General features: G+C 68.4%; 53 protein-coding genes, 1 tRNA gene and 2 pseudogenes (2 of these 56 cut by a window edge). 25 read left to right on the forward strand and 31 right to left on the reverse strand.

The window, feature by feature from the left end; genetic code table 11:
• Positions 1-93: the beginning of a tetratricopeptide repeat protein gene (locus ABZ780_RS00605; protein WP_357482728.1), read on the reverse strand. 2,496 nt of this gene lie to the left of the window's left edge; only the first 93 of its 2,589 coding nucleotides appear in the window; it begins with the start codon at positions 91-93; its stop codon lies beyond the left edge, outside the window.
• A 232-nt stretch (positions 94-325) separates the two neighbouring features.
• Here ABZ780_RS00605 and ABZ780_RS00610 point away from each other — a divergent pair.
• Positions 326-409 (forward strand) — tRNA-Leu (locus ABZ780_RS00610).
• 19 nt (positions 410-428) lie between these two features.
• On the opposite strand, the gene ABZ780_RS00615 is transcribed toward ABZ780_RS00610, so the two are convergent.
• Together ABZ780_RS00615 and ABZ780_RS00620 are read right to left on the reverse strand one after the other, a co-directional pair.
• Complete coding sequence (locus ABZ780_RS00615; protein ID WP_357482731.1) at positions 429-899, reverse strand: zinc ribbon domain-containing protein; 471 nt, start codon at positions 897-899, stop codon at positions 429-431.
• 80 nt (positions 900-979) lie between these two features.
• On the reverse strand, positions 980-1,783 hold the full coding sequence (locus tag ABZ780_RS00620) for an inositol monophosphatase family protein (protein ID WP_357482734.1): 804 nt from the start codon (positions 1,781-1,783) through the stop codon (positions 980-982).
• Positions 1,784-2,004: 221 nt separating this feature from the next.
• Here ABZ780_RS00620 and ABZ780_RS00625 point away from each other — a divergent pair, with 221 nt between their 5' ends.
• Complete coding sequence (locus tag ABZ780_RS00625; RefSeq protein WP_357482737.1) at positions 2,005-2,664, forward strand: hypothetical protein; 660 nt, start codon at positions 2,005-2,007, stop codon at positions 2,662-2,664.
• Between the two features lie 409 nt (positions 2,665-3,073).
• On the opposite strand, the gene ABZ780_RS00630 is transcribed toward ABZ780_RS00625, so the two are convergent.
• Positions 3,074-3,883 (reverse strand): DDE-type integrase/transposase/recombinase, encoded by an 810-nt coding sequence (locus tag ABZ780_RS00630; RefSeq protein ID WP_357482739.1) that lies wholly within the window; start codon positions 3,881-3,883, stop codon positions 3,074-3,076.
• Positions 3,884-4,169: 286 nt separating this feature from the next.
• Between ABZ780_RS00630 and ABZ780_RS00635 the strand changes: the two genes are divergently transcribed.
• Together ABZ780_RS00635 and ABZ780_RS00640 are read left to right on the forward strand one after the other, a co-directional pair.
• Positions 4,170-6,389 carry a hypothetical protein gene (locus ABZ780_RS00635; protein WP_356998644.1) on the forward strand — a complete coding sequence of 740 codons (2,220 nt, stop codon included), beginning with the start codon at positions 4,170-4,172 and terminating at the stop codon, positions 6,387-6,389.
• Positions 6,390-7,358: a hypothetical protein gene (locus ABZ780_RS00640; protein ID WP_356998646.1), complete on the forward strand. Its 969-nt coding sequence runs from the start codon at positions 6,390-6,392 to the stop codon at positions 7,356-7,358.
• A gap of 165 nt (positions 7,359-7,523) precedes the next feature.
• Here the strand turns inward: ABZ780_RS00640 and ABZ780_RS00645 are convergent, their stop codons facing one another.
• The 5 genes from ABZ780_RS00645 to ABZ780_RS00665 all read right to left on the reverse strand — a co-directional run bounded on the left by ABZ780_RS00645 (position 7,524) and on the right by ABZ780_RS00665 (position 11,718).
• Entirely contained in the window at positions 7,524-8,390 is an 867-nt protein-coding gene (locus ABZ780_RS00645) for a transposase (RefSeq protein WP_357482742.1), read from the reverse strand.
• A gap of 83 nt (positions 8,391-8,473) precedes the next feature.
• Positions 8,474-9,363 (reverse strand): IS5 family transposase gene (locus ABZ780_RS00650; RefSeq protein WP_357484051.1). Its coding sequence is split into 2 segments (ribosomal slippage): positions 8,474-9,024 and positions 9,024-9,363, totalling 891 coding nucleotides; the frame shifts between segments, so codons are not numbered across the junction.
• A 50-nt stretch (positions 9,364-9,413) separates the two neighbouring features.
• Complete coding sequence (locus tag ABZ780_RS00655) at positions 9,414-10,094, reverse strand: GPP34 family phosphoprotein (RefSeq protein WP_357482746.1); 681 nt, start codon at positions 10,092-10,094, stop codon at positions 9,414-9,416.
• Positions 10,091-10,810 carry an ABC transporter permease gene (locus tag ABZ780_RS00660; protein ID WP_357482749.1) on the reverse strand — a complete coding sequence of 240 codons (720 nt, stop codon included), beginning with the start codon at positions 10,808-10,810 and terminating at the stop codon, positions 10,091-10,093. The genes ABZ780_RS00655 and ABZ780_RS00660 overlap by 4 nt, the downstream gene beginning before the upstream one ends.
• A gap of 26 nt (positions 10,811-10,836) precedes the next feature.
• Positions 10,837-11,718, reverse strand: a complete 882-nt coding sequence (locus tag ABZ780_RS00665) for an ABC transporter ATP-binding protein (RefSeq protein ID WP_356998657.1) — start codon at positions 11,716-11,718, stop codon at positions 10,837-10,839.
• 107 nt (positions 11,719-11,825) lie between these two features.
• On the opposite strand from ABZ780_RS00665, the gene ABZ780_RS00670 reads away from it, so the two are divergent.
• A complete protein-coding gene (locus ABZ780_RS00670) occupies positions 11,826-12,968 on the forward strand; it encodes a histidine kinase (RefSeq protein ID WP_356998659.1) in 1,143 nt (380 codons plus the stop codon).
• Positions 12,965-13,567 (forward strand): response regulator transcription factor, encoded by a 603-nt coding sequence (locus ABZ780_RS00675; protein WP_356998661.1) that lies wholly within the window; start codon positions 12,965-12,967, stop codon positions 13,565-13,567. Before ABZ780_RS00670 ends, ABZ780_RS00675 begins: the two co-directional genes overlap by 4 nt.
• A gap of 113 nt (positions 13,568-13,680) precedes the next feature.
• On the opposite strand, the gene ABZ780_RS00680 is transcribed toward ABZ780_RS00675, so the two are convergent.
• From ABZ780_RS00680 to ABZ780_RS00695, 4 genes are all read right to left on the reverse strand, one after another.
• A complete protein-coding gene (locus ABZ780_RS00680; protein ID WP_356998664.1) occupies positions 13,681-14,082 on the reverse strand; it encodes a DUF4260 domain-containing protein in 402 nt (133 codons plus the stop codon).
• A gap of 579 nt (positions 14,083-14,661) precedes the next feature.
• Positions 14,662-14,943 (reverse strand): (4Fe-4S)-binding protein, encoded by a 282-nt coding sequence (locus ABZ780_RS00685; RefSeq protein WP_357482751.1) that lies wholly within the window; start codon positions 14,941-14,943, stop codon positions 14,662-14,664.
• Between the two features lie 39 nt (positions 14,944-14,982).
• Positions 14,983-15,291, reverse strand: coding sequence for a GNAT family N-acetyltransferase (locus ABZ780_RS00690; RefSeq protein ID WP_356998673.1), 309 nt, complete (start codon positions 15,289-15,291; stop codon positions 14,983-14,985).
• Between the two features lie 728 nt (positions 15,292-16,019).
• The gene (locus ABZ780_RS00695) at positions 16,020-18,176 is read right to left on the reverse strand and encodes a hypothetical protein (protein WP_357482753.1); all 2,157 of its coding nucleotides are present in this window, start codon (positions 18,174-18,176) and stop codon (positions 16,020-16,022) included.
• Positions 18,177-18,749: 573 nt separating this feature from the next.
• Between ABZ780_RS00695 and ABZ780_RS00700 the strand changes: the two genes are divergently transcribed.
• A complete protein-coding gene (locus ABZ780_RS00700; RefSeq protein WP_357482756.1) occupies positions 18,750-19,289 on the forward strand; it encodes a transposase in 540 nt (179 codons plus the stop codon).
• Here ABZ780_RS00700 and ABZ780_RS00705 read toward each other — a convergent pair.
• The gene (locus tag ABZ780_RS00705; RefSeq protein WP_357482759.1) at positions 19,198-20,910 is read right to left on the reverse strand and encodes a carboxylesterase family protein; all 1,713 of its coding nucleotides are present in this window, start codon (positions 20,908-20,910) and stop codon (positions 19,198-19,200) included. The genes ABZ780_RS00700 and ABZ780_RS00705 overlap by 92 nt on opposite strands.
• 1,130 nt (positions 20,911-22,040) lie before the next feature.
• Here ABZ780_RS00705 and ABZ780_RS00710 point away from each other — a divergent pair.
• Together ABZ780_RS00710 and ABZ780_RS00715 are read left to right on the forward strand one after the other, a co-directional pair.
• Positions 22,041-23,024: a hypothetical protein gene (locus ABZ780_RS00710; RefSeq protein ID WP_357482762.1), complete on the forward strand. Its 984-nt coding sequence runs from the start codon at positions 22,041-22,043 to the stop codon at positions 23,022-23,024.
• On the forward strand, positions 22,933-23,295 hold the full coding sequence (locus ABZ780_RS00715; RefSeq protein ID WP_357002680.1) for an EamA family transporter: 363 nt from the start codon (positions 22,933-22,935) through the stop codon (positions 23,293-23,295). The genes ABZ780_RS00710 and ABZ780_RS00715 overlap by 92 nt, the downstream gene beginning before the upstream one ends.
• 41 nt (positions 23,296-23,336) lie before the next feature.
• On the opposite strand, the gene ABZ780_RS00720 is transcribed toward ABZ780_RS00715, so the two are convergent.
• Positions 23,337-24,164, reverse strand: a complete 828-nt coding sequence (locus tag ABZ780_RS00720; RefSeq protein WP_356998688.1) for a helix-turn-helix transcriptional regulator — start codon at positions 24,162-24,164, stop codon at positions 23,337-23,339.
• Between the two features lie 132 nt (positions 24,165-24,296).
• Here ABZ780_RS00720 and ABZ780_RS00725 point away from each other — a divergent pair, with 132 nt between their 5' ends.
• Complete coding sequence (locus ABZ780_RS00725; RefSeq protein ID WP_357482764.1) at positions 24,297-25,025, forward strand: Atu4866 domain-containing protein; 729 nt, start codon at positions 24,297-24,299, stop codon at positions 25,023-25,025.
• Between the two features lie 26 nt (positions 25,026-25,051).
• Positions 25,052-26,389: an amidohydrolase family protein gene (locus tag ABZ780_RS00730; RefSeq protein WP_356998694.1), complete on the forward strand. Its 1,338-nt coding sequence runs from the start codon at positions 25,052-25,054 to the stop codon at positions 26,387-26,389.
• Positions 26,390-26,736: 347 nt separating this feature from the next.
• Here the strand turns inward: ABZ780_RS00730 and ABZ780_RS00735 are convergent, their stop codons facing one another.
• The 4 genes from ABZ780_RS00735 to ABZ780_RS00750 all read right to left on the reverse strand — a co-directional run bounded on the left by ABZ780_RS00735 (position 26,737) and on the right by ABZ780_RS00750 (position 31,375).
• Positions 26,737-27,804, reverse strand: a complete 1,068-nt coding sequence (locus ABZ780_RS00735) for a glycoside hydrolase domain-containing protein (RefSeq protein WP_356998696.1) — start codon at positions 27,802-27,804, stop codon at positions 26,737-26,739.
• Between the two features lie 536 nt (positions 27,805-28,340).
• On the reverse strand, positions 28,341-29,405 hold the full coding sequence (locus tag ABZ780_RS00740; protein ID WP_356998699.1) for a PHB depolymerase family esterase: 1,065 nt from the start codon (positions 29,403-29,405) through the stop codon (positions 28,341-28,343).
• Between the two features lie 342 nt (positions 29,406-29,747).
• Complete coding sequence (locus tag ABZ780_RS00745) at positions 29,748-30,467, reverse strand: ABC transporter permease (protein ID WP_356998702.1); 720 nt, start codon at positions 30,465-30,467, stop codon at positions 29,748-29,750.
• A gap of 26 nt (positions 30,468-30,493) precedes the next feature.
• Positions 30,494-31,375, reverse strand: coding sequence for an ABC transporter ATP-binding protein (locus ABZ780_RS00750; RefSeq protein ID WP_356998705.1), 882 nt, complete (start codon positions 31,373-31,375; stop codon positions 30,494-30,496).
• Between the two features lie 107 nt (positions 31,376-31,482).
• Between ABZ780_RS00750 and ABZ780_RS00755 the strand changes: the two genes are divergently transcribed.
• The 4 genes and pseudogenes from ABZ780_RS00755 to ABZ780_RS00770 all read left to right on the forward strand — a co-directional run bounded on the left by ABZ780_RS00755 (position 31,483) and on the right by ABZ780_RS00770 (position 35,383).
• The gene (locus ABZ780_RS00755; RefSeq protein WP_356998709.1) at positions 31,483-32,637 is read left to right on the forward strand and encodes a histidine kinase; all 1,155 of its coding nucleotides are present in this window, start codon (positions 31,483-31,485) and stop codon (positions 32,635-32,637) included.
• On the forward strand, positions 32,634-33,236 hold the full coding sequence (locus tag ABZ780_RS00760) for a response regulator transcription factor (RefSeq protein ID WP_184684924.1): 603 nt from the start codon (positions 32,634-32,636) through the stop codon (positions 33,234-33,236). Before ABZ780_RS00755 ends, ABZ780_RS00760 begins: the two co-directional genes overlap by 4 nt.
• Positions 33,237-33,373: 137 nt before the next feature.
• Positions 33,374-33,516 (forward strand): annotated as a pseudogene (locus ABZ780_RS00765) (class A beta-lactamase); the annotation flags it as partial.
• Positions 33,517-33,883: 367 nt separating this feature from the next.
• Positions 33,884-35,383, forward strand: a complete 1,500-nt coding sequence (locus ABZ780_RS00770; protein WP_357482768.1) for an alpha/beta hydrolase — start codon at positions 33,884-33,886, stop codon at positions 35,381-35,383.
• A 175-nt stretch (positions 35,384-35,558) separates the two neighbouring features.
• Here the strand turns inward: ABZ780_RS00770 and ABZ780_RS00775 are convergent, their stop codons facing one another.
• Positions 35,559-35,714, reverse strand: coding sequence for a hypothetical protein (locus ABZ780_RS00775; RefSeq protein WP_357482770.1), 156 nt, complete (start codon positions 35,712-35,714; stop codon positions 35,559-35,561).
• Positions 35,715-35,878: 164 nt separating this feature from the next.
• On the opposite strand from ABZ780_RS00775, the gene ABZ780_RS00780 reads away from it, so the two are divergent.
• Entirely contained in the window at positions 35,879-36,529 is a 651-nt protein-coding gene (locus ABZ780_RS00780; RefSeq protein WP_357482772.1) for an NAD(P)H-binding protein, read from the forward strand.
• On the opposite strand, the gene ABZ780_RS00785 is transcribed toward ABZ780_RS00780, so the two are convergent.
• The 5 genes from ABZ780_RS00785 to ABZ780_RS00805 all read right to left on the reverse strand — a co-directional run bounded on the left by ABZ780_RS00785 (position 36,477) and on the right by ABZ780_RS00805 (position 40,371).
• Positions 36,477-36,860, reverse strand: coding sequence for an N-acetyltransferase (locus ABZ780_RS00785; RefSeq protein ID WP_357482774.1), 384 nt, complete (start codon positions 36,858-36,860; stop codon positions 36,477-36,479). The two genes, ABZ780_RS00780 and ABZ780_RS00785, sit on opposite strands and share 53 nt — an antisense overlap.
• 138 nt (positions 36,861-36,998) lie before the next feature.
• Positions 36,999-37,670 (reverse strand): hydrolase, encoded by a 672-nt coding sequence (locus ABZ780_RS00790; RefSeq protein WP_357482776.1) that lies wholly within the window; start codon positions 37,668-37,670, stop codon positions 36,999-37,001.
• A gap of 29 nt (positions 37,671-37,699) precedes the next feature.
• Positions 37,700-38,557, reverse strand: a complete 858-nt coding sequence (locus ABZ780_RS00795) for an NAD(P)-binding domain-containing protein (RefSeq protein WP_082377653.1) — start codon at positions 38,555-38,557, stop codon at positions 37,700-37,702.
• Between the two features lie 259 nt (positions 38,558-38,816).
• Complete coding sequence (locus ABZ780_RS00800) at positions 38,817-39,482, reverse strand: GPP34 family phosphoprotein (RefSeq protein WP_357482779.1); 666 nt, start codon at positions 39,480-39,482, stop codon at positions 38,817-38,819.
• 49 nt (positions 39,483-39,531) lie between these two features.
• A complete protein-coding gene (locus ABZ780_RS00805; RefSeq protein WP_357482781.1) occupies positions 39,532-40,371 on the reverse strand; it encodes an alpha/beta hydrolase in 840 nt (279 codons plus the stop codon).
• Between ABZ780_RS00805 and ABZ780_RS00810 the strand changes: the two genes are divergently transcribed.
• The 5 genes and pseudogenes from ABZ780_RS00810 to ABZ780_RS00830 all read left to right on the forward strand — a co-directional run bounded on the left by ABZ780_RS00810 (position 40,370) and on the right by ABZ780_RS00830 (position 45,513).
• Positions 40,370-40,594: a hypothetical protein gene (locus ABZ780_RS00810; RefSeq protein ID WP_357482784.1), complete on the forward strand. Its 225-nt coding sequence runs from the start codon at positions 40,370-40,372 to the stop codon at positions 40,592-40,594. The genes ABZ780_RS00805 and ABZ780_RS00810 overlap by 2 nt on opposite strands.
• 162 nt (positions 40,595-40,756) lie before the next feature.
• Positions 40,757-43,606, forward strand: coding sequence for an AAA family ATPase (locus tag ABZ780_RS00815; RefSeq protein ID WP_357482788.1), 2,850 nt, complete (start codon positions 40,757-40,759; stop codon positions 43,604-43,606).
• Positions 43,607-44,206: 600 nt separating this feature from the next.
• Positions 44,207-44,542, forward strand: coding sequence for an AbfB domain-containing protein (locus ABZ780_RS00820; RefSeq protein WP_357482790.1), 336 nt, complete (start codon positions 44,207-44,209; stop codon positions 44,540-44,542).
• A 109-nt stretch (positions 44,543-44,651) separates the two neighbouring features.
• A pseudogene (locus ABZ780_RS00825) lies at positions 44,652-45,206 on the forward strand (RICIN domain-containing protein); the annotation flags it as partial.
• A 13-nt stretch (positions 45,207-45,219) separates the two neighbouring features.
• Positions 45,220-45,513 carry a hypothetical protein gene (locus ABZ780_RS00830; protein WP_357482793.1) on the forward strand — a complete coding sequence of 98 codons (294 nt, stop codon included), beginning with the start codon at positions 45,220-45,222 and terminating at the stop codon, positions 45,511-45,513.
• 140 nt (positions 45,514-45,653) lie between these two features.
• Here ABZ780_RS00830 and ABZ780_RS00835 read toward each other — a convergent pair whose 3' ends face one another.
• From ABZ780_RS00835 to ABZ780_RS00845, 3 genes are all read right to left on the reverse strand, one after another.
• On the reverse strand, positions 45,654-45,842 hold the full coding sequence (locus ABZ780_RS00835; protein WP_357482796.1) for a hypothetical protein: 189 nt from the start codon (positions 45,840-45,842) through the stop codon (positions 45,654-45,656).
• A gap of 202 nt (positions 45,843-46,044) precedes the next feature.
• Positions 46,045-46,695, reverse strand: a complete 651-nt coding sequence (locus tag ABZ780_RS00840; RefSeq protein WP_355633135.1) for an NAD(P)H-binding protein — start codon at positions 46,693-46,695, stop codon at positions 46,045-46,047.
• Positions 46,696-46,876: 181 nt separating this feature from the next.
• Positions 46,877-49,618 (reverse strand): AAA family ATPase, encoded by a 2,742-nt coding sequence (locus ABZ780_RS00845; protein WP_357482800.1) that lies wholly within the window; start codon positions 49,616-49,618, stop codon positions 46,877-46,879.
• Positions 49,619-49,930: 312 nt separating this feature from the next.
• On the opposite strand from ABZ780_RS00845, the gene ABZ780_RS00850 reads away from it, so the two are divergent.
• From ABZ780_RS00850 to ABZ780_RS00860, 3 genes are all read left to right on the forward strand, one after another.
• Positions 49,931-50,938: a protein kinase gene (locus ABZ780_RS00850; protein ID WP_356998742.1), complete on the forward strand. Its 1,008-nt coding sequence runs from the start codon at positions 49,931-49,933 to the stop codon at positions 50,936-50,938.
• Positions 50,939-51,100: 162 nt separating this feature from the next.
• On the forward strand, positions 51,101-51,676 hold the full coding sequence (locus tag ABZ780_RS00855; protein WP_356998744.1) for a hypothetical protein: 576 nt from the start codon (positions 51,101-51,103) through the stop codon (positions 51,674-51,676).
• A 3-nt stretch (positions 51,677-51,679) separates the two neighbouring features.
• On the forward strand, positions 51,680-52,624 hold the full coding sequence (locus ABZ780_RS00860; RefSeq protein WP_357482802.1) for a type II CAAX endopeptidase family protein: 945 nt from the start codon (positions 51,680-51,682) through the stop codon (positions 52,622-52,624).
• A gap of 295 nt (positions 52,625-52,919) precedes the next feature.
• Here the strand turns inward: ABZ780_RS00860 and tuf are convergent, their stop codons facing one another.
• The 3 genes from tuf to ABZ780_RS00875 all read right to left on the reverse strand — a co-directional run bounded on the left by tuf (position 52,920) and on the right by ABZ780_RS00875 (position 55,811).
• Entirely contained in the window at positions 52,920-54,107 is a 1,188-nt protein-coding gene (tuf, locus tag ABZ780_RS00865) for an elongation factor Tu (RefSeq protein ID WP_357482805.1), read from the reverse strand.
• 694 nt (positions 54,108-54,801) lie between these two features.
• Positions 54,802-55,410 (reverse strand): sigma-70 family RNA polymerase sigma factor, encoded by a 609-nt coding sequence (locus ABZ780_RS00870; RefSeq protein ID WP_356998752.1) that lies wholly within the window; start codon positions 55,408-55,410, stop codon positions 54,802-54,804.
• Positions 55,407-55,811 (reverse strand): GNAT family N-acetyltransferase, encoded by a 405-nt coding sequence (locus ABZ780_RS00875; protein ID WP_356998754.1) that lies wholly within the window; start codon positions 55,809-55,811, stop codon positions 55,407-55,409. Before ABZ780_RS00875 ends, ABZ780_RS00870 begins: the two co-directional genes overlap by 4 nt.
• Positions 55,812-56,472: 661 nt before the next feature.
• Here ABZ780_RS00875 and ABZ780_RS00880 point away from each other — a divergent pair.
• Positions 56,473-57,223: the 5' end (the start) of an AAA family ATPase gene (locus ABZ780_RS00880; protein WP_356998757.1), read on the forward strand. Its footprint extends 2,021 nt past the window's final position; the window shows 751 of its 2,772 coding nt (coding positions 1-751); it begins with the start codon at positions 56,473-56,475; its stop codon lies off the right edge, out of view.

Below are 57,223 nucleotides of genomic sequence, written 5' to 3' on the forward strand. Positions count from 1 at the left end.
CGCGAGCAGCTGCCGGGCTGAACTGAGGTCACCCGCAGTGCGCAGGGCGAGAGCCCGACGTTGGACGGCAGCCAAGGGAGAGGGATGGGACACGTGGCAATGCTGCCGTCACAGAGCCTCCGACGCTACCCGGACGCGCCTGCGACACGGCTTTGTTGACCGCTTCTGAGCCGACCTGAGCAGCGACGGGAGCGCCGTGCGGCAGACGCCGGGACGCGATGTGCATGATCCACGAGTGCCGTGTACAGTAACTCCCCGTGCGGCCCGCCGTACCGACCTCCGATGGAAAGATCATCTGGGTCGGCGAGGTAGGCTGGACGAGTAGGTCCGGGTGGCGGAATGGCAGACGCGCTAGCTTGAGGTGCTAGTGCCCGTATAGGGCGTGGGGGTTCAAGTCCCCCCTCGGACACATCATTACCACATATTGATCACGATCCGCGCAGGTTGACCTGCGCGGATCTTTCTGTTCTTGGTGTGCAGTGCTCCTGGTCGCAGACGATGGTGATCTTCCTGCTGCTCAGGAGCGTGACCAGGTCGTGTGGAGTTTGGATCCCGCTGGGGAGCCAGGGATGGTCGGCGAGTCGTTCGATGATGTGGTCTTCTCTGAGGTAGAGGATCTTGCGTTGGGGGTTGGTGGGCTGTCGGGTGCTGGTGTGGCCGTGACGGCATCGGTAGCCGGGGCGTTTATTGATCCAATGGGATTCCAATCTTCGGCCGCATGGCCCGCAGCGCAGTAGGCCGGTGAACAGGTAGCGGCGGGTGGTGCCGTCGTGGGCGCCCCGGTGGGAGCGGATGGCCTGGACCGCGACGAAGTCCTGCTCAGTGACCAGCGCGGTGTGAGCCTGTTGCGTGGAGACAACCCAGTCCACGGTCGGGCCCGCAAGAACCTCGACCGGCACCCCAACTACATCCTCGCCGCGTACATGGCTCCCGGAACATGATCAGCCGCTCACGGCTTTGCCGAGAAGCGGATAGGCGATCAATCCCTACTTGCACGCTGGTTTCCCACCAGGGTCAGCAGGGCTGCGTGTGTTTGCTCGTCGGCCGCCGCGACGAGACCGCCCGCGCCAGTGTGAAGAGGTTGGCCGTCGATCCCGGTCACCACACAGCCGGCTGCCTGACAGAGGGCGATGCCGGCCGCGAAGTGGACACTGTCGCTCAGGTGGCCATCGGTTACGTAAGCGGCTCGTCGGCCGGCAGCGACCCAAGCCACCGCCAGGGTGGTGGAGACGACGCGTGGGCGGAACTGCCGGATGAACCCTTGATCGGCAAGTAACCGCGCGGCCCGGAAGACGCGCTCATTGGGGAACGGTGGATCGAGATTGATGTCCACCAGCCTCGACGCGGCCGACGGGGCAAGTCGCTCGTCCGCGCCGCCGTGACGCACGTGTGCCCCAGCACCGTCGGTCCAGAACACCTCATCGGTGAACGGGTCCGCCGAGGCTGCCACGCCGACCTGCGTTCCGGTTCGCAGAGCTACGTTGACCGAGACGAGCATGTTGTGTACGGCGTAGTTCAGCGTCCCGCACAACGGGTCGACTAGCCAAATGCGTCCGTTCCCGCCGGTTCCCGTGCGTCCGCTTTCCTCTCCCACCACGAGGTCGTCCGGCCGGGCAGCGTGCAAGACGTCGAGGATGGCGCGCTCTGCTTCGATGTCGGCCGTCGTGGCGAAGTCTCCGGCAGACTTCTCGAAGCGTGTCAGCGATGACCCGTAGTGCGAGCGCACGATCGCTGCGCCGGCTTCCGCGGCTTTGATGACCAGATCTCGGTCGGTGATCGACATGCACGCACGATAGACGCCGTCCTGGCTACATAGCGGGCCTCGATCGGATACCCGGATCTGCCGCCAACAGCGCGCTCGTCGGGCAACACGGCGGCGCCGTCCGTACGGCCGCGCGAAGCGCTTCGAGCAGTCACCGACCCGTGGTCCCTGGCCCCTTCCACGGCCGGCGTCCTGCCCGGCACCGCGCTAACCTGCCGCGCATGGTTTACCGCGTCGGGGACGTGCTGCGCATCTCCTGCCCGTTCACGCCAACGGTTGCCATTGGCGTCGACGAGGCGTACGTCAGCGTCCGCTGGCCCTGGTGGGAGATCGACCCGGACGCGGAGGGCTCGTGCTGGAACGGCGTGGTGGCCCTGGGCCGTGCCGATCCGGACGAGCTGTACGTAACCGACCCGCCTGCCCTGCGCCTCGCACCCGGTGATACCTGTCGGGTCGGTATCCCGGCGCGGATCATCCACGTCATCGAGGTTCACGAGTACGATCCGCCGCAGGAGACGGGCTGGCTGCCCCGCCCGGGCCTGAGCCTGCTCGTCCTGCGCGCCGGTGAGGCTCCGGATGCGGCATCGGAGTTCCAGGGCACGAGCATCGAGCCCGGCGGCGGTGTTCCGTTCACGCTCGAACTGCTCTTCCGGCCGTACGCCTTCCTGAAGGCTGGCGACGACGTCGCTGACGCCGATGGTCGTGCCTGGCGCTTCGACGGTCCATGGACCTGGACCGCTTACGACAGCGCTGGCGGCGTGCCCGCGTGGCCCCTGACCCTACTGACCGGCGGAGTGGATCCGATGGCCGTCGCGACGGCGACCGCTACCGGATCCCACGAAGCCGAAGCCAGCCGCTGGCGCCGAGCGGCCGGCATCCAACACGAAACCTCGCCCCGCTGAACAAGCCACAGCGCCGGAGCTATCCGCAGCCCGGCTCAAGCATCCGAACCTGCCGCTGAGAAGGCGCGGCGATCCGTGGGCGTGCTCCCCGATCGGCCTATGCGGCTGCGGGAGCCAGCACTGGTGTCAACCTCACGAGCGGTCGGCGGTCGGCGGCCCCGGTGCGAGCCCGGTCTAGTGGGAGCAGGTTGGGCGCAGCGGGGTGCCCGGAACAGCCTTGAACTGCGTCCAACTGCATCGAACGGAGCTCAACTGCACCCGCCCCTGCCTGCGGCTCCACGCTGCCGCAGGTCAGAGTCAGTGCGGCGTCCTGATTCACACCGAAGAGGTCGGAGCGCCTGCCATGATCGTCCGGTTGCTGGACTGCTCAGCTATGCGGCCAGCCACGAAGCTATGGAAGTGGCAACTTTCATACTGACGTGGGACGGAAGCGAGTCGCGGTGATGGCCAGCCGGGACTTCATCCGTGAGTCGATGCAGTAGCCGACGATCCGGTTCGACCACATGTCCTTGATGGCGCAGAGGTAGAGCTTGCCGTCGCCGGTGCGGTGTTCGGTGATGTCGGCCAGCCACAGCCGGTTCGGGCCGTGGGCGGTGAAGTCGCGTTTGACGAGGTCGTCATTGACCGGCGGCCCCACCCTTGCGACCTTGCCGCGCTTCTTGCGTTTGCCGAAGGCGCTCCACCAGCCGTTGTCCGAGCAGATCTTCCATGCGGTTCGCTCCGCCATGGCCTGTCCGGCGTTGCGGGCCTCGTCGACCAGAAACCGGTAGCCGAATTCCGGGTCATCGCGGTGGGCGTCGGCCAGGGCGTTCGCGCGGTGAGCGGCGACGAGTTCGGCGTTGCCGACCGGCTGGGCGAGCCGCCGGTAGTAGGGCTGACGAGCGATGTTCAATACCCGCACGCGGACGGCGCTCTTGGACCAGGCGATGCCGCCGCGGTGGGGGTTGCGGGCGCGGCCGTGTGCTGATGGACAGGGCACGTGGTCGGCGGTGAGTCCCTCGGCAATGGCGAAGAGACCGAGACCGGTGAGGAACTCGGTGAAGATCCGCCCGACGATCGGTTCGGTCTGCTCGTCGGGCGTGAGGCCCTTGAGGCGTTTGCCGTCGGCCGCCTTGGCGGGGTTGGGGTGGGGTCCGAGGTCGCGGAGGGTGTAGCCGTAGGGCGGGCGTCCACCGAGGTAGCGGCCTCGAGGAGGGTCTGGGCAGCCATCCCCTGCCAACCCCGCCCCACCAAACCGATCACCGCTTGACGAAACCCATAGGGACACCCCCCCCCGTAGCAAAGCAACGATCGCCACCACAGAGGCCGCTAGGCTCACCGACCTAACCGGCGTTACTACCCCGGGCGAAGGTCACTGTCCTCCCGCGGGCGCGTCGTATAGGACGAGGGTAGCGGTCTCTCGGCGACCTGAGTGTCCGTTTCATTACTCACCATTGCATCGATGGGGCTCGTTCGCTTGGCTTATTCCCGCCATCACTGCTGACCAACAAATGGGGGAGCGACATATGCGTGGTTTCACGCGCCTGCGCCAGCGTGGGCAAAAAGGCCTCATCCTCACCACCGTCGCGGTCGTCGCCGCACAGGTCTCCGTCACGGCACCCGTGCGAGCCGAGGAGCGCGACTGGCGGGCCGAGGTCGCGGCGATCCCGACCACGCGGTACACACGCGACGCAAAACTGTCGATCACCGAGACCGAGGCGGCGGTCCGGTCGCACCTGGATGACCTCGGAAAGCGCCGCTATGAACCGGTCCTCGCCGACCTGCGCACCCGTTATTTTGATGGTGCCCGGCTCACCACCGCCCAGGACGGCGCTACGGCCTACGACAACCTCGCGCACCTGTCGTCCTACCTGCACAGTCGCGTCGGAAATGGCGACGTGTTCGTCGACGCGCTGGTGGGAGAGCTGTCGACGGTTCGTCTGCTGGCCGACGCCGCCGTCCAGGACGCCAACGCGACGATCGCACCGTTCCGCGCCATCGTTCCGCCGCCGCCGGCACCGTCGGGCCTCGAGCAGGCGTTCGGCGACCTGGAGTCCGGCCAGCGGTGGCTGACGAAGGCCGACGACCAGCTGCGCAAGGCCAACGCCGAGCCGGCCACCCGGCACGCGTCGAAGGCCTACGACAGCGCTCGCAACGTCCTGACCCGGTTCGGCATCACCTACACCGGCGACCGGGACGGCGACGGCATCGAGGACGGCGTCGAGCTGCGCTTCGGCGCCAGCCCGCTGCTCGCCGACTCCGACGGCGACGGGCTCACCGACAAGTTCGAGATCTACGGACTGACGCCGTGGACCCTGCCGAACAACGCCGACACCGACGGCGACGGCGTGCCGGACGGCCAAGAGGACCAGGACTCCGACGGCCTGACCAACCTGCGCGAGCAGGAGTTGGGCACCTCGCCCACTGAGAGCGACACCGACGGTGACGGCGTAAGCGACGGCATCGAGGTCAGCCGCGGCACCAATCCGCTGGTCGCCGACCCGCGCAACGACCCGCCGCTGGGCGGCGGCGCGCCGCCGATTGTGCCGACGCCTAACGAGACTGACACCGACGGTGACGGGCTAACCGACGTTGCCGAGGGTGAGGCGCTCACCGACGAGAACAACGTCGACAGCGACGGTGACGGGCTCTCTGACGGCGCCGAGGTCAACGACTGGGGCATCAACCCGCTCAACCCGGACACCGACGGCGACTCGCTGCGGGACGACTACGAGACCGTGCACGTCGAGGACCAGGGTCTCGACCCGAGCCGCCCGGACGAGCAGGTCAGCAAGTGGACCTACGTCACCGACTTCCTGCTGGGCATGTTCGCGGGCGACTTCTCACCGCGCGACTCGATGGCCTGGCTGTCCGGCAACCTGTGCTCGGGCGGGCTGAGCGCGATCCCAGTCGTGGGCTGGATCCTGGGCGGCCTGGCCGACCTGCGTGACACCATCGCCGGGCTTATCCAAGGCGACTGGGTCAGCGCCGGGCTCAGCATCCTCGGCGTGGTGCCCTACGTCGGCGATGCGATCGCGATCCCCGGTAAGGCCGCCCGCTTCGTGGTTCGTTTCGCCCACCGGATCGACGACACCCTGCGGTTCGTCACGAAGTACGACAAGATCCCGGACGCCGTCAAGGACGTGGCCCTCGACCTGATCCTGGGTGCGACCTACGACTACCTGACTGCGGGCGACGACACGCTCGCCGCCCGGATCCTCGCCGCCAAGTCCCGCTTCAGTGACAAGGACATCCGCGACCTGTCGCGCGGTGATCGCACGAAGTGGAAGGACATCGAGGACGCCATGAAGGCGCCCAACCATACGTCCGGCGACCCCATTCCTGCTCAGTACAACTGGCGGGACGGGGAGAACGCGGTGGCCGCCCTGCTGCAGGGCTGCATCAAAAACGTCAAGGTGCTCACGCCGGGTTACCCGCGCGCGGGCTCCAAGTGGCGCAAGCCGGACTGCATCGAGCAGGACCCGACCACCGGCGACGAGGTCTTCCACGAGGTCAAGACCGGCGTGCCGACGTGGACCGAGAGCCTAATCGACGAGTGCCTCAAGGACGCCTGGATCCTGACGTCGGCCGGCAAGGCGGCCCACGGTCACCAGAACGTCACGAAGGTACACTGGCACTTCGTCGCGCACGCGGGCTTCAACAGCATCGGCATCCACCCGCCGCTGCTGCAGTGCCTCAAGGACAACAACATCGAGTTCACCATCCACGCACCGAGCGGACCGTAGATGGAACTGGGCATCATCCCGGATCGCACCGAGCTGAGCAGGGCGGCCACGGTCGCCCTGCTCAGCCCCGTCTTGGGCTACCAGCCCGACCTGCGTGAGCGGGTGGCCGAGGGCGACTACGCCGAGCTGACCTGGACCGGCGACCGGATCAGCACGCAGTGGTTCATCCACCCCGGCCGGACCGGGATCGGCGAGCTGGTGGTGTCCGTCTTCGACCGGCATTCGATCGACGACGCGGCCGCGTTCCGGGCCGAGCTGGCGCCGATCGTCTCCGCGCTGCGGGAGCTGGCGCGCACCGCTGACGCCCGGCTCGTCGTCGAGGAGGGCGACTTCACCGACGCCCCGCTCGACGTGATTCTCGACCACGTCGCGCCGGACGGCGTCCTGCCACCGGGAATGGTGCGCGGCACCGTCACCGGCACGCCGGAGGAGTTCCTCCACCGCTACCTGGCGGCCGGAGACGGCCGTCTCAGGTGGCTGCGCGACGAGTCGGGGGTCGACCTCGACTTATCGAGGGACAGTCTCGCGGCGGTGTGGGACTGGGCGCTCGGCAGCCTCCAGCCGCGGCCAGTCGGTGCGCCGATCGAGAAGGTGGCGACCGGCAGCGGCTTCTTCCCGCGACCGACGAACGCGGTCCTGCCGATGTGGTATGGCCGTCACGCGTCGATGGCGCCCTCGGGCTGGTCCGACGACTCGCTGCGGATCATCGACGCGGTTGCGTTCTATGCGCTGGAGTGTGTCCGTCACGCGGTGCCGGGCACGGCGTGGCGCGTCGGCCACGAGGCGGAGTGGGGCTACCGCTACGAGGGCCTGCCGGTGCTGGGCGGCCGGGGTGCCGACCTCGAGCCCGTCCACGAGCTGATCCCGCTCGCCGGCCGGCTCTACAAGCAGCTCCGCGGGGACCCTGTCGTTGCCGCCGGCGCAGATCTTAGCGGCTGGTACGACGCTGCGGTCGGCGCGCGCGGCTAGAACGCGATCACCGGCGCTGTTGCGTTGGCGGATCGGTGGTTACGCCGAGCTGCGTCAGTGGGCACTGGTCAGAACGCGCAACGAAGTAGACCCGCTGACCGACGCTACCGAAGCCCGCCGCCCGAGAGTCGTAACGCGAACGTTTGCTGTCCCACCGCGCGTGGCTCAATCGAGCAGGCGGATCCCGCGCAGGCGTGCCCAGACCGGTAGGAAGCCGTCACTGGATAAGATTTCTGCTCGGCTCATCCTGCGCGGGGCGGTGCCGGTGTTCGCGCGGCGGTCTGCCTCCGCACGGGCGCATTCGGGTTGGGTCTGCGCGATCCAGCCGGTGACCACCGTTGGGTCGGCTCCGGCGTCGAGGGCGGCCCGGTAGCGCTCCAACTTGGCGTCGCGGGAGTCGACGAGGGCATCGCGGGCGGTCTTGTCGTCCCAGTCGATGACCGGCTTGCCGGTGCTGCGGTAGTCGTCACCGCCCGACAGCACCGCCCGTAGCCGCTCGGCCAGGTCACCGTCGGCGGCGGCGAGCAGACCCCGGATCGCTGAGCGGATCAGCGTGATCGTGTCCATCGTCGCGACCGCGTCATAGAGGGGCGTGGAGTCCGGGACCCGCCGCCGGCCCACCAACCCCGCGGACCGAGCGGCGTCCAACGCCACCTCGAAGATCCGGTCCGGGCGGTCCGAACGGCGCAGCCGTTCCCGCATGTCGACCAGCACCATGTGGGCGAACCCCACCCGGCCCGCGCCGTCCCAGCCTCCCACTCCGGCGGCGTAACGCCAGCGGGCGTCGAACGTGAACCGGTCCACCGCCTCCCGGTCCGACAGCCCTTCGAGGCGTTGCAGCACCATCACGGTGGCCACCACCGACGGCGGCACCGACCGGCGACCCACCGCAGCGAACAGGTCGGTGAACAACCCATCTGGGAACAGCGTCTCCCGATGCTCGTGCAAGAACGCGAAGATCGAGTTGGCTGGTGACGCTTCGTCGCAGAATCGGCTCACCGGATCCAGCAGGTCCAGCTGCTGTGAAGCCACACCCAACGCCACACCAGCAAACTACCTAAAATAGATAGAAAACGATGGCCGCCACACCGGTGGCAGCCATCGTTTAACACCAGTCACCCTGGGGCGTGTCCTGTCGATGATGGAAGCCAAATGGTGGCCGCGATCAGGACGAGGCTGGCGCGGTAGAGGGATGCGCGTTTGGCGTAGCGGGTGGCCAGGTCACGCCATTGCTTGAGCCGGTTGAAGCAGCGTTCCACGACGTTGCGCTTGCGGTAGACCTGTTTGTCGAAGGCTGGTGGCCGCCCGCCGGCGCTGCCCTTGGCGGCACGGCGGGCCACCTGATCGCTGCGTTCGGGAATGACGTGCCGGATTCCCCGTTGCCGCAGGGCACGTCTGGTCGAGTCGTGGGCATAACCCTTGTCCGCGATCAGCACCTCCGGCCGCTTACGAGGCCGACCGGGTCCGGGCTCGTTGACCCGGATCGTGTCGAGCAGCGCCAGCAGTTGGGGGTTGTCGCCGGCCTGGCCCGGGGTGAGCAGGATCGACAACGGCCGGCCGCGTCCGTCGACGGCGAGGTGGATCTTCGTGCTCAGCCCGCCTCGGGAGCGGCCGATGGCCTCGCCATCTTGCGCACCAGGTGTCGCCGGACTTGTCGGGGAGCCCCTTTTTTGCGGGCGCCAGCGGCATGCTGGTGCGCCCGCACGATCGACGAGTCGATGCTGATCGTCCACTGCACCGGTGTGCCATCGTCATACACCTGCGCCGCCGATAGGATCCGATCCCACGTCCCATCGGCGGTCCACCGACGCAGCCGCTCGTGGCAGGTCTTCCACGGGCCGAAGCGTTCCGGCAGGTCACGCCACGGCGCACCCGTGCGCAGCTTCCACAAGATCCCGTTGATCACCTGACGGTGATCCCGCCACCGCCCCCGCGCACCACCCGGCTCCGGCACCAACGGCGCGATCACCAACCACGCCTCGTCAGTCAGTTCACCACGACGCACCACCGGCACATCGTCAACGATCAACCACTACAAGATCGGCAGGACACGCCCTAGCCCCGAGGAAGCACGGTGATGGCCACGATGGCGCTGTTGACGACAATGGCCGTTACGGTGCGGGTCACGGCTGCCCCAGCGGCGTCGGCGCCCCAGTTGCCCTGCTCGAGTTCCTTGGCTCGGCTGATCACCGGTGACGTCCACGGGATCTCCCGGTGAAACTGCGGGAGAGTCCCGCTCGCCGAGAGCAGCGCCGCGAGCGCGGCGATCCGGGCTTGCGGCTCCGCGCCGTCCACGAGGACCCGCCGAACGTCGGCGAGCAGGCGGGACCGACGTTCGGTTCTGCCCTCGCGCAGGGCCGTGGTCCGGAACAGGCCGAGCACCTTACGCGGCTCCTGGTCGATGTCGCTCCGCGCGATGAGCCGCTCCAGAACCGGCCCCCGCAGCGGGGGACCGATCGCGGCCAGTGCCGTCTGCACCCCTCGGGGTTTCTCGGCGAGGTAGTCCCACGCCGGGCGCAGCAGGCCGTCCGTCGGCGGGTGACCCGCCACGCTGCTGACCCGCCCCCGGTCCGACGTGGTCAGGTGACCGCCGAGGGCGAGGTCCGCGAGGACGGCTCCGCCGAGGACGTAGAAGAGGGTGTTCTCGTCGGCGATGGTCCCGGATGCGGGTTGGAACAGAAGCAGGAGGAGATCCTCGACGAGGGTCGGGGCGTCCGACCGGGGTTCGGTGGTCATCGGCGGGGCTCCCAACGGAAGAGGCGGGTGGCGAGGGTGACGGCGATGACGACCCAGCCGAGCGTGGGCGCGAGCAGGAGCAGGGAGTCGATCACGGCGACGCCGCCGTTCCAGGCGTTCACCGTCAACTCGGTGGCCGCTCCGCCGGGCAGCAGCCGCTTGAGCCAGGCGAGGTTCTCGGTGCCGGAGATGCCGACCCAGCTGGCCACGGCGATCACACCGAGGGTAACGGGCAGGGTGGTGACCTGGGCGTGTTCGGGGGAGTTCGTCAGCCCGGCCGTAGCCAGCGCCAACCCGATCATCATGGCCAGGGTCGCGAGGACCGCCACGACCAGCAGGGCGACGTTGTCCGGCCCGCCGGCGACCACGGCCAGGGCGGTCAGGATGGCTGTCACCTGCACCACGGTGAGCAGGAGTACGGGCAGCAGCAGGCCGGCGAGGATGCCGGCGTCGCCTTCGGCGGTGGAGCGCAGTCGCTTGAGGAAGAGGTTCTGCCGTCGGGAGGCCAGTGTGGTGACGGCCGTGGCGTAGAGCCCGAACGCGGTGATCGTGAACATCACGATCGCGGCGATGTAGCCGAGGCTGCCGAGGGCGGCGTAGGTCTCGTGCTGGCGGACGAAGAACGCGCTGACGACGACCGGGATGATGAGGCTGGTGATCAGTACCAGCCGGTTGCGGAAGATCTGGATCAGTTCGCTGGACGCGATGGACAACACGGTGATGGGCCTCTCGGAAGAACGAATCAACTGTTGATGGCGCGGAACACGTCGTCGAGCCGGGTCGGTCCCGCCGCCAGGTCGCGCAGATCCACGGCGTGGTCCTGCGCCCAGCCGAGCAGAAGGTGCAGGTCCTTCTGCAGTTCGAAGGACTCGACAGTGACCTTCCCGTCGGCGTCGACGGCCGCCGGCAGCGGTAGCGGCGGAACCGGCGCGGCAAGGGAGAAGCGGATCACGCCGGGGAGGGTGCGGATCAGCTCGGAGACGGTGCCCTCGCGGTGGAGGGTGCCCTGGTGCATGAGCCCGATCCGGTCGGCGCGCTGCTGGGCCTCCTCCAGGTAGTGCGTGGTGAGCACGATGGTGGAACCGTTCTCCCGCAGCCGGTCCACGGTCGCCCAGACGGCGTCGCGGGACTGGATGTCGAGGCCGGTGGTCGGCTCGTCCAGGAAGATCAGCTCCGGGGTGCCGTAGACCGCGGTGGCGAAGTCCAACCGCCGCTTCTCCCCGCCGGACAACTGGGACACCTTGCGTCCGGCGCGACCGGTGAGGTCGACCACGTCGAGCACCCGATCGACGTCGTCGGCGCGTCGGGTGAGCCGGCCAATCAGGCCGACGGACTCACGGACGGTGAGGTCCGGGGAGAATCCGCTCTCCTGGAGCATCACGCCCATCCGGGGATGTACCGCCCGGCGGTCGTCGGGCCTGTGCCCGAAGACGCGTACCGAGCCAGAGGTCGGCTTCCGGTGGCCCTCGACGACCTCCAGGGTCGAGGTCTTCCCGGCTCCGTTGGTGCCGAGCAGTGCGTAGAGCTCTCCGGGCCGTACCTCGAAGGAGAGATCCTTCACGGCGTGGAAGTCGCCGTAGGTGAGGTTCAGCCGTTCGACTTCGATGACGGGTGTAGTGGACATGCACCAATGACAGCGCGGACACGGCCGGCCCGTCAGTGGCGCCATGTCATCACCGCATGTGACGTGGTGTCACTGGTCGTGGCACCTGGCTGCCCGATACTGGTGTGGTGACCGTGAGATCGCCGGGCTTCACCGAGTCGACGCAGGGAAGGCTGCGACGGCTCAACCTCGCCACGTCCCTACCGCCGGTCGTGGTCGCCGCGGTGGTCCTGGTCTACACCGACGCGGATACCTGGTGGCACCTTGTCGTCCTGGCGCCGGGGGCCGTGGCGGGCTTGGTGGCCTTCGAGCGGTGGACGGCCAACGACCTGGCGCGGGTGGCGCTGCCGTGCCTGGTCGTGGCGGGAGCGGTGTGGCCACTGGGGGTCCTGGTGACCGGCAGTCCCAACGCCTACTGGGGGTTCTGCGCTGTGGGCTCCCTCGCCCTGCGCGAGGTCCGGCGGCACCGGAAGCTGGCGGTGGCCGGGCTCTTCACCTACGTCGCCGCCGTGGGCGGGGCGCGGCTGCTGGTGCAGCGGGACGACGTCGGTCACGTCCTGGTCACCTACGTTCTCATCCCGACCGTCCTCACCATCGTCGTGACGGTCTTCACGATCGTGGGCGAGCGTTTCTACGACCTCATCCGGGAGCTCGAACAGACCCGGGAGCGGGAAGCGGAACTCGCGGTGGTCCGCGAACGCGTCCGCTTCGCCAGCGACCTGCACGACATCCAGGGCCACACCCTGCACGTGGTGAAGCTGAAGATCGCCCTGGCGCAGCGACTGCTGCTCCGCGACACCACTCGGGCGGAGAAGGAGCTGCGGGAGACGTACGCGCTGGTCAGCGACACCATCGCGCAGACCAGGGAGCTGGCCTACGCGCAACGGCGGCTCAACCTCACCGCGGAGATCGAGAACGCGAAGAACCTGTTCGAGGCCGCCGGCATCCGGGTCCGGGTGACCCGGGAGGCCGAGGTCGATGCGCGCGCCAACGAACTGCTCGGTCAGGTGCTTCGCGAGACGACCACCAACATCCTGCGGCACGCGCAGGCCACCCAGGTGCAAATCACGCTCTCCGAGTCGAGCATCACCATCGTCAACGACGGCGTCACCGCCACCACGCCGCCCGAGCTCAGGGGACTGGCGGCACTCCGGCAACGGGTGGCGGGCGACGGAGGAGAGCTGACCGTGGAACAGCAGCAGGGACGCTTCCGCACGGCGGCGACGTTCCCCGCCGTGCGCGCCAGCGCGGAACGGAGTGACGGCCGATGACCACCATCGTGCTCGCCGACGACGAGGCGCTGCTGCGTACGGCCCTGGCCGCGCTGCTGCCGATGGAGGGCGACATCACCGTTCTCGCCGAGGCGCAGGACGGCCGGACGGCCGTCGAAGCCACCCTGCGGCACGAGCCCGACGTGCTGGTCATCGACCTGGAGATGCCGGGCGTGGACGGCCTGGGGGCGGTCGCCGACATCCGGCGCACGCGCCCGGAGCAGGTGGTTCTCATGCTGACCCGGCACGCCCGCCCCGGCGTGTTGCGCAAGGCGTTGAAGCTCGGTGTTCAGGGCTTCGTCAGCAAGTCGGCCGAGCCGGCGCACATCTCGTCCGTCATCGCCACCCTGCACGCGGGCAAACGCTGGATCGACCCGGACGTGTCCGCGCTCGCCGTTACCGACGACAATCCCCTCACCGACCGTGAGGCCGACGTCCTGCGGGTCACCGGCGAGGGCTACTCGGTCGCCGACATCGCCGCGCGCCTGCACCTCTCGCCGGGCACCGTCCGCAACTACCTCTCCAACGCGATGCGCAAGACCCAGACCCGGACCCGCCACGAAGCGGCCCGCTACGCCCGCGAACACGACTGGCTGTGACCAACGGGCGATCACGCCAGATCAGCATGGAATCTGTCAACGCCGGCTGAATTATCACGCGGCGCCGACGACAGCCTCCCGGAACCCATCAGGCTCCTGATCCTGGATGTCCGTCAAAGCGGGTCAGGCCCTCTGGCCTTGCCGATCAAGCCGAGGTGGGTGTGCTCGAATCCTTCGGCCGTCTTGAGGCCGTAGCCGAGGCCGCGATCGACGGCGATGTGGAACACCCAGGCAAGGGCCAGAACTCCGAGCCAATTGATCCGGTCGCCGAACCCGGCCGCGGCCACGGCTACCGCGCCCAGCGCCACCGGCAGCGTGTAGGAGTGCGCCAGGTTGTAGCAGAAGGCCCCGAGGCGTGGCCCGCGCAGGTAGCCGAGCATGGACAGGTCGAAGACGAGGAAGAGGGCGAGCAGCGACCACCACGGGTACCCGGCGGTGACGGTCACGACGACGGCGAGAGCCGCGACGACGAGGCCCTCGACGCGCTGCACTGCGACCGGACTCAGATACGGCATCTCACACCTCGGTGTCGATCAGGGACACGGGTGGGTTGTTTTCCCGTCGCTGGCTTGACCTCGGAAAGAGGATAGGCCGGCGGTGACGACCTCGTGCTCCATTACGGACAACAGCTTCGTCGAAGGCGACCAGCCGCCCCGGGGGGCCGGCCCGATGGGGGTAGTGGGTGAAGGTCGACATCATGACGTCGGCGAAGGCGTCGCCGTGCAGGGCCTGCAGCATCGGTGTCGGCAAGGGCGTCGCGTCTGGTCTCGCTGCTGCTGCTGCCCGGCCGGTTGGGTCAAGCGGTTCGAGCAGCGAGGCTGGGTCGAGCGATCTCCCGACCCGGTGGGCCGCCGCTACACTCTCGCCGCCCTCACCGACGCCGGTTACGACATCGTGGCTTGACGTGCCGTGTCCAGCGGCGACGTCGAGTCCGGGTCGTCGGGTCGCGGGTCAGCGCTGCGGTGTCTGACCGCAGGGCTGACCCGCGTGGTCGCAGTGCGGCTGAAGACGGCTCTGCCCGCAAACACACAGGAGGGCCCTGGTCTCGGCGCGCGGGCCTTCCGGCGTGTGCACGCTCAGCTCGCCGTGCGCGATCAACTGTTCGACGGAGTTGCGGTTGATCTGCGTGGGCCGGTCCCAGTCTCGGCCCCGCCGCCCACGAGTTCGTACTGCAGTGCCCCCGAGGGGCAGCGCCGCACCACTTCGGCCAGGCGCTCGGCCTCGGCACCGTCGGGCCGGATCCACGGGCGCTGGCCCGGGTCGAAGACCTCCGGCAAGCTGCGGACGCACTCGGCGGCGTGCAAGCAACGCCTCGCCTCGAACGTGACAGTGATCTTCTGGCCCTCGTACGCCTTCTTGTTGGTTCCGCTGCTCATAGCGGCCTCCGTCGTCGCATCGTCGCCATGCTCGGCCGTTCAGTCACTGACCCTGCTGTGGGCCTGGTACACCAGGTCCTGATACTCGGGGTGCCTGGCGATCCACCCCGCGATAAATGGGCAGGTGGCAAGGACCAGCAGGTTCGCGGCGCGTGCCTCGTCGAGGGCGGTGCGGGCCAGTGCTGCCCCGACGCCCCTGCCCTCGTACTCCGGCGAGACCTCGGTGTGTACGAAAGCGACGAGTTCCGTGGTACGGATGTACTGCGCAACGCCCGCGACCTTGGACTCTCCGTCGACGCGGGCCTCGTATCGCTTGGCCTCGGGGACATCACTCACTCTTACTGCCATGTGTCATCCATGTGTTCTTAGCGTGGATCTCAAACCACGCGCGGTGCGGTCTAGTTGATGTGTCACTTAATGTCACCGGCCTCCTGGCCGAACCCGTTATCAGGACTCAGTGGACAACGCGCCGCTGGACGTCGCCAAGTTGTGCGGGCACCCCCATCTCCGCGTCGTCTCGCTGAAACGCGGCGATCCCGCGGTCACCACCCAGTATGCGTCAGCAACCGGGCGCGACCAGTGACACTGCGTCACACGCGGTGGTGACACGGCGCCACTACCGGATCGGCTGTGTACGCGCTTCAAGGGGGCTTGTCCACCAACCAGTCATCGAACTCGAACGGCTTAACGTCATCTACAGCAGCACTCATCCAGTGAAGGAGGTGATCGGCGACGAGATGACCGCCGGCCTGCGGCCCGCTGGCCCGCCTCTGCGCGATGCCCGAGCTGCGGCCGTACTCCCGGGTGTTGAACCCTCTCGTAGTTTCGGGGAACTTCCTGTGCGTGCTCGTTGCCGTGCCACTCGAATCTCGGGTTCGCACCGCCGCCGCGGCCCGACGCACCCGGGATCGAGGCGCCCACGGAGCACCGGCGGGCTCATTACGACAACGTCGGACGCCGCCTCGTGCGACGTCGTCCGCTCGATCGGTGACCGGCACTGCGCGGCTCCTTCGGTCCCCGCAGGCCGGTGGAACCACACTCCGAAGCGCCTGAGGTTCGGCGACGGCTACACCATCTCAGCCGATTTGAAGCCGCTCGGACAGCTCGCAGACCGCCGCCTCGTATCGGTCGTCCGTCACGCACGGCTGATGACCGCACATCGGGGGCCACACAGTGTCACGGCCTTGGGCATCGAGATCCTGCGGATCCCGAAGCCGGCGGTCCACCTCGGACTGCTGCCGCAGCGCGTCGTCACCCCCGCGTCCGGACGTGAAGATCCAACTGCCGATGGGATCGGTGTCACGCCACAAGTTCACCCAGCGCCAGCCCAACCGGCGGCCGGCCTCACTCAGCACATCCCTGCCCACGTACGCCGGGAACAGCGTGCTGTAGAAGCGTCTCAGCGGGGAGCCGTGCGTTAGTAGGGCAACCCTGGAGAGCACGGACGGATCCAGTTGCAGGACGCTCGCCAGAGCGAGTACCGACCCATGGCTGTGCGCCGCCACCAACACGTACCTCCCTTGCCGGACCAGCATGCTGATACGGCAGGCGAGTTCGGGCACGGCGCGCTCGGCGTAACACGGTGGGGCGAAGGGGTGAGCGGCACGCGGCCAGAACATCCCGAGGTCCCATAGCATACCGATGTAGCGATGAAAAGTGGTCGTACGGTCGGCGAACAGCCCTCCGAAGAACAAACCGACGAACAGCAACGCCATCAGGTAGCTCCCCAACTGAGTGCCCGCACTGACGAAATCGGACGGCAGGCTGACCAGGCCCTCCACGGCGACGCTCGGCTGCATCTCGTCCAGGGCCAGAGCTGTGAAACCCAGGCTCAGCGCGACGAGGCAGCAGTAGGTCACTCCGAGCGGACACAGTCGCTCCGTGAATTGCGCCCGGGCGATTGCGTCGCGCACTTGTGCCCGCCGTCGGGCCGTCCTCGCATCTGCCTCAGGAAAGTCGCGCGCGACGATGCCGTCCGCTGTCCGCCGTCGGTGCCTCCGCGTGAACAGCACCATCACCGCACCCGCGACCACTGCGCCAATGACCGACACGAAGAAGCCGAACATCGTCCACTTGTATGGCAGAACAGGGCTGGTGGGCAGCACGTCGGGGGTAGGCAGGTCGCGGTCGAGGTAGTCCGATACGCGGTAGTTGAATTCGGTGGCGAAGCTGATGGCCAGTCCCACCGCCAGACACGCGAACAGCGGCGGACCGACCCAGCGCAGCCTCCTAAGGCTGCCCTCCCGACCAACCAGTGCAGCGATCCCGAGCAGCGCGAGCAGGACGCCCTGCGTCCCGAAGAGCAGGACGACCGCGACGTCGTGGCCGGGCAGTCCGTTTTCGGCGGGCCACTCGCTGCGGTCGAACGCGACCCGCCCGATGACGGCGATCGTCACCACCACGGCAGTCGACCGCAGAGCATGGACCACCCCATCGACCACCGGGGTGCCGGCTACGGCGTCGATTACGGAAGGTACGCACAGCAGTACGACAATGGCGACAAGGATGAGCACGGCGCAGAACGTGAGCAGGACGTTGAGGAGGCTCGGTCCACGCGCAGCCCACAACGCCGCAATTAGACTGAGATCGAGCACAGCGAGACCGGCCGCCACATGGATGGAGCGAAGTCGCGCCACTCCCGGCGTGGCGTTATGTGTCCCGATCGCGCCCAGTGCCGTGTCGGCCGGCTCACCCGTAGGTGGGATGAAGTTGTCGTACCAGTGACCGCACCGGGAGCCCACCAGCCACAACACCCAGATCGCGGCGACGGGTACCAGCGCTAGCAGTGCAATGCGCAATCCGATCGGTTGACCGCCGAGCCAGGACAGCCAGGTCCGGCCCCCGAGGCAACTACCGAGGGACATGCACTTGCAGGCGAGCAGGTCCAACGCCACGCCGACGAAAGACAAGACGTACAGGGCCGTGAGGCTCAGGCCGACAAGCCTGCAGCCTACCCAGACCACACCGCCGCTGACCTTCGCCCTCGGCCGCATCCATGCCGCCGCGTTGCATGCCATGAACGGCAACAGCAACACCAGCGACAGCGTCCTCGCAGCGGCTCCGCTCCGTAGTTCGCTCCACCGGTATGTCTCCAACACCACGCCGCAGGCGCCTCGGGAGTCGCCATAGCCTCTGCGGGGCCGGTAGAAGCCGCCCTTGCTATCGCCGGCGACCCGCTGCACGTGCGGCCGATCCAGGATGTCATCCGCGCCGGCACCCATCACGCCGTGCACCCGCAACTCAACGACGTCACCCGGCGGGTGGCACCCACCCCGTGCACGGCACGGCGATGATTCCGGCATTCCTACCTCGCAGGCTGGGGACAGACCTCGGAGCGAAGCGCTGGCCAGCCGCGTATACCCGAACGGGCCCATTACAGACGGGACTGCGTAGGTTTCCGTGTTGACCTGGGTGTGGTCCGTTGGACAGGACGTTGATCCTGCCCGGGAAGGACCGCGCCGCCCGTAAGCGCTTGTTGTAACGGCGGTTCGAAGCCCGCTGGCTGCGGTTTGTCCCCGGGCATCTGCCCGGGGCGTTTCCGTACCTGCCCGGGCAGTCCGGTTACAACAAGCGGTTGCGGGCGGCGGTGCCGCTGCTCAAGCGAGCGATCAGCGTGGTCGCGGCGGACACCGACCTGTGGACCGACGCCACCTGGGTGCTCGACTCGACGCCGGTCGAGCGTGGCCGGTCCCGACCGACCGTGAAACGCTCGGACCTGGCCGGGTGGGCCGGCTACGGCTACTGCGCCTCGCACTCGCGGTTCTTCTGGGGGACTGCGGCTGCATCTGATCTGCACCCCGGCCGGCTTGCCGATCACCTGGGCCCTCGCGACACCGAAGGTCGACGAACGTCAGGTCCTGATGGCTGTCCTTGACCACGACACCGACCTCATAGCCGAGCGTCCAGGCCTGCTGATCGTCGCGGACAAGGGATACGTGTCCGCGGAGTTGGACCGGTGGTTGGCAGAGCGTGGGGTGCGTTTGCTCAGACCGTCGTACCGCAACCGGGCCCCACGCCCGGCCGAGCACCTGCTGAAACCTGTTCGACAGCTCATCGAGTCCGTCAACGACACGTTGAAGGGCCAACTCGACCTCGAACCGCACGGCGGGACGCAGCATCGAAGGCGTCGCGGCACGCGTCGCGCAACGCCTCCTCGCGATGACCGCCGCGATCTGGCACAGCCGGACCACCGGCCAACCCCTGACCAGGTCCCTGATCGCCTACGACCACTGACCCGACTTCGGACTTACTCGTCTAGGGGATTGGCCCGTCGTAGTCCATCCAGAAGTCGACGGCGTCGGGGCGTGGGCGGGGTGCCATCCCGCTGCCGCCAGCGAACTCCATGACGTGGTCGGGCGCTTGCTCGACCGTCGGCCAGGGCGGCAGGCCTGGTGCGTTGGGGTCGCCGGTGCGGACAAAGTTGACCCAGTACGCGCTCATCTGGTCGCGGAGCCGGTAGTCGGCCTCCGTGTAGTCGGCGGCGCTGTCGGCGCCGAGGTTGTCGTATGCGTACGCGACCTCGGCGCCGTGGTAGGCGCCGTACTTCTCAAGCCCCTTCTCGGGAGGGATGTGTGAGAAGAAGTAGAGGTAGGCGTCCGACTCACCCGTCTGCGTCTGCAGTTGAGCCCAGCGCCGCATGGCTCGGGTCATGATCTTGTCGGTTTGGGCCCGTATGAGCGACTCGAGAACCTGGTCCGTTGTCTCCCCTGGATACAGATCGAGGAACCGATCCGCATCCTCACCGTATGTCTCGCGTGCGGACGACCGGTACTCGTCGACGTCCGTGTCCGGTGGGCTGGCCAGCGCGAGCGAGGCCTCGTCCGCGTTGCTGCCGACCAGGGTCGGCACGTCCAGTTGCTCCCCGGACGCGTAGGTCTCCGCCGGCGATCGCTCGAGTACGTGGCCGTCGACGGAGGGCTGCCAGTGCGCATCGAGCGCGCCCGCCGCGTCCAGGACGCGCTCGACGGGCATTCCGCGCATCTCCTCGATGGTCGCCCCTCCCAGTTGCTCGCTCAGGCGGCGGCCGGCATCCTCTGCCGCCTCGCGTGTGTCAGTCTGGTCGCCGCGCTCGGTGTTCCCCGTGGTGCCCATGCACGCTCCGCTGCCGGCGATGATGCCGTCCATGAGGTCTTCGGCGAGCGGTGTCGCACCTAGGATGCAGACGCTCTCGCCCCCGGCGGATTCGCCCGCGATCGTGACCTGGCCGGGGTCGCCGCCGAATGCCGCGATGTTGTCGCGCACCCACGCTAGGGCGGCGATCTGGTCGAGGATCCCGTAGTTGCCCGACGCGTCGTGCGCGGACTCGGCGGACAGTTCGGGATGGGAGAGGAAGCCGAGTACCCCCAGCCGGTAGTTGACGGTGACGGTGATCACCTGGCCCCGGGAGGCGAGCGCCTCGCCATCGTAGAGGGGGAGGGCGCCGGAGCCGGTCGCGAAGCCGCCGCCGGGGATGTAGACGAGCACGGGAAGGTCCTCCGAGGCGGGTGTCGTGCTCCGCCAGATGTTGAGGGAGAGACTGTCCTCGCTCACGGGATACGGATTGAGGAGCGTGCCTTCCAGGGGCACCTGCACGATCTGCGAGAGCGCCCGCGTGACGAACGTGGAGGTGCCCTGAACCGGAACGGCGGAGAACCGGTCTGCGGTGAACACGCCCTCGCGCGGCTTCAGCGGCTCAGGCGCACGCCAACGCAGATCCCCCACCGGAGCCTGCGCATACGGGATACCCGCGAAGACCTCGACTGTGCGCTCGTCGTTGTAGACGCCGGCGATCGGCCCCTGCTGCGTCTGCACCGGCCCGGACGGCGAGCGGTCCTCGCCGCCTGCGATGCGGGTCTGCGGCGGTGGATAGGCGACCACCGCCGCCCCGAAAACGAGCGTCCCGGCGAGCAGCCACGCACCTATCTGGAGCAGCGCGTGCCCTCGGGCCCACGAGCGCACGGTCGCACCGAGCACCACGAGCAGCCCCACGACAAGTACCCAACCCCACCACGGACTCCGGTTGAGCCACGCGAGCACGAACGCGATAGCCGTCAGCGGGAACAGGGGGATCCAGGGGCGGAGGGACCTCGCAAACCGTCGGCGCCCACCAACCCTGGCACCCTCCTGGACGGCACCGATTGGGCGCTTTTGCTGCTCGCTTCCCACTCTTCACTCCTGTTGCTGAATTCAGAACCGACACATGTTCGCGCGAAGCGCTTCACTGGCGGGCACACAGTGACGCGTCGCCTATCAGCGGACACCCTGCCCCCGGAACAGGGTCAAGCGCGGCGTCGCAGCATTCGACAGCGGGGGATTCACGAACGGCGCAGCGTTCGTCCGACGGTGCGCGATGGTCATCGGCGGGGTTCCCAGTCGTCGTAGGGGAGGTTCAGCCGGTCGACTTCGATGACAGGTGTAATGGACATGTACCCATGACAGCGCGGGCGCCGCCGACCCGTCAGTGGCGCCATGTCACGACCTCGTGTGACGTGGTGTCACTGGTTGTGGCCCGTAGCCGCCGGATACCCGACTTCGGCCCCGGCGAACGCGTGCTCTTGGCCTACCACCAGGGGAAGCTCTCCCGTGACGACGCGGTGCGGTATGGCCTGGGCGCGGTGCGTTCGCCCCGGTCGGTGCCGGTGCACCTTCGACCGGCCGGGGCCATTCACGACCCGCGGCGACATCTGACGTACCTACCGATCCCTGCGGGCAGTGCCCTGACCAGGCCCCTCAGGCTGGTGGCCTCTTCGGCGAAGCCGAAGAGGTCTCACCACCACAGCTGGACGTACGTGAGCTTCAGAGTTGCGCTGAGTGTCATCGGCGGTGGGGCAATGGATCGTGTCGTCCCTCGGACACAATTTAGTACATGATCCACTTGGGTTTGCCTGAGCGACCAGGCCCGTCCGTCCGTTCACGGCTGAGACACTGCCGGACGTCGTCTTCAGCGTTCCCTTGACTTCTGAGCGGATCGGCGTGCCTGATGCGGGGGCCGGCGGCGAGCAACGACAGTCAACGATGAGGGCTGACCGCTGGTGTTGTCGCCGGACGAGCATGCACCGGGCCTCGTTGCCTTGACGAGGCCGATCTCTGCCCTTCTGCCCGACGGATAGCATCGCGCGATGCAACCGACCTACGTAACTTTCGCCCAGAAACCGGCGTCGACCGCGAACGCCGTCCTGAGCATCAACCGCGGCACCGAGGCCGGGGGACATCTCAAGCTGGACGCCGACGGCTCCGTGGAGATGACGTTCGATGTTCCGGCAGCGGACGCCAACGGGGAAGCCACCCTGGGGATCGTGGCGCTGGTGTCGAAGCTGGGCAGTGCCGTCGGGTTCGCGCCGTTCGACATCACCGTCAACGATCGGTGCCTGGTGCACGGCTGGCACATCCCGGGAGGGGGAGACCTCTTTCAGCACATGGACTTCGCCGTACCCGCCGGCCGGCTGCGACCGGGTGCGAACAAGCTCCGACTGGCCAGTGCCGTTGACGCCCGCAGCATGCTCTGGCTCAACCGGATCACCATCGACGCGGTGTTCGACCGGGGCCGGTCCGCGCGGGCCATGGACCAGCGCGAGGCCGAGGAACCGGTGCTCCGGTACTCGACCCGCATACTGCAGGCCATGGGCGGCGCGTGGCAGCCCGGCCCGACGGTCATCGCGTACGTGGACCGCGGCGAGCAGAGCCTGCTCGCAGACCTCGCCTGGGCAGACGCTTCCGGCGCGGAGTACGCGGTCACCTTCACCGCCGAACTGGACGGCTTCTACGGCTGGTGCCGGCCGGCTGGTGCGGAGTCGCCGCACGAGTTGCGCGGCTCGCTGACCGGGCGGTGGCGGGCCGATCACCCCGACGCCGGCATGGCGAAACACCGGTACCACACGGAGGAGGGATGGGGCGGCGGCTGGTACCGCTCGAACGGGATCACCTTCGCGATCGGTGCCGACTCGTTGCCATTGGCCAGGGCGAGCTGGCGGGACAAGCGCGGCAACACCGGGACGGTCGCGTTCACCGGCCCTGGCGACGCATTCGTCGGCACCTACCAGCGGGTGCGCGAGGGCGCCATCGGCTACCGCGGCCGCTCGCCCGCACCGACCAAGGGCGAATAGCGTCGTCGCCACCGGAGCCACCTTCCACCTCACCTACCGGGAGATCGCCGCCGAGGGCGCCACCAACACGGCGACCGTCGGCTATCTGCTGCCGGTGGTCTCGGTGGCGTTGGGGGTCATCGTGCTCGACGAGGCCTTCGGCCTCCGGATCGCCATCGGAATGGTGGTCGTGCTCGTCGGGGTCGGTCTGACCCGCCTACACAGCCGGGCACCGGCACCGACAGACGTGATCCGTCGCCTTCCGCGACAAGAACAGGACGTACGCCAGTGACCCCACCCAGATGGAGTTCGCCGGCGACCTGACGGAAGGCCTCACATGGGCCAGTTGCTGGCGGCCAGCGTGCCCAGCAGCCGAAGCGCCTCAGCGCTTCGGCTGCGCGGCTCCGCGCGGTACACGATCAACTGCTGGCCGGCTGCGCCCCGCACGTCGAACGTGTGATACGACAGCGTCAGTTCGCCCACCGCGCCGTGCCGGAACCTCTTCGTCTCGTGCGTCTTGCCCTGCACGTCGTTGCGCGCCCACAGCCGGCGGAACTCCGGGCTGGCCGCACCCGCCTCCTGGACCAGCTCCCGCACCCGCCGGTCGTGCGGGTCATGACCGAGGGCCAGGCGCAGGTTCGCCACGCACGCCTCGGCGGCTCGCTGCCAGTCGACGAAGAACGTGCCGCCAGCCTGGTCCAGGAAGGTCATCCGGACGATGTTGTCCGCCTCGGCGAAGTCCGCGTAGAACGCATCCGCCAGCGCGTTGCGGGCCAGCAGGTCGAGCCGCCGGTCGATGACCACCGCCGGAGTGTCCGGCCAGGCGTCGAGCAGTTCCCGCAGGCTCTGCTCGACCCGGGGCCGGGCGGGACCCGGCGCACTGCCGGGCGATATGTCCGCCAACCGGAAGAGATGGTCGCGGGCGTCCGGTCCGAGGTCCAGCGCCCGGGCCACAGCGTCCAGCACCGAAGCTGACGGGTTGCGCTCCCGTCCCTGCTCCAGACGGGTGTAGTAGTCGACGCTCACCCCGGCCAGCACCGCGACCTCCTCGCGGCGCAGCCCCGCGACCCGCCGGACGCCGCTGGACACGAGGCCGACGTCGCCCGGCGTGAGCCGGGCACGCCGAGCGGTGAGGAACGTCCCGAGCGCGGTGGTTGGCATGCCACCAACGGTAACCAGGCTGGCTTCGACCAGGCAGGGTGCGCCGCACCCCGGTTACGCCCGGTCTGGTTGCCGGCCCCGATACGTCCGACGGTGGGAGGACCAAACCCCAACCCCTTTCGGAGGTACGTCGTGAGCATCCCGATGCTCGACGAGGCGGTGCTGGCGAGGATCACCGCGAATACCGGTGACCGGCGTCGCCCACTGATGTTCGTCAACGCCACCATCCACACGCTCGACCCGGCGATTGGTGACCTTTCTGCCGCCGACCTGCTGCTCGGCGGCGAGGTGATCGTCGGAGTCGGGCCGGGCCTGCACACCGCCGCCGAGGACGACGGCGCGATCGTCGTCGACTGCACCGGACTGACCATCGTGCCGGCGGTCATCGACGGTGCCGCCGTTGCCGGCCTGCGCGCCAGCCCCGCCAACCGGGTCGGCGCGCTCACGCCCGGTAACCCTGCCACCTTCGCCGTGGTCGCCGACCGGACCTCGGGCGCGTCCGCCCTGGAGATGATCGTCTGGCGTCCAGAACAGGCAGCCGCGATCGTCGTCGACGGTGAGATCGCGCTTGTCAATGGCCGCCGGCTCACGCCCGCCCCGATCGAGCCCGAAGTCCGCCCGCGGTCGGAGCAGAGCCCGTACCTCGGCATGTGGATCGACGAGAGCGGCTTCGTGCACCAGGAACTCACCGCCGGCGGCCGGTACGACGAGACACGGGGTGGACGGCCACACGCGTACCAGGGGTCGTTCTGGATCGACGGCGACCGGATCGTCTACCACGACGACCTGGGCTTCTGGGCGTACGGCCTGTTCACCGACGGCGTGCTGCACCACGCCGGATATGTGTTCCACCGACAGTGACCACACGTAGCGAAGGAGACACCACAATGCTGTTGTTCACCGGCGGCACGGTCGTCACGATGGACCCGCGAATCGGCGACCTGGAGCGAGGTGACGTGCTGGTAAGCGGGGACCGGATCGCCGCGGTCGGCCCCGACCTTCGGTCGCACCCGGAAGCGGCGGGCGCCACCGTGATCAACACCGCCGGTCGGATCGTCAGCCCCGGATTCGTCGACACCCACCGGCACGCCTGGCAGGCGCAGTTGCGCCGCAGCATCCCCGACGTGACCGACCTGGGGGAGTACGTGATGTCGACGCTGGCCAGGGTCGCGCCCGCATACACGCCGCACGACATGTACGTGGGCACCCGCCTCGCCGCTCTCACCGCCCTCGATGCCGGCATCACCACGATGCTGGACTTCTCGCACAACTCCCGCACGGCGGCGCATTCGGACGCGGCGATCCAGGCGCTGGTCGACACCGGCATCCGGGGCGTGCACGCATCGATGGGGCCACACTTCGGCGACTGGGACCGCCAGTGGCCCGGCGACCTGGAACGCCTGCGTGGGGCGTACCACGGGGTGAACGACGGCCTGGTGACGCTGCGCCTCGCAGCGCTGGCCACCGATGAGATCGCCGGCCCGGCACTGGCCTACGGGCCGGAACTGGCGGCCGTCGCCCGCGATCTCGGCCTCGGTGTCAGCATCGACGCGGTGTTCGGCGCGCCGTCCTCCGCGGCGATCCTGCGCTGGGCTGCCGACGGCCTGCTCGACCCGGGCCTGACCCTCATCCACGCCACCGGCCTCACTCCGGACGCGTGGCGGGCGATGGGCGACGCCGGCGTCACCGTGTCGCTGGCGCCGACCTCCGACGCGCAGATCGGTCTGGAGACGGCGGTGCCCGCGATCGAGGAGGCGCTGGCCGCCGGTATCCGGCCCGGGCTCAGCATCGACGTGGAGGTCGCACTGGCCAGCGACATGTTCACCCAGATGCGAGCACTGCACGCGATCCAGCGCATGCGTGCGGTAAACGCCGCCTACGGCACGGACACCGTGCCGTACCGGATCACCACCCGCGACGTGCTGGACTTCGCCACGCTGCAGGGGGCCCGTACCAACGGACTCGGCGACGTGACCGGCTCCCTCACCCCGGGCAAGCAGGCGGACCTGCTGGTGGTCAGGGCCGATGACATCAACACGATGCCGCTCAACGACGCGGTCGGCACCCTGGTGCTCGGGGCGGACCCCCGCAACATCGAGACCGTCGTGGTGGCCGGACGGATTCGCAAGGCGGACGGGCGCCTGGTCGGCGTGGACCTGGACGAACTGCGCCGGGAGGTGACCGCGTCCCGCGACGCGATCCTGGAGGCCGTCGCCTCGGAGTGATCCGCGACTCGCGGCGGACGCGCCCGGCCGGGGAACGACCGACGCCGCGGGCCGGGCCACCACCCGACCCGCGGCGCGCGCGGAGTCGGCCGCCGTTGACGCCCAGACGCTCGGCGTGGCGAAAGAACACTTCTAGTCGCCGGGGACGATCACGATGTCGCCGTGAATGCGCCGCGATAGCGCCTGGGCCGACCGTTGGCGCAACGGCTGGGCAACTACGGAAGGAGCCGCACTGTGAACGCGCAGGTCCGTCTCGACATCGTCACCCCGACACCGGATCACCGGCAGACCGCGCACCATCGCCGGCAGACGGCCCGGAATCTAGGGGCACCGACCAGTGAGCGAGCTCAGACCCGGGTGATCCGCACCGCGTCGGCGACGACCAATCCAGTGCCACTGGTCCAGCGGCTCACACCGACCTTGTTGCCCGTGCCCGCAGCCAGGGTGAATACGCCGATCGAGACCCACCGACCGCCGTTGATCCGCTGGTTGACGGACACGGACCTACTTCCGGTGGTGGTCGCCACGAGATAGGGCGTCTGGTTGTTGTAGCCGGCGTCGGCGGGGTACCATACCGAGATCTCGTAGCTTCCGGTCGTTGGGATGGTCGACCGGTACCAGGCGACGTCGCTGAACGTCACTGGACTGGTGAACCGGTAGTCGGTGCCGAACCGTTGGGCGGAGTAGGCCGACGTGCCCCAGTCGCCGCCCGCCGTGAACCCTCCCGAGGTGCTGTTGTCGATGGTCGCGGCCCACTGCTGCGGCGGGGTCTGGGTGACTGCCACGTCGAGGTAGTTGCGGTCGATGTTCATCGTCACGCCACCCCACGTCTCGGTGACATTGCCCGCGTACTGGTGCAGGCGCTGGTGGTTCGCGTAGTGACCATCGGCGCAGTAACTTCCGGCGTCCGTGTCAGCCACGCCGTTCCACCAGGCGATCCAGATCTGGTCGAGTCGCGTGTAGTTCGGGTTGTCGTACGCGTCGCAGACGTCCTTGATGCCGGAGTTGCCGCTGGAGTACATGCCGGCGAGGTACCCGCGTACGTGCAGTTGCTCGATCCAGCCGGACAGGAACGACAGCACGGCAGCCCGGCACGACGTGTTCGACGGGTACTGCTCGATGTCGTTGTAGATGGTGCTCGCACTGCCGATGCCCAGTGCCTGGGCGGCAGTCGCGGCGCTGTTCGCCGCGGCGACGCCCTGTGACCGGGCGGTTGTGGGATCGGCGGACATTTTCGGCGCGCGGGTACCGCACGGCGCCTGGTACCCCAGTTCGATGGGGAGTAGCCGCCATCCGTTACTGGTCTGGTTGGCAACCCAGGTCGCGGTGAGGTTGGGCTGGGCGCAGGAGCGGCTGTCCCCGCTGATGTAGATGCCGATCGCGCGGTAGGGCGAGCTGGTTCGCCACGCGTCCATCGCGGCCTGTGACGGGGCGGTGCAGGTGTCGAATCCTCGGCCGGTGAAGGTACCGGGTTGCGGGCCGGCGGCCGACAACGTCACAGCGGTCGGCGCTTGCGCGAGCGTCGCGGCTCCAGCAATCGGGGCGTTCGGCGCTACGAGTCCCGCGGCAACGGTGAGACCCACCAACCACCCGGCAATGGTTCTCATCGTCGCCACCTCCTGAAGAAGAAAACCTAGCTGGGATACGGGCTGCACGAAGGATTTCTACCACGGATCGATGGGTGGCAATAGAGTGGCCGACGCGGATCACCGGCAATGAGACAACGCCGCGCCTGCTCTGAACATCGCTGCCAGGCCGCCAGCGCCTCGTACCGCCGTCCCCGCACGACGGCGGCGGCTGATTCCCGGACCCCATGTCGGGGCAGCCGCGCTGGCGGGACGTGGTTCTCTGGTGAGCCGGCGGCCCTCGGCGATCTCCTGGGTGCCACGGTGCCGAAGTGCGCCATCTGATAGAGCGGCATGGCGTGCCGCCGCCGGTTCCCTTGTGGTCCTCAGGCCATTGGGTGTCGCTCGGCGAACCTCCAGACGATCTCACTGGCGTCGGGGCCCGCGTGATCGGTGTAGCGGCCGTCGCCGTCACGGCCCGGCCAGGCGTGCCCCATGTCCTCGACGCGGTACGACTCGACGACCGACGAGCCGTCCGGCGCGGTGATCGTCGTGTGCGTGTACGCGTGCCGACCCGCAGTGGCGGGCACGGAGACGGTCTTCTCGGTCAGGTCGAGGCTGTCGTTGGGCAGCCCGTCGTCGACGAGGTCGCTCACGATGGTCCAGTGTTCAACGAGTCGGGTGGCGACCAAGGGCGGCACGACCTCGTCGCGCTCGCCCTGGATGACCAGCAGTGGCACCCGCCGGGCGTGTTCGCCCATCTGGGCCCGCGCCTGACGTGCCGTGTCCAGCGGCGATATCGAGTCCGGGTCGTCGGGGTCCACCTGATCGAGGCCGTATTCGCCGCCGGCGACCGAGGTCGCGGTGGCGAAGACGTCGGGGTAGGTCACGGCGAGGATGATCGCGGTCCCCGCGCCCGACGAGGCGCCGGCCACGTGCACCCGCGCGGGATCCGCGTGGTATTTCTCGACCACCTGCCGGGCGACACCGGCCAGCAGCGCAGGTTCCCCGGTGCCTCGTTGCTGATGCCGTGGGCGGGTGGAGTTCCAGCAGGCGATCAGGTTGCGGGAGATCAGTTGTGTGGGGTAGACGACGATGAAGCCTTTCCGGTCGGCCAGGCTGTTGAACTGGGTGGTGGACTTCATGGAGTTCCATCCGTAGCCGGTCATCGCGCAGCCGTGGATTGCCATGACGACCGGCAGCCGGTTCGTCCCGTCGTGCTGGGGCGGAAGGTGGACCTGGTAGCGCTGCGAACCGGCGTCGCCCTCGTAGACGTGATTGCGGTCGTCCTCGCCCATCTGCCAGGGCAGGCCGAGCTGAAGAGCTTCGACGCCGACGGTGACGGCGGCCACCGCGGTGGCGAGGGCGCCGAAGACGATCCCGAGCCACCGCCGTCGCCGCGGACGGGTGGGCTGGACGTCGGCATCGGGTGCGGGAAGTGGGGCGGGCACGCGGACCTTCTTTCCAGTACGGGGGTACGTGTCAGGCGGATGTCGTCGCGGTCGACAGGTCCGGAGAGTGCTGTCGTGGCTTCACCGCAAATCTGACATCGAGGTGAGATACGGGTCCTGGCGGTGCTACGCCGCCCGCTCACGCGGAACACGACTCGTCCCGAGCGTTGGGGCGTACCGCCCTCGATCCACTCGGGAAGCTCCGTCCACGACCTCGGACCCACGTCGCCGACGTCGAGGCGCCCCGCCCGCAGTTCCGTCGCGAGGAAGCCCATCCCGGCCGAGAGGGCTGGCTCGGTGCCGAGGAAGAAGAGGTGTCCGAATGCCCTCGGGGTTCGGTGTTCATCGGCGGGGATCCCAGCGGAAGAGTCGGGTGGCGAGGGCGACGGCGATGACGACCCAGCCCAGGGTGGGGGCGAGCAGGGGCAGGGAGTCGGTTACGGCGACGCCGCCGTTCCAGGCGTTCATGGTCAGTTCAGTGACCGCGCCGCCGGGCAGCAGCCGCTTGAGCCAGGCGAGGTCCGCAGTGCCGCTGATGCCCACCCAACTGGCCACGGCGATCACGCCGAGCGTGACGGGCAGGGTGGTGACCTGGGCGTGCTCGGGGGAATTGGTCAGGCCCGCGGTGGCCAGGGCCAGGCCGATCATCATGGCCAGGGTCGCGAGGACCGCCACCACGAGTAGGGCGCCGTTGGCCGGTTTACCGGCGACCATGGCCAGCGCGGTCAGGATCGCGGCCACCTGCACCATCGCGATCGCCGTGGGGGGCAGCAGCAGGCCGGCGAGGATGGTGGAGTCGGCGGCAGCGGTGGACCGCAGTCGTTTCAGGAAGAGGTTCTGGCGCCGGGAAGCCAGGGTGGTGACGGCGGTGGCGTAGAGCCCGAACGCGGCCACGGTGAACATCACCATCGCCGCGATGTAACCGAGGCTGCCGATGGCGGCGAAGGTCTCGTGCCTGCGGACGAAGAGGGCAGAGACGGCCACCGGGATGATGAGGCTGGTGATCAGCACCAGCCGGTTCCGGAAGATCTGGATCAGTTCGCTGGACGCGATGGACAACATGGCGGCACTCCTGTCGATGGGACGAATCAGCTGCTGATGGCGCGGAACACGTCGTCGAGCCGGGTCGGCCCGGCCTCCAGGTCCCGCAGTTCCACCGCCTGGTCCTGTGCCCACCGCAGCAACAGGTGCAGGTCCTTCTGCAGGGCGAAGGTCTCGACCACGGCCTTCCCGCCGGCGTCGACGACGGCCGGCAGCGGCAGCGACGGCACCGGCGCGGGGAGGGAGAAGCGGATGACGGCCGGCAGGGTGCGGGTCAGCTCGGCCACGGTGCCCTCGCGGTGGAGGCTGCCCTGGTGCATCAGCCCGATCCGGTCGGCGCGCTGCTGCGCCTCCTCCAGGTAGTGGGTGGTGAGCACGATGGACGCGCCGTTCTCGCGTAGCCGGTCCACCGTTGCCCAGACGGCGTCGCGGGACTGGATGTCCAGGCCGGTGGTCGGCTCGTCGAGGAAGATCAGCTCCGGGGTGCCGTAGACGGCGGTGGCGAAGTCCAGCCGTCGTTTCTCGCCGCCGGAGAGCTGGGACACTCGCCGGCTGGCCCGGTCGGTCAGGCCGACGACGTCGAGCGCCCGGTCGACGTCGTCCGTACGTCCGCTGAGCCGGCCGATCAGGCCGACGGACTCGCGGACCGTGAGGTCTGGGGAGAATCCGCTCTCCTGCAGCATGACTCCTATGCGGGGACGGACCGTGCGGCGGTCCTGCGGGTTGCGCCCGAAGACGCGTACGGTGCCGGATGTCGGCCTCCGATGTCCCTCGACAACCTCCAGGGTCGAGGTTTTCCCGGCCCCGTTGGTGCCGAGCAGCGCGTAGAGTTCCCCGGCACGCACCTGGAAGGAGAGGTCTTTGACAGCGTGGAAGTCGCCGTAGGTGAGGTTCAGCCGGTCGACCTCGATGACAGATGTGGTGGACATGTACCCATGACAGCGCGGACGCAGCCGGCCCGTCAGTGGCGTGGTGTCACGGCCGCTTGTGACGTGGTGTCACTGGTCGTGGCCGCTGGCCGCCGGATAATGGGAGGGTGACCGAACGAGCGATGGGCTTCACTCAGTCGACGCAGGGGCGGCTGCGCCGGCTCAACCTAGCCACGTCGCTGCCGCCTGTGGTGTTCGCCTCGGTGGTTCTGCTCTACATCGACACGCGTACCTGGTGGCACGTCGTCGTCCTGCTGCCGGGGGCGGTGGCGGCCCTGGTGGCCTTCGAACGGTGGACGGCCGGCGACCTGTCCCGGTTCGTGCTGCCCTGCGTGATCGTGGCGGGCGCGGTGTGGCCGGTGGGGGTCCTTGTCACCGACAGTCCGAACGCGTTCTGGGGTATCTGCGTCGTGGGCTCCCTCGCACTGCACGTGGTCCGGCGGCGTCGAGGGCTGGCGGTGGCCGGGCTGTTCTCCTACGTCGCCGTGGTCGGTGCGGCACGGCTGTTGGTGGAGCGGGACGACGTCGGCGACGTACTGGGTGTCTACGTCCTCGTGCCGACCTTCTTCACCGTCGGGGTGACGGTCCTGACGTTGGTGGGCGAGCGGTTCTACGACCTCATCCGGGAGCTCGAGCAAACTCGGGATCGGGAGGCGGAGCTGGCGGTGGTGCGGGAGCGCGTGCGGTTTGCGAGCGACCTGCACGACATCCAGGGCCATACCCTGCACGTGGTCAAGCTGAAGATCGCGCTGACGCAGCGACTGCTGCTCCGCGACACCGAGCGGGCGGAGAAGGAGTTGCGGGAGACGTATGCGCTGGTCAGTGACACCATCGCGCAGACCAAGGAACTCGCGTACGCCCAACGGCGACTCAACCTCACCGCGGAGATCGAGAACGCGAAGAACCTGTTCGAGGCGGCCGACATCCGCGTGCGGGTGACCCGGGAGGCCGAGGTCGACGCCCGCACCAGCGAACTGCTCGGCCAGGTGCTGCGCGAGACGACCACCAACATCCTCCGCCACGCGCAGGCCACCCAGGTGCAGATCATCCTCGCCGAGTCGGGCATCACCATCGTCAACGACGGGGTGACCACCACCACGCCCCCCGAGCTCAGGGGACTGGCGACACTCAGGCAGCGGGTGGCGGGCGACGGAGGCGAGTTGACCGTGGACCAGACGGACGAGCGGTTCCTGACGGCGGCGGTCTTCCGACCCGCTCGTGCTGGCGTGGCCCCAACGACCGCGGGGGAGGACGACCGATGACGACGATCGTGCTGGCTGACGACGAGGTCCTGCTGCGTACGGCCCTGGCCGCGCTACTGCCGATGGAAGGCGACATCACCGTTCTCGCTGAGGCCGAGAACGGAGAGAAGGCCGTCGAGGCCACCCTGCGGCACCGGCCCGAGGTGCTGGTCATCGACCTGGAGATGCCTGGCATGGACGGTCTCGACGCGGTCGCGCAGATCCGTCAAGCGCGACCGGAGCAGGTGATCCTCATGCTGACCCGGCACGCCCGCCCCGGTGTGCTGCGCAAGGCGTTGCGGCTCGGCGTCCAGGGCTTCGTCAGCAAGTCCGCCGAGCCGGCCCACATCACCTCGGTCATCGCCACCCTGCACGCGGGTAAACGCTGGATCGACCCGGATGTCTCCGCGCTGGCCGTCACCGAGGACTGCCCGCTCACTGACCGCGAAGCCGACGTGCTGCGGGTCACCGGCGAGGGCTACTCGGTCGCCGACATCGCCGCCCGGCTCCACCTTGCCCCGGGCACCGTACGCAACTACCTTTCCAACGCCATGCGCAAGACCCAGACCCGGACCCGCCACGAAGCGGCCCGCTACGCCCGCGGACACGACTGGCTGTGAGAGCGGCGGCCGGCGGATCCTCGCCGGCATGCAGTTGCTGCCGTTCTCGATGCTGCCCGACGTGATCCGCGCCGCTACCATCACGCCGATCGCCGCGGGATCTGGTACGCGGCGCGCTCGGCCTGCACGGCGACACCACCCGCAACGACATCGCGGTCATCTGGTCGCCGGACCGCGCGCCTATCGTCCTCGCCGTGCTGTCCAGCCGGACGACAAGGACGCCGACTACGACAACGCCCTCACCGTCGAGGCGACGGAGACGTTGATCGCCGGATGGTGAACGGGTCCAGTGGGACGCCTCGGAGGTGAGGCCGGGGGCGACCTTGACGCATGCGCTCCAGGGCCACCTCGGAGGTGTCCGCACTCGGGACTCGACCCAGGGCAGGAGGTCGCCGCCTCCCCGTTCCTAGCTGACGTCCGCGCGGGAGATTCAGCCTACTGACGTGTCGGAACGCGGCCAGTGCCGCCACGTCACACGTGGCGGTGACGTGGCAGCACTGACGCGCGGCCGCGAGGGCCGCTGTCATTGAGGCATGTCCGCCTCGGCGGCGGATGGAGGCCCGACATGGTTTGTGACCTGGTTGAGCCAAAGAGGCGCGGCGTCGCATCCGGGTAGGCCACCACATCGAAGAACAGGAGACCTGGACGTGTATCGAAGGCATGGCATCGCCCTGATCGGGATACTCGGCATGATCGGTGCCTTGGCTGCGGTCATCCCGGCGACGGCCGGGGAGTCGACGGCCGGGAGACCGACGGTGGGGTTGCAGTGGGCGGCGTGCCCGCAGGACGTGGTGGTGCCGCCTGCGGTACAGGGACAGGTGCAGTGCGCGAAGGTGCCGGTTCCGCTGGACTACCGCGACCCCGGCGGCACCCAGATCGAGATCATGGTGTCGCGGATCGCGAGCACGAAGCCGGAGAAGCGGCGCGGTGTGCTGATGTTCAACCCCGGCGGGCCGGGCGGCACCGGGCTGGATCAGCCGGGTTTCCTGGCCGGCCAAGGGCTGCCGGCCAGCGTCATGGATGCCTATGACCTGATCGGCATGGACACCCGGGGCGTCGGGCACTCGGCGCCGGTGAGCTGCGGCTTCGTCCTCGGCGACGCCTATTGGGCCAACATTCCGCCGTACGCGGTCGACGACGCGGACGTGACCCGGCACGCGGAGGTCGCCGAGGAGGTCGCCGCCCGGTGCGCGGAGAACGACACCGACGGGCGGCTGCGGCACTTGACGACCGCCAACATGGCCCGTGACCTGGACCGGATCCGGGCCGCGCTCGGTGAGGAAAAGGCGAGCTTCTACGGGGCGTCCTACGGCTCTGCGTTGGGTGCGGCGTACGCCTCGATGTTCCCTAGGAGCACCGATCGGATCGTGTTGGACAGCAACATCGGCGATACCCACCTCGACCGGGACGGCCTGCGGCGGTTCGCGCTCGGCATGGAGCAGACGTTCCCCGACTTCGCGACCTGGGCGGCGGCGCGACACGACTCCTACGGGCTGGGTCGCACTCCACAGCAGGTGCGCAGGACCTACTTGACCCTCGCCGAGCGGTTCGACCGGACGCCGGCGCCCGACGGGCTCACCGGCGAATTCTTCCGGGGCATCACGTTCGCCTACCTCTACAACGAGAGGCAGTACGGGAACCTCGCGCGGACCTGGCAGTCGTACCTGGATCCCGGCCAGGCACCGTCGCAGGCGGAGACGGCGGCGGCGCCCAGCCCGAACGACAACGCCTTCACCGTGTTCCTCGCCGTCACCTGCAATGACGTCCAGTGGCCCAAGGACGTCGCGACCTATCGGCGGGCCGTCGCAGAGGACCGCAAGCGGTACCCGCTCTTCGGTGCGGCCAGCGCCAACATCACCCCGTGCGCCTACTGGAAGTACGAGCCGTCCGAGCCGCCCGTCGCGATCAGTGACAAGGGGCCGCGCAACGTGCTGGTCCTGCAGAACCGGCAGGACCCGGTCACCCCGTTGGCGGGGGGCAAGCTGCTCCGCGAGAAGTTCGGGCAGCGCGCCCGGCTGGTGACCGCCAACCAGAGCGGGCACGGCGTCTACGTGCTGAGCGGCAACGCCTGCGCGCTGAACCTCACCACGTCGTACCTCGTGGAGGGCACGATGCCGGCCAGGGACACGACCTGTCGGGGCGACTGACCCGGATCAGGAGTCACCCGAGGGCGCGGAACACGAGGTGTTCCGCGCCCTCGGCGGGGTCGTGGTCTGAACCGACCTGCGATCCGCAACGCTCCAAGCAGCATCAAAGCCTTGCCCCGCAGAGTGCTCAAGTACTTTTCCTGGGCGTTTCCGATCGCAGCCAGCGCCACGAGTTTCACGGCGGCCGATCGATCGCGAGACGACGGTGCCGTCGACCGTTCTGGTGCAGGAGCAGGTGCGCGTCCTGTTCGCCGGCCAGCCCGATCTGACCCGGCTGGGGCGCGGCGATGGAGAACGCCTGGCTCACCACGGTCGAGCGCGGTATGGGCATCCAGTTCATCTCCTGCGACGACCGCCGATCGCCTGGACCGGCGGTCAGCGCAAGCTCCCCTCGCAGTACGTCTTCCGCGGCACCTGCGCCAACCGCAGGAAGGCTGGGACGAGCTACGCCCGGCGGCACACTGACCGAGCCGATCAGAAGGACTGGGGCACGCAATGAAGGTATTCATCATCGGAGTCAGCGGATCCATCGGAGGGCTGCTCGCGCGGAACCTGATCGATTGCGGCGATGAGGTCTCCGGCCTGGTACGTCGCGATGAGCAGAGAGCCGATCTCGCCGCGCGGGGCATCGATGCGCGTGTCGCCGACCTCGCGGACATCACCCCCGACTCCCTGGCATCCATGCTCAGAGGGATCGACGCCGTCGTGTACACCGCCGGGTCGAACGGAGGCGCCAGGGAGGTCACGGCGGCCATCGATGGTGACGGCGTGGTGAAGGCCCTCGAAGCGACGCGTATCGCCCGAGTGAAGCGCTTCACGTTGGTATCGGTGCTTCCCGAGGCCGGGCGGGGCCAGGAATTCGACGAGGACGTGGAGTTCTACTTCGCGGTGAAGAAGCTCATCGACGTCGCCGTGTCTGAAAGTGGTCTCGACTGGCTGATCCTCAGGCCATCGGCGTTTGTCGATCACGCCGGAATCGGGGCGATAGCCCTCGGTCCGGCGCAGCCGTACGACGAGATCTCCCGCGAGGACGTCGCCGCCACCCTGGCGGAACTGCTCCATGAGCCCCGGATCCGCCGGCGGATCCTCGAGCTCACTCAGGGCTCGACGCCGATTGCCACGGCGGTTCAGACGAACATCCGCTGACCGGCCCGCGGCGGCGCGGATGGCTGTCGCTCGGCGCGTGACGGCCGTAGCTTCCGTCACGCGCCGAGCGGGCGTCGTTCTCAGTCGTACGGGTGGATGCGGCACCAGGTCCACCACGTCGGCACGCGGCGACGAGCTCATCGCCATACCTTCTCAAATGGCCCGCAAACAGCGGGCAGACCGGAACGATGGCGACATCCGTGCGAATGCTGTCCGCGAGCACTTCGCGGACCAGCAGCCCAGCCAGGCGCCGTCCACCGAACTTCCGGCCTACTTCGATGTGGAAGACGATTCGCTCGCCATCCACCTTGGGGGAGTCGACGAAGTCCACCCGGCCGACGGGTCATCCCTCAGCGAGGTGAACGGTGTAGGTGCCGACCGGGCGATCTTTACTGAGCCTTACCCAGCGACCACCACCACGCCCGGAACGCCACAACGCACCAACCACCAGGCTTGATGAAAGACGGGACTAGGAGAACAGGTCACCTGCGGATTGCCCTGCTTCACGCTTGCGGCGGAAGTAGTCGTTGATGATGGTCCGGTACCGGTCAGCGTCCGAGCGGGCCCAGTTCCGCATGAGTTCACAACCGAACGCCAGCGAGGTGATCGGCTGCGCCCCGGCCTGAAGCATGCGGTCGATGGCTGCGTGGTGGGTGACCGCTGAAACGCCTCCAGCGGCATCGATCACGGGGTAGATCTCATAGCCCTCCAAGAGCATGTCCAGGGTTGGGAACGCGAGGCAGACCTCTGTCCACAGGCCGGCCATCACGATCTTCTTGCGTCCAGTGGCCACGATCGCAGCCCGAAAGTCCGCATCCTCCCAGGAATTGACACCTGTCCGGTCGATTTCAGTGATGCCGGGTAGTTCACGGGTGATCTCGTCGACCGTCGGCTTGTGCACGCCCATTCCCACCGCCACGGTGGTCACGACCGTCGGAATCTCATAAGCTCGCGCCAGTTGCGCCAGCGTCACCACACCGAGGTTGATCTCCTCCCGGCTGGCGGAACCGACTGTGGCGTACTGGCCTTCCTGGTAGTCGATGAACGCAATGGCGCAGTTTTGCGGTGTCAACAGGTGGTCGGAATCGGGATCGCGGATCGGCTCAGGATTGATCTTCTTGCTTGTCGGGATAGTAGTCATACGTCATCTCCTCTGGTGGGTCTGCTGGCCTAAGAGCGGATGCTGGCGGCGCGCGAGGTGGTCTTGCGCGTCAGGTCCACGAAGTCGGGTTCGAAATTCGGATCGACGTTGACCGCTTCCCACAGTCGCTGTCGGCCCGCGGTGGAGATCGGCAGCAACCTGGCCGGGTCCTCGACGACAGACACCAGCGTGTCGTCGTCCTCCGCAGAGCGACGTAGCGGACGAGGGTTGGCGACGTCCAGAGCACGCTCCACGACCGCTCTCATAGGCCCAGCCGCCATCAACTCCAACGAGGTCTCATAGTCGCGTCCGAGGATGTCCGCGAGGTCCAGCGCCTCGCGTAGTCCCGCCTCCGCAGCCATGATGGCTACGTTGGTGATCAGTTTGTAGTCCACGCCCGCACCGAACTCACCCACGTGCCGGGATCTGCCGAGACCATCGAGTACCGACTTCACCCGCTCGAAATCGTCGGCCGATCCGCCGACCAGGAACGTGATCGCCCGCTCGCGCGCGTACTTCACACCGCCAACGATGGGCGAGTCGAGCACGGCCACTCCGCTGGGCGCCGCCGCGCGGACCTGGTCGACGATTGCTCGGGTGGTGGTCGAGCAGATCAGCACTGATGCACCAGGCTGGGCGCCGGCGAGTATTCCATCGTCACCCAGGTAGGCGGTCGGGATGTCATTCGACATCACGAGGCCGAAGATCACATCAGCGCCCCGCGCCGCTTCTGCGGCCGACGCGACCGCGGTCGTCCCCATGCGCCTAGCTGCTTCGAGCCGGGAGTCCGAGATATCAGATACTCGCACTTGATGTCCGGCAGCGAGGAGATGAGGCGCCAACTGCTCGCCCATGTCGCCGAATCCCACGATTGCGATCGTTGCCATGCATTTAGCTCCTATTCAATAGATCCGTGCCCACGGGTGAGGTGTGGCAGGTCATGGGTCGGCCAGACCGTTGAACTGCGTAGTGAACGTCATGGAATTCCCCGTGGCCGGACATCCCGCACCCGTGAACTGCAGCACCGGGACCGACCGCGACCACGAGTACCAGCAGGACGCCGGAGGCGATCCAGGGCCCTTGCCGCCGCCGGCGAGGCCGGTCCGACCACGGTCGCTCGGACCTCGAGCGCCTGGTCCAGGGCGGTCATGCAGCGTTCCTTTCGCCGGTCGGCGCTCGCCTGGTGGTAGTCGCCACGCTGGCGGCACTGACGGCAACGATCGCCGCCGCGGTGCGAGTCACCGCGGAGAAGACGGCCTCTGATCCCCAATGGCCGCGTCCGATCTCGCTGGCTCGGGTCACCGTTGCCGATGTCCAAGGCAGCGGCGGCCGCAGCGAAGGCACGGCGCCGCTGGCGAAGAGCAGCCCGATGATCGCCGCAGTGCGGGGATCCGGGGCTTCGTCGTCCGCCAGGACCCGGCGGATCCGCGCTCGCAGCTGCACCGCCTCACGATGTAGCAGGCCGCGGTCCACGAGCCGGTCGAGTACCACCCACCACAGATCGGTGCCGAGCGCGACGAGCAACGGCCGCACCCGCTGGGGCTTCTCGGCGACGGTGTCGTAGGCCGACTGCAGCAGCGGGTCGGGCAGCGGACCCTCGCCCGACGGGGTGACCCGCGGGCCGTCCAGCGCCCCGGAGTTGTCGGTCTGGATCCGACCGAGCATGGCAAGCTCGGTGAGCACCGCGCCGCCAAGCGCGTCGTGCAGGGTGCCCGCTGTCTGGATGGAAACGCCGTCGTCGTCCATCAGGAGCAGCATGAGGTCGTCGACGATGAGCAGGTCGTCCCGTACCAACGTCAGCTTCTCGCCCATATCTCGTTCCTTTCTCGTAGTTCTCTCCGCGCGGTGTCCTTCCGTCAGCTCAGTCGAGGAAGGTGCGCAGGGCGGCGTTTACCTCGTCGGCGTGGGTCCAGAGCAACCCGTGTGGGGCGCCTTCGATCTCGACGTACTCGGCGTCGGGCAGGCCCTGGCGAAAGCGCCGGGCGGTAGCGTCGATCGGGAGGATGGTGTCGGCGGTGCCGTGCAGGATCAGGGCCGGCTTGCCGCTGGCACGGACCGCCTCGACGTCGGCGCGGAAGTCCTCGATCCAAGAAGACACGACGGCGTAGGCCGCCACCGGCGCGCTGGAGATGGCGACGTTCCAACTGCCGGTGACAGCCTCCTGGCTGATCCGGCTGCCAAGGTTCTCGTCGAGGTTGTAGAAGTCCGAGAAGAACTGCGTGTACCAGGCGTAGCGGTCACCCTTCGCCGCAGCCTCGATCCCGTCGAACACCTTCCGCGGCAGGCCGTCGGGGTTGTCATCCTGCTCGACCAGGAACGGTTCGAGTGAGGCGAGGAATGCCAACTTCGCCACCCGCTGATGGCCGTACCGCGAGACATAGCGGGCCAGTTCACCGGTGCCCATCGAGAACCCGACCAGGACGACGTCGCGCAGGTCGAGCGTCTCCAGCACGGTGTTCAGGTCGGCCGCGAACGTGTCGTAGTCGTAGCCGGAACCTACCTTCGACGAGCGCCCGAAGCCACGACGGTCGTAGGTGATTACCCGGTATCCGGCAGCAAGCAGTTCACGCGTCTGAAGCTCCCAGCTGTGGCCGTTCAGCGGATACCCGTGGATGAGGACAATCGGCTGACCTGCGCCCTGATCCTCGTAGTACAGCTCGATCGGGGTGCTGTTCTCGGTCCCGACGGCGATGAATCCCATGATCGTTTCCCTCCTGTTGTCGCATACCGTGGTGGTGTCGGTGTCGGTGTCGGTGTCGGACGTCGTCGTCGTGGCCCGACGCCTATCGACGGGGCTCGGCGTGGAACTCGCCGTAGGTGACATTCAGTTGGTCGACTTCGATGACTGGGTTGACGGGCATCTCGGATCCTTTCGTCTTCGGCACAAGACTTCCGTCACTGGCGGCGCCATCGCATCGGTGTGAACGCCTTAGCTCGCACCGTCAGCTCACCGTGTCGGGTGCGAGCTGGTCGCTGGCGGTGCGAGTAGCAGGCGAGGGGCGGCCGGTACGCGGTTGACCAGCGATGAAAGCCGTGGGCCTGGGGCCCGCCTCGACCTGCGGCATCCGCTTCGTCAGCCGCTTCGTGTGGAGATCACGGGCTTGCTGCGGCGATCAAGATCAGGAAGAATTGCGGTTCGCGTCGGTGAGAACTACCTAACTCCGGCCCGACGGACCTCAACCAGCCTCGGATGGAACGAAATGACCGACCTTCTCGGCCGGCGCGCGGAGCGCATCGCCATCGAGCACCTGCTCGCCCAGGTTCAAGCCGGACGCAGCGGGAAGCTGGTGGTGTGCGGGGAAGCGGGCATCGGGAAGACCGCGATCCTGGAGTACACCCGTGGCGTCGCGGTCGGATCGGGGTTCCGGGTGGAGCACTCGGTCGGAGCGGAGTCCGAGGAGCAGTTCGCGTTCGCCGGTCTGCATCAGCTGTGCAGGCCGCTGCTGGACCGCGCGGCTCCGCTGCCCGAGCCGCAGCAGGCCGCCCTCGGCGTGGCGTTCGGCCTACGCGACGGGCCTGCGCCGGACCGGTTCCTGGTCGGGCTGGCCACCCTCAACCTGCTGGCCGAGGTCGCCGAGGACGGGCCGCTGTTGTGCCTCGTCGACGATGCGCAATGGCTGGACGAGGCTTCCGGGCAGGTGCTGGCGTTCGTGGCACGTCGGTTGGCAGCCGAGCAGGTGGCGCTGGTGTTCGCGCTACGCGACGCCAGCACCAGTCACCCGTTCTCCGGATTGCCTGAGCTGAGCCTGGGCGGACTCGGTGAGCCCGACGCCCGGATGCTGCTGACGGCCGCGGTCCGCGCACCGCTGGACGGCCGGGTACGCGATCGGATCGTCGCCGAAGCGCGCGGCAACCCGCTGGCGCTGCTGGAACTCCCCCGCAGTACGCGGCCCACCCAGCTGGCCGGCGGGTTCGAGCTGCCCGACACCCTCAGCGTCCCGTATCGCGTCGAGGACGAATTCCGGCGCCGCTCCGACGATCTGCCCCCCGACACCCAACTGCTACTGCTGGTCGCCGCCGCCGAGCCGACCGGCGACGTGACGCTGCTGTGGCGCGCCGCCGCCGAGCTGAGGATCGCCCGCGAGGCGGCCGCACCCGCAGAAGCCGCCGGACTGCTCGAGATCGATACCAGGGTGCGGTTCTGTCATCCGTTGGCGCGTTCGGCGATCTACCGGGCCACCACGCCGCCCGACCATCGCCGCGCCCACGGCGCCCTGGCCGCCGCCATCGACCCGCAGACCAACCCGGACCGGCGCGCCTGGCACCGCGCACAAGCGGTCCTGGGCACCGACGAGGAAGCCGCCGCGGAGCTGGAGCGCTCGGCGGACCGGGCGCGGGCCCGTGGCGGGCTGGCCGCCGCAGCCGCATTCCTGCAGCGCGCGGCAGCCCTCACCCCCGATCACGCCACCCGTGCTCGGCGGATGCTGGGAGCCGCCCGCGCCAAGCACGAGGCCGGCGCGTCCGACAGCGCGCTGGACCTGCTCACGACGGCACCGCTCGAGCCGCTGGATTCCCTGCAACGCGCGCATCTCGACCTATTGCGAGCCCAGATCGCCTTCCACCTGACCCGAGGCACCGAGGTGCCGGGCATGCTGATGGATGCCGCCAAGGCACTCGCCCCGTTGGACGCTGCGCTGTCCCGCGAGACCTACCTACATGCGCTGGATGCGGCGATCATCAACGGAGGGGGTGACGCGGCGCGCATCGCCGAAGCGGCCTTGGCCGCCCCCGCACCCGGGACGCCGACGCGACCGGTGGACCTGCTCCTCGACGGGCTCACGACGACCTTGAGCAAGGGCTGTGCGGCGGGAGTGCCAGGTCTACGGCTCGCGTTGGAAGCGTTCCGCGACGGCCCGCAGGCGGAATCTGTGCAGTGCAGCCAGAGCGACCGGTGGCTGTGGCTGGCCGGCCGCAACGCCGTGGCGATCCTCGACGACGAGCTGCTCCATGTGCTGGCCAGCCGCAACGTCCAGCTCGCTCGTGAGGCCGGCGCGCTGGCGACGCTCCCCGCCGCACTGAACTTCCTGTCCATCACATCGGTCCTGACGGGCGATCTCGCCCGCGCCGACGAGCTGGCCACCGAGGCCACGGTGATCACACAGGCCACCGGGGGCGTGCCGTTGCGCCATGGTCGCGTCATTCTCCACGCCTGGCGTGGTGACCAAGCCGAGACCACCGCGCTCGACGCCGCCGTCGCCAGCGATGACACCTACCCGGACGAGGGCGCGGAGGTCTCCCTGGCTCAGTACGCGATGGCAGTGCTCCACAACGGGTTGGGCAACTACTCGGTCGCGCAGGAAGCGGCGACGAGGGCGTGCAGGTCTGACGAACCGTCGATCAGCAGCGCGTGCCTACCCGAGCTCATCGAGGCTTCCGTCCGTGCCGGCGAGCCGGCACGAGCAGCGCTCGCACTAGAGCAGTTCACCTCACTCGCAGTTGCGTGCGGCACCACGTGGGCGCTGGGCCTGGCCGCGCGCTCACGAGCGCTGACCAGCGCAGGGCCTGATGCCGAGGAGCACTACCGCGAAGCGATCGAACGGCTCGGAAAGTCCCGGATGGCCGGCGACGCGGCTCGTGCTCGGCTCGTCTACGGCGAGTGGCTGCGCCGCGAAGGGCGGCGCCAGGACGCGCGCGATCAACTCCACACCGCCCATCAACTGCTGTCGGACATGGGCGCGGGCGCATTCGCCGAGCGGGCTGCCCGCGAACTCCGCGCCACCGGCGAACACCCACGAAAGCGCACCACCCACCCGACCGACGCCCTCACCCCACACGAGGTGCACATCGCCCGGCTGGTAGCCACCGGGGCGACCTCCCGGGAGATCGGCGCACAACTGTTCCTCAGTCCCCGCACCATCGAAGCCCACCTGCGCAACATCTTCCGCAAACTCGGCATCACCTCCCGCCGGCAACTCAAAGATGTGCGGCTGCCCTGAGCGGGCCGGCACCCCGCCGCCGTCTGCGAGATTCACAAGCGTCAGCTGGGACGGGTGAAAGGTGCCGTCAGTGGCGAGCCCAAGCCAGGGCTACGAGCGGTCGCGATGCTCGCATCGTCCTCTTCCCGTACAGGGCAGCGACGGCGACGCCCTCGGCGGCTCGGCGTACGATCTGGATACGCTCGATGCTCAACCCGTCGACGGCGAACTGCTCGCTCCACCAGGCGCTGCGCGACCGCAGCTACAGCGGGGATCGAGTGAAGACCGATCCAGATCGCCGCTGACGGGACGTCTACGCGGCGCCGGCATCCGAACGTCCCGCGCAGAGTACGCGAACGTAGGCACGGAGCATTTTGCCGGGATAGTTCTCCGACAGGTCGAGGTGGGGCACAGGACCGCCTCCCGGAAACGTTCGCGCACATCTTCCACACGGCGATCACGAGTTGCTCCCGCCCGCCGAAGCGGTGGACCGTTCTTCGATGGTCACGCGCTCTGCACGCCAGCCCAGAAGGTCAGCCGGTTTCGCTCTCACCCGAGGGCTGCATGAGTCCGACAGTGTGGGAGTAGGTTGCCACCGATGCGAATCGCAAATTTTTCGCGATGCCGGCCACCTCTGTGAGGCCGAGTTCTCAACGCCGACGGATTGATGACTCGGATGCCGCAGGTCGAGGCAGGCCCTCGGAATCGACCAACTTCCCCGGCTACTACCTGCGCCACCGCGGCTTCGCCCTGTACGTCGAGAAGAGCGACGGGTCGTCCCTCTTCGGCGGCGACGCGAGCTTCCAACGCCGAGCCGGCCTGGCCGACGGCGCCGGGCTCTCCCTGGAGTCGCAGAACTACCCGGGTCGGTACGTACGCTACCGCGACGGACTGCTCTACGTCGAAGCGGTGAGCACGAGCGCCGAGCGTGGCACCGCCACCTTCCACCTGGAATAGCCCCCGTCAATTCCGATCTCCGGGAGGACCAATGCCCTCAACCACCACCAGAAGACCGTTCGGCGACAGGACCGTCCGCCGGCGTCGGCGTACCAGGATGGCGCTGACCATGGTCACTGCGCTGGCCGGCGCGATGGGCGTCGCGGCGATAAGCGCGCCGACGGCGCAGGCGGCGACCATCGACACCAACGCCTACTACGTCATGGTCAACCGTCACAGCGGCAAGGTCCTAAACGTGCGGGACACCTCGACGGCCGACGGCGCCGCGATCCAACAGTGGTCCCGCAACGACGGCGAATGGCAACAGTTCCAGTTCGTCTCCTCCGGCAGCGGCTACTACCGCCTCAAGGCTCGACACAGCGGGAAGGTCGTCGACCTGTGGGAGTGGAATACCGCCGACGGCGCGGAGTTCCGGCAGTTCTCCGATGCCAACGGCACCAACCAACAATTTCAGGTGCTCGACTCCGACGGTGGCTACGTCCGGCTCGTCAACCGCCATTCCGCCAAGGCCCTCGAGGTCTGGGAATGGTCCACTGCCGACGGTGCCCGCATCAGCCAGTACAGCGATCTCGGCGGCGCGAACCAGCAGTGGCAGATGGTCCGGGTGGGCAGCGGCGGCACCCCGACCACACCGCCGCCCAGCACCGGTTGCGGCAGCGGGTCCTAACCCGGTTCACGTGTACAACAACCTGTACAGCAACGTCGGCGGCTACGGCGTCGCCTCGACGATGAACGCCGGGGTGCTCGTCGAGGGCAACTACTTCGAGAACACTGCCGATCCCTACCATCGGGGCGAAGGCTCGTCCGGCCCCGGATCCCTGGTCGCCCGCAACAACTGCTTCGTCAACTCCGGCAGCGGGCAGACCGGCGGCAGCGTTGCCAGCATCCCGTACGCGTACCAGCTCGACACTGCCTGCAATGTGAAGTCCATCGTCACCGCAGGTGCCGGGGCCGGTCGGATCAGCGTCTGATCCGGTGCGTTCCGCAATCCAGGCACCAGCAGGGTCGGGCCGTTCCGAGATCTCGGGACGGCCCGACCCGCGTCCGCAGCCCAGCGTCCAGTGGTTGCCGCGTCTGGCTGGCCGTTCCCGCCCAGCCAGACGCCGGCGCCTCAGTCCGCTCCCTCGGTGTCGGTCAACCGGTCGGTCGGCGCCTGCGCCACCGGGTGACCGGTGTCGTCGACCAGCCCTGGCGCCATGCTGCCGCCGTGGGCGTCCTGTACCGCCCGGGCGCCACGGGCCGCCTCGTCCTGCGGCACCTCGGTCTGCTGCCCGTCACGCTGCTCGTCCCGCTCGGTCATGGGGATCCCTTCCTCGGTCCTGACCAGCGGCGGTACCCGCATGAGCGACCGGGAACCGGATCAACGACCGTCCTTCGTCCAACTCGCCACCGCGGGGAGCAAGGCCCGCACGGCGGCGATCAACCAGGTGCACGTGGCGTCGACCTTTTCGCTGGAGTGGCCGAGCTGCGCGGCGGTGGGTTCTGGCGCGGTACAGGGGCCGTCAAGGGAGGTTCGCGCTGACGGCGATGGCGATCGGCGTTGATCCTTGAGTGAGTTCGAGGATCTGACGCCGGATCCGTGGTTCGTGGAGCAGCGCTGCTAGCGTGGCGGCGACGTCCTCGCGCGCGATCTCGTCGTGCGGCTGGGCTGGGCCGAGGGACACGCTGCCGGTTCCCGGCCGGTCAAGCAGCATCGACGGCCGCAGGATCAGCCAGTCGAGGTGGCTCTGGCTCACCACGACATCGACGATCTTTTTGACCGCGAAGTAGAATTCCTCGTCGTCGCTGAGGTCCTGGTCGCGCCCGGCCTCGGGCATCACGGACACCAGTGTGAAGCGGTGCACCCCCGCCAGAGTTGTGGCCTCAAGAACTCTGATGACGCCTTCGCCGTCGATCGCTGCCGTGACATCCCTGGCGCCGCCGTTCGATCCCGCTGTGTACACGACTGCATCGACCCCACGGAGCATCGATCCCAGGGAGTCCACGCTCATGTCCGCGAGCTGACCTACGGATGCGTGGACGCCCCGCCTCATGAGCTCGAACTTCTGCTCGTCCCGACGCACCAAGCCGGATACGGTGTCGCCGCGCTTGGACAGGTCATCGGCGAGCAACCTGCCCACGGCGCCACTGATGCCCAGGATGAAGACCTTCATCGCGGTCCGATTGGGCCGTGCAGCGTTTGGAGCGTGGTGATGACCTGCGCTTCCTCAAGGACGAAGGATGTGCCTGCCGGGAAGGGCGATTCGGATTGGAGCATCTCATCAGGCTCGCAGCAGCGGTGCGGCTTCGCGTCGGTAGAAATCACTGATACTCGTGATGCCCGCGCCCGCCTGGTCAGGGAAGGTGCAGCTCCTTGAGCTGACGGCGTGAGGTGATGCCGAGCTTGCGGAAGATGTTGCGCAAGTGGGCCTCGATGGTCCGAGGGCTGAGGAACAGCTGTGCGCCGACCTCACGGGATGTCGCTCCGGTGGCCACCAGGCGCGCGACGTGCAGCTCCTGGGCGGTCAGTTCGTCGGTCGGCTGCGAGGATCGCGTGCTTGGGTGCTCGCCGGTCGCGCGCAGTTCGCGTGCGGCGCGGGCCGCGAACGCCTCCGCTCCCATGTCGGTGAGGAGTTGGTGGGCGGTGCGGAGCTGATCTCGGGCGTCGCGGCGGCGGCCCTCGCGACGTAGCCACTCACCGTAGACGAGGTGGGCGCGGGCGAGGTAGCCGCGCATCCGGCTGTTCCCGAGGTGTTTGATCGCCGTACGGTACTGATCTTCGGCCGATGATCCGGTGCTCATGAGCGCCCGTGAGTTCGCCGCCAGCCCCAGCGCCCACGACGTGCCGCTGGCGCGAGCCCGGGCGTCGAACTGCTCCATCGCCTGGGTCGCGCGCTCCGGCTGCCCCGCACGGACGCAGGCCTCGATGAACTCCGTGAGGCTCGCGCCGATGATTGGCATTTCACGCGACGTGCAAGCCTGGGCGGCGGCCTCCTGGGCCACCGAGTAGTTGCCCAGCCCGTTGTGGAGCACTGCCATCGCGTACTGGGCCTGGGAGGCGTCAGTGCTCCCGTCGGGATAGGCGGCGTCTTGGGCGGTGCTGGCGCTGAGCGCTGTGGTCTCGGCCTGGTCGCCACGCCAGCCGCCCAGGATGACGCGAGCATGCCGCAGCTCCACGCCGCTGGTGGCTTGCATGATCGCATCCGCCTCGGCGGCGAGCTGTTCGGCTCGGGCGAGCTCGCCCATCAGGACCGATGTGATCGAGAAGAGGTTCAGCGCGGTGGGGAGCGTCGCCAGCGCGCCGGCCTCACGAGCCAACTGGACGTTGCGGCTTGCCAGGAGGTAAAGCAGCTCGTCGTCGAATATCGCCACTGCGCTGCGGCCGGCCAGCCACAGCCAACGGTCGCTGTGAGGGTCCCGCCCAGCACCGTCGTACGAGCTGTCGCGAATCGCTTCAATGGCGCGCCGTAGCCCGGGTGCTCCCGCCGTGAATCCCCTCGTCAGAGCCGTCGCGAGGCCGTCGAGGAGCAGGTCCACGGACCGAGCCGGCACGTCGGCTGGAGGAGCGTCCAGGGCCGCTGCGGCGATGTGCGTCGCGTCGTCGCCGCCGTTGATGACCGCCGCATCCAGCGCGTGCAGATAGGTCTCGCGGGAGAGCGCGGTGTCCAGCGGGGCGAGCATCTTGGCCGCGTCCAGCAGCCTCCGTGGCACGTCGCTGTCTCGTGTCAGGTGGAACCCGATCTGGGCGCGGAGCAGTTCCAGCCGGGCGCGTGGCAGAGGGTCCAGAGGCCCGACAGCCGCGACCGCCAGCAGCTCAAGGGCGGCCTCGGGCGCACCGGACTCGTGCTTGGCGTGCGCGCCCGCAAGCGCCCGCCTCGCGCGGGCGCCGGGCTCAGGGGACAGCTCGGCTGCGCGCTGCAGGAACGCGGCCGCGGCGGCCAGGCCCCCGCGGGCACGCGCCCGATCGGCCGAGCGCTCCAACCCTTCAGCTACCTCTTCGTCAGCTCCGGGCACCGACTGTGCGCGGTGCCAGGCACGGCGATCAGGGTCGGCCTGTGGGTCGGTTGCTTCGGCCAGCGCGCCGTGGGCGCGGCGACGGTTCGGAAGGGTGGCCGCCTGGTACACGGCGGACCGCACCAGCGGGTGACGGAACCGTACCCGGACGTCGATCTCCAGCAGCCCGGCGACCTCCGCGGGTGTCGCAACCTCGCGAGCCAGGCCCAGGTGCGCGGCCGCACGCCACAGCAGGGCCACGTCGCCTGTCGGCTCGGACGCGGCGACCAGCAGCAGTAGCTGCGTCTGCGGGGGCAGGCTCGCTGACCGGCGTCGGAAGCTCTCCTCCAGGCGCCGCGGGACGCTCAGCGCGTCGGGCAGCTCGAACCCGCCGGCCCAGTACGGCGACCGTATGTTGCGGGGCAGCTCCAGCAGCGCCAACGGGTTGCCGCCCGCTTCGGCGAGGATCCGTTCGCGCACACCCTCGTCCAGCGGTGTGCGTACCGCAGCGTTGAGCAGTACCCGCGCATCGGACGCGCCGAGCCGCTCCAGGCCCAGCTCTGGTAACCCGGCGAACGGAAGGCGGTCGCCGTCGTCGGAGTCGCGCACCCCGAACAGGAGGGCCAACCTTTCGGCTCCCACCCGTCGGGCCACGAAGGCCAGGACCTGCGCCGAAGCCTCATCCAGCCACTGCGCGTCGTCGACGAGACACAGCAGCGGTTGTTCCTCGGCGACCTCGGCCAACAGGTTGAGGACGGCCAGCCCGACCAGGAACCGGTCCGGTGCGGCGCCAGCGTGGAGTCCGAACGCCACCCCAAGGGCGGTCCGCTGCGGCTCGGGCAGCGTGCCGGTGCGTTCCAGCAGGGGAGCACACAACTGGTGCAGCCCAGCGAACGCGAACTGCGTCTCGGACTCGACGCCGGCCAAGGGCTCCACCCGGAAGGCCGAGGCGAGTGCCGTCTGGTGGGCGTGCTCGAGCAGGGCGGTCTTCCCGATGCCGGCTTCTCCGCGCACCACGAGAGAGCCGCTGCGCCCGAACCGAGCCAGAGAGAGGAGCTTCTCGACCGCGTCACGCTCTGAACGCCGGCCTACGAGATCCGTCACGTTGTGCCTCCCGTCAACGCGCCAGATGTAAGTAGCCGACACCGTAGGCGTCCCTGATGCGAAGTGCGGAAGCTGCAAGTTAGCACCTGCCACCTCAGTGGTTCTCGGTGGCGCTGGGCCGTGAGGACCTACGTGGTGGTGACCGACGCGAGGGCTCGGCCTGCGGTGCGAGCCTGATGACGTCGCCAGGATCGGGCATCCGGACCCCGGCGTACCCGGAGTTGATGGACTCCGGAGCCCGTGGCGGGCGTCTGAAGACCAGACGTCGAACCCGTTCCCGGTACACCGACAACGAGAAAGTTGGGAGGACCCATGAGTACGGATCGTGTGCTTGGCGGACGCTATGAGCTCTGCGACGTCCTGGGCAGGGGCGGCATGGCCGTTGTTCACCTGGCTCGTGACATCCGGCTCAAGCGCTGGGTCGCGGTCAAGGTGCTCCGCGCAGAGCTAGCCCGCGATCCGCTGTTCCGGTCCCGGTTCCGGCGGGAAGCACAGGCCGTCGCCCGCCTCAATCACCCCGGCATCGTCGCTGTTCATGACGTCGGACATGAGAACGTCGAAGGCAGCCGGGCGGACGAGCCGACCGTTCCGTTCATCGTCATGGAGTACGTCGCCGGCCAGTCGCTGGGGGCCCGACTCCGCGAGGGCGCGCTCACGCTGGAGGAGTCGATCCAGCATCAGATAGCGGTCCTGTCGGCACTCGAGTTCAGCCATCGTGCAGGCGTTGTCCATCGCGACATCAAGCCCGCCAACGTCATGGTCACTCTCGACGGCGCAATCAAGGTCGTGGACTTCGGCATCGCGCGTGTCGAGGGTGGTGCCGCCCCGGCAACGCAGACCCACGAACTCCTCGGAACCGCCCAGTACCTTTCTCCCGAACAGGTGCGCGGTGAGGTCGCCGACGCCCGCAGCGACCTGTACTCCGCGGGTTGCCTGCTCTACGAGCTGCTGACCGGGCGGCCACCCTTCGTCGGTGACAACCCGGTTGCCGTCGCCTATCAGCACGTGCACCAGGAGCCCTCGCGCGCCAGTGCCTACCGCACCGAGGTGACTCCGGCGATTGACGCGGTTCTCCTCACGGCGCTCGCCAAGGACCGAAAGGACCGGTTCCAGAGCGCCCGATCCTTCAGGGAGGCGCTCCAGTCCGCGGCGAAGGGCCTGGTCCGTGCGGACGAGCGCACCGACATGGACGCGTTGGACAACGCGATTCCGGTCCACCCGTCGTGGCGCACTGCGCTGACATCGACGATCTCCACCGCATCGCCATCGGACCACTCGCCTCGTCGACCCGCCCGTGACAAGGACAAGGCCACCCTGTGATCCACCTAGGCAACGGTCCGCGCTGGCTCACCACCTCTGGCCGCTCTGGACGCACGCAGGCGAGGTCAACGCCACCTGCGCACCTTTCGTGACTCCCTCGACGGCGAGGACTGCCGCGCCGCCACACGACGCACCCACATCACAGGAAAGTGAGGACCAGACATGAGTCCCATCGAGCAGCTCATCAGCAACTTCCAGGAGCTCGTCGCCCAAGTGCCCGGGATCGTCCAGCCGTTCATCGTCATGCTGGCGGGCGCGATCCCGTTCGTCGAAGGTGAGGGAGCGGCCATCATCGGCATAGCCGGTGGTCTCCATCCGATTGTCGCAGGCGTCGCAGCAGCCGCGGGGAACTTTCTGTGCGTGCTGCTGGTCGTCGCGGTCACCTCACGCGCCAGGACGACCATCGTCGATCGCCGAGACAGCCTGGTCGGGGTGGGCGGAGGCGCAGGAGCGCGATCGAGCGCCCTCGGGGAGACGTACCAGGAGACGGCAGCCACGAAGCCGGAGTCGAAGGGGCGTCGGCGCTTCAACAGATGGCTCGTGCGTTTCGGCGTCCCCGGCGCGAGCATCCTCGGTCCTCTCGCCATTCCGACCCAGATCATGTCGGCGATCCTCGTGGGCGGCGGAACTCCACGCCGGTGGGTCCTGCTCTGGCAGGCCATCTCCATCGTCATCTGGACGACGTTTGGCACCCTCTTGGCGTGGGCCGCGCTCACCTACGTCGTCGAGGTGGCGTGAGCCATGACCGAGCAAACGCATACCGTTCCGCACGATGTCGAGTACCACAGGGTGCTGGCCGGGGAGAGACGTCGTATCGGTCGTGGGATCCTCGCGATCGTGCTTCTGATCGGCGGGATGACGCTGTCCGGCGTCGCTCTCAGCCTGATGGCGGCGTTCGTGGATTCCGCCGTCGACACCGACGGCCGCACCGAGTGGACGCCTCTGATGCACACCGCCGGCATGGTTTCCGTCGCACTGATCATCCCGTGGAGCATGCTCATCCAGCGGTGGCTCTACGGCGTGAGAGGCCCGTCGCTGCACTCGGTGATCTCGCGGTTCCGGTTCGACATCTTCGGGCGCGCGCTGCTTCTGATCACCCCCGCGTGGGTTGCCGTCATGGCGTTCCACTACTGGGTCCCGCTGCCGCAGACCGAATGGAGTTACACCGACGTCCTGTGGATACTCCTCGCCACGCTCCTGCTCACGCCCCTGCAGGCCGCGGGTGAGGAATACGGGTTCCGTGGGCTCATCTTCCGCGTCGCCAGTGGCTGGACGCGCGGAGCGCGGACGGGCCTCGCCGCCGGTGTGCTTGTTTCCAGCGTTGCCTTCGCGGTCGTCCACCTGTCGACCGACATCTGGCTGAACCTCTGGTACCTGATCTTCGGCATCGGGCTCACGCTCATCACCTGGCGCAGCGGGGGTATCGAGATCGCAGTGGTGCTACACGCGGGGTACAACACCCTGTCCTTCGTGTTCGATGCTGCGCTGCGCACCGATATCGCCAACGTCGTCACGGATCGCGCAGCGGGCGCCGCGACGATCGGTGTCCTCGTTCCCAGCGCAGTTGTCGTCATCACCGCCTTGGTGGTCTGGCTGCGCACCCGGCGCAGCGGCCCTCTGCGAACACCGCACTCGGCGGCCGTTCGACCCGCGTCCGCGCTCTCGAGGGCCGCAGCTCGCGGATAGCCAACGATGGCACCCGTGACGTTCTCGTGGAAGGGTCTCGACCCTGATCAACAGCGCACGCCGTACCCCGTCCAGGTTTCCGAGTTGCGAGAGACACGGAAACCGAAGATCGGGGTACGGCGTGCGCTGCTGAGCGGGTACTGACCCGCAGGTGAGCGGTTCGCTGCGGCGTTCACCGCGAGGGACAGGCCGGTGGAATGCCACGGAGTCGGTCCTACGGAGGGCTCGGCCAGCGCAGCTGAGCAGGGCCGTACGTGGCAGGGCCCCTTGCCGGCAAGGGGCCCTGCCACGTAGCTCAGTCGAGTAGTTCGGTCACGGTGCCGGCGGCCACGGTACGGCCGCCCTCCCGGACGGCGAAGCCGAGCCCGACATCCATCGCGATCGGCCTGCCAAGCTCCACCGACAGGTCGACGGTGTCACCCGGCAGGACCATCGTCAGATCACCGAGGTCTACCGACCCGACCACATCGGTGGTGCGGAAGTAGAACTGCGGCCGGTAGTTGGCGAGAAACGGTGTGTGGCGCCCGCCCTCGGCGGTGGTCAGCGCATAGAGCCTGGCCCGGAACCGCTGGTGCGGCGTGACGCTGCCCGGCAGCGCCACCACCTGACCCCGCTGCACCTGGTCACGCTTGACCCCGCGCAGCAGCACGGCGGCGTTGTCCCCGGCCTCAGCGGTCGCCAGGGACTTGCCGAACGTCTCCAGCCCAGTGGCCACAGTGGACAGCGTTGGGCTGAGACCGACCACCTCGACCGGGTCGCCGACACGGAGCACGCCCCGCTCGACAGCGCCGGTCACCACCGTCCCCCGGCCGGAGATCGTTATCACGTTCTCGATCGGCATGAGGAACGGCTCGCCGAGCTCGCGGGGTGGCACCGGGACGTACCGGTCGACCGCGTCGAGCAGCTCCATGACGGAGGAAACCCAGCGTGGGTCGCCCTCCAGGGCCCGCAGCGCCGACACCCGTACGACCGGAACCTCGTCTCCGGGGAACCCGTACTCGGACACCAACTCCCGCATCTCGAGTTCAACCAGGTCGAGAAGTTCCGGGTCTTCGACGGCGTCGGCCTTGTTCATCGCCACCACCAGGTAGGGCACGCCGACCCGCCGAGCGAGCAGCACGTGCTCGCGGGTCTGCGGCATCGCCCCGTCAAGCGCGGAGACAACCAGGATCGCGCCATCGACCTGCGCCACCCCGGTGATCATGTTCTTGACAAAGTCGGCGTGGCCGGGCATGTCCACATGGGCGTAGTGCCGGGTCTCGGTCTCGTACTCGACGTGGGCGATGTTGATGGTGATGCCGCGCGCCGCTTCCTCCGGCGCCCGGTCGATGCCGTCGAAGGACACGAACCGGTTGACGGCGGGGTCGCGGTCGGCGAGGACCTTGGTGATGGCGGCCGTCAGGGTCGTCTTGCCGTGGTCGACGTGACCCATCGTGCCGATGTTGAGGTGTGGCTTCGCGCGCACGAATTGGCTCTTGGCCATGATGAGCTCCACACTGGAGACGAATTGGCGGACGACGAACGCGGGCGGATGCCACTCCGCGAGAAACCGCGCCAGAACCGCATGTCACGGCGCGCTCACCAGCGCGCCGGACCACCGGGCCACCCTCCTCCGTGGTTCTGCCGGAGCGGGAGGAGGGTCAGCCTCGGGTGTCAGCCAGCCATGCGCACACGTCAGCGGCAGCCGGCAGGTGAAAACCTGCGGGCCGCACGGAGCCGACGGTGCCGAACATGGCGATCACGCTAGCTCTGAACCTCGGGAGGGGCGACTGATATTCCCGGCCCTTCTCTGCCAGTCATCGGCGTCGAAGCCGCAATCGAGATCTTCGAGTGCGGCTGCCCCCGATGATTGGTGCGACGCGACGCCGTCCGGTCGAACGTTCCTGATTGTCGGCGCGTTGGGAGAGGTCTCACATGGCGGTGAGGGCGGTGACCGGGTGCAGGGCGTGGGTGGGGCTCGGCCGAACGTCGCCGACCGTGGTCGATCCCCGGGAGGCGTGGACAGCCGTACCCGGCGATGAGAAATGAATGCTGCCGGCCCTGGCGGCGCCCGCACCGGCAGGTCGTACGACACCTCGGAAAGCACCGACCGCGGCAAGGAAGGCACCTCTTGACGCCTGCGGTAGGGGGATCTGTTATCAGACGCACAACGGTGCCCGGGCCGCCGTCCGCGCCCACTAGTACGTCCCGTCCGACTGCTCGCGCAGCTTGCCGAGGGCCCGAGCCAGCAACCGGGACACGTGCATCTGGGGCACGCCTATCTGCTCGGCGATCTGCGACTGGGTCAGGTTGCCGTAGAAGCGCAGCGTGAGGATCCGCTGCTCGCGTTCGGTGAGCGTGGCCAGCACCGTGCCCAGAGCGACCCGCAGGTCGGACAGCTCGAACTTGCCATCCTCACCGCCGAGCAGGTCATCCAGTTCGGCGGCCCGGTCGCCGTCGCCGGTCGGCGTGAACAGCGACACCGCGTTGTACGCGCGGGCACCCTCCAGGCCTTCCAGGACCTCGTCCTCGGTGAGCTTGAGGTGGGCGGCGATGTCGGCAACCGTCGGCGGGCGGCCCAGGACCCGCAGCAGTGAACTGTTGGCGTCGAGGATGGTCAGCCTCAACTCTTGAAGACGGCAGGGCGCCTGGACGTCCCAGGTGCGGTCGCGGTAGTGCCGCTTGGGCTCCCCTGCGAGGGGCAGGTCGGTGGGCGGGCGCGGGTCGAGTTTCTGGGCGGCGCACGGTCTGGTCCGCTGCTCGCTGATCGTGTGCGCGGTCATTGATGATCCTCCCTGCACCCTCATCGCGGAGAAGAAACGTGGGGCTTCGTAGCACGCCTGACGAGCGCGAAGTCGGCAGGTGTCGGAGGACGGAACTTGCCGCCATCCGCGACGAACTCATGACCATGCCTTTTTAAATGGTCCGCAAACAGCGGGCACACCGGAACGACGGTGACACTCGTGCGAATGCTGTCCGCGAGCACCTCGCGGACCAGCAGCCCGGCCAGGCCCCGTCCACCGAACTGTCGGTCCACTTCGGTGTGGAATACGATTCGCTCACCATCCACCTTGGCGGAGTCGACGAAGTCCACACGCCCGACGGGTGATCCCTCAGTGAGGCTGATGGTGTAGGTGCCGATCGGGCGATTTTTGTTGAGTTCTACCGTTACGAGCGCCCCGGTGTTGTCATGGATTTCCCTAATCATTCGATGTCCTTTCGAGATGCTGATTGCGTCCGTGTCAGCTGCAATCCGGCCATGATTAGCCGCCACGGCGTGCCGCCTCGTTACCGCAGCGCTGGCCGTGAGGTCTCCACTGCTCAGTTTCTTCCTGGTCGAAGAATCATCTACCGGAGACCTCGCCGTCTCTCGATCACCGACTCGCCACGTTGATACAAGTCCGGTCGGCGACCCAGCCGCACTCGTGAAACACGACTCGGCACGAACACCGCTGCGGCTGAGGTTCCGCCTGGCAACGTCGATGACAGCGCTGACAGACATGGCGGTTCCTTTCGCGTCGACGGTCCGAAGCGGGGGGCGACCTCGCGGGTCAGGGCCGTTCCCGGACGGACGAGGTCTGGCGCTGGTCCGGTCGTTGCCGGTTATGGCATGTCTTCAGGCTGGCATCGGCGGCGACGCCTTCGCGTCGGTGGAAGCCCCTGATGTCGTCGCCGGTCGCCACCGTGCAGAGAGGTGGATGGCCGTTGCCAGGGCGTGCCAGACCAGCAAAAGGGCCGGTGTGCGGGCAGGCCCGGCATGCGGCGACCGAATCGCCCACCCGTCCACGGTTTAGAACGGGGGTTGGCGGACGGGGTTCGCGTCGGTGACAATTACCTAATTTTTACAGTGCCGACAGATTCGAGTGGGAATGAAACTGGCGAATCTTCTAGGCCGGCACGCGGAGCGCGAAACGGTCAAGCAACTGCTCGCCCGGGCGCAGGCGGGGCGCAGCGGGGCGCTCGTGGTGCGCGGAGAAGCGGGCATCGGGAAGACGGCGCTGGTGGAGTATGCCCGCGACGTCGCGGCTCCTTTGGGGTTCCGGGCGGAGATTCTGGCCGGAGCGGAGTCTGAGACGCAGTTCGCATTCGCCGGTTTGCACCAGCTGTGCGGGCCGTTGCTGGACCGCGCGGGTGCGCTACCCGAGCCGCAGCAGGCTGCCCTGGGCGTGGCGTTCGGGCAGCGAGCCGGTGCCGCGCCAGACCGGTTCTTGGTCGGGCTGGCGACCCTTAACCTGCTGGCCGAGGTCGCCGAGGAGGGGCCACTGTTGTGCCTCGTCGACGATGCGCAGTGGCTCGATCAGCCATCCGCCCAGGTGCTGGCGTTTGTGGCACGTCGGGTGGCGGCCGAGCAGTTGGCGCTGGTGTTCGCACTGCGCGACCACGACGGAGGCGACGTTCGCCCGTTCTCCGGGCTGCCCGAGCTGCGCCTGGATGGGCTCGGCGAGACCGACGCGCAGGCGCTGCTGGCTGCCGCGGTCCCCACACCGCTGGACGACGGGGTCCGCGACCGGATCATCGCCGAGTCGCGCGGCAACCCCTTGGCGCTGCTGGAACTTCCCCGAAGCACGCCGCCGACGCAGCTGGCCGGCGGGTTCGAGCTGCCGGACGCGTTGAGCGTTC

Source organism: Micromonospora sp. NPDC047467, assembly GCF_040643095.1.
GTDB lineage: Bacteria > Actinomycetota > Actinomycetes > Mycobacteriales > Micromonosporaceae > Micromonospora.

Coding starts and splice junctions, on each gene's coding strand:
- ABZ780_RS00850 (WP_356998742.1), top strand. CDS start 49,931: ATGAGTACGGATCGTGTGCTTGGCGGACGCTATGAGCTCTGCGACGTC.
- ABZ780_RS00745 (WP_356998702.1), bottom strand. CDS start 30,467: ATGTTGTCCATCGCGTCCAGCGAACTGATCCAGATCTTCCGGAACCGG.
- ABZ780_RS00840 (WP_355633135.1), bottom strand. CDS start 46,695: ATGAAGGTCTTCATCCTGGGCATCAGTGGCGCCGTGGGCAGGTTGCTC.
- ABZ780_RS00820 (WP_357482790.1), top strand. CDS start 44,207: ATGCCGGCCACCTCTGTGAGGCCGAGTTCTCAACGCCGACGGATTGAT.
- ABZ780_RS00675 (WP_356998661.1), top strand. CDS start 12,965: ATGACCACCATCGTGCTCGCCGACGACGAGGCGCTGCTGCGTACGGCC.
- ABZ780_RS00720 (WP_356998688.1), bottom strand. CDS start 24,164: ATGCCAACCACCGCGCTCGGGACGTTCCTCACCGCTCGGCGTGCCCGG.
- ABZ780_RS00855 (WP_356998744.1), top strand. CDS start 51,101: ATGAGTCCCATCGAGCAGCTCATCAGCAACTTCCAGGAGCTCGTCGCC.
- ABZ780_RS00665 (WP_356998657.1), bottom strand. CDS start 11,718: ATGTCCACTACACCCGTCATCGAAGTCGAACGGCTGAACCTCACCTAC.
- ABZ780_RS00780 (WP_357482772.1), top strand. CDS start 35,879: ATGAAGGTATTCATCATCGGAGTCAGCGGATCCATCGGAGGGCTGCTC.
- ABZ780_RS00620 (WP_357482734.1), bottom strand. CDS start 1,783: ATGTCGATCACCGACCGAGATCTGGTCATCAAAGCCGCGGAAGCCGGC.
- ABZ780_RS00810 (WP_357482784.1), top strand. CDS start 40,370: ATGATCGTTTCCCTCCTGTTGTCGCATACCGTGGTGGTGTCGGTGTCG.
- ABZ780_RS00635 (WP_356998644.1), top strand. CDS start 4,170: ATGCGTGGTTTCACGCGCCTGCGCCAGCGTGGGCAAAAAGGCCTCATC.
- ABZ780_RS00730 (WP_356998694.1), top strand. CDS start 25,052: ATGCTGTTGTTCACCGGCGGCACGGTCGTCACGATGGACCCGCGAATC.
- ABZ780_RS00790 (WP_357482776.1), bottom strand. CDS start 37,670: ATGACTACTATCCCGACAAGCAAGAAGATCAATCCTGAGCCGATCCGC.
- ABZ780_RS00735 (WP_356998696.1), bottom strand. CDS start 27,804: ATGGACGCGTGGCGAACCAGCTCGCCCTACCGCGCGATCGGCATCTAC.
- ABZ780_RS00875 (WP_356998754.1), bottom strand. CDS start 55,811: ATGATTAGGGAAATCCATGACAACACCGGGGCGCTCGTAACGGTAGAA.
- ABZ780_RS00685 (WP_357482751.1), bottom strand. CDS start 14,943: ATGAGCAGCGGAACCAACAAGAAGGCGTACGAGGGCCAGAAGATCACT.
- ABZ780_RS00750 (WP_356998705.1), bottom strand. CDS start 31,375: ATGTCCACCACATCTGTCATCGAGGTCGACCGGCTGAACCTCACCTAC.
- ABZ780_RS00760 (WP_184684924.1), top strand. CDS start 32,634: ATGACGACGATCGTGCTGGCTGACGACGAGGTCCTGCTGCGTACGGCC.
- ABZ780_RS00795 (WP_082377653.1), bottom strand. CDS start 38,557: ATGGCAACGATCGCAATCGTGGGATTCGGCGACATGGGCGAGCAGTTG.
- tuf (WP_357482805.1), bottom strand. CDS start 54,107: ATGGCCAAGAGCCAATTCGTGCGCGCGAAGCCACACCTCAACATCGGC.
- ABZ780_RS00680 (WP_356998664.1), bottom strand. CDS start 14,082: ATGCCGTATCTGAGTCCGGTCGCAGTGCAGCGCGTCGAGGGCCTCGTC.
- ABZ780_RS00655 (WP_357482746.1), bottom strand. CDS start 10,094: ATGACCACCGAACCCCGGTCGGACGCCCCGACCCTCGTCGAGGATCTC.
- ABZ780_RS00805 (WP_357482781.1), bottom strand. CDS start 40,371: ATGGGATTCATCGCCGTCGGGACCGAGAACAGCACCCCGATCGAGCTG.
- ABZ780_RS00835 (WP_357482796.1), bottom strand. CDS start 45,842: ATGACCGAGCGGGACGAGCAGCGTGACGGGCAGCAGACCGAGGTGCCG.
- ABZ780_RS00775 (WP_357482770.1), bottom strand. CDS start 35,714: ATGCCCATACCGCGCTCGACCGTGGTGAGCCAGGCGTTCTCCATCGCC.
- ABZ780_RS00690 (WP_356998673.1), bottom strand. CDS start 15,291: ATGGCAGTAAGAGTGAGTGATGTCCCCGAGGCCAAGCGATACGAGGCC.
- ABZ780_RS00710 (WP_357482762.1), top strand. CDS start 22,041: ATGCAACCGACCTACGTAACTTTCGCCCAGAAACCGGCGTCGACCGCG.
- ABZ780_RS00860 (WP_357482802.1), top strand. CDS start 51,680: ATGACCGAGCAAACGCATACCGTTCCGCACGATGTCGAGTACCACAGG.
- ABZ780_RS00870 (WP_356998752.1), bottom strand. CDS start 55,410: ATGAGGGTGCAGGGAGGATCATCAATGACCGCGCACACGATCAGCGAG.
- ABZ780_RS00800 (WP_357482779.1), bottom strand. CDS start 39,482: ATGGGCGAGAAGCTGACGTTGGTACGGGACGACCTGCTCATCGTCGAC.
- ABZ780_RS00640 (WP_356998646.1), top strand. CDS start 6,390: ATGGAACTGGGCATCATCCCGGATCGCACCGAGCTGAGCAGGGCGGCC.